This window comes from Williamsia sp. z71, assembly GCF_059553375.1.
Window position 1 is genome coordinate 113,316 of record NZ_JCANWX010000010.1, and the last position, 56,474, is coordinate 169,789.

General features: G+C 65.0%; 54 protein-coding genes and 2 riboswitches (2 of these 56 cut by a window edge). Of the genes, 28 read left to right on the forward strand and 26 right to left on the reverse strand.

Features of this window, described 5'->3' with window-relative positions:
- Positions 1-358: the 3' portion of a TetR/AcrR family transcriptional regulator gene (locus tag AC51GR_RS22445; RefSeq protein WP_496326870.1), read on the forward strand. The gene continues 248 nt to the left of window position 1, outside the view; only the last 358 of its 606 coding nucleotides appear in the window; its start codon lies off the left edge, out of view; the stop codon is at positions 356-358.
- 46 nt (positions 359-404) lie between these two features.
- Here AC51GR_RS22445 and AC51GR_RS22450 read toward each other — a convergent pair whose 3' ends face one another.
- Complete coding sequence (locus tag AC51GR_RS22450; protein WP_496326871.1) at positions 405-1,250, reverse strand: mycofactocin-coupled SDR family oxidoreductase; 846 nt, start codon at positions 1,248-1,250, stop codon at positions 405-407.
- 463 nt (positions 1,251-1,713) lie between these two features.
- Here AC51GR_RS22450 and AC51GR_RS22455 point away from each other — a divergent pair, with 463 nt between their 5' ends.
- Positions 1,714-2,475, forward strand: coding sequence for an FAD binding domain-containing protein (locus AC51GR_RS22455; RefSeq protein WP_496326872.1), 762 nt, complete (start codon positions 1,714-1,716; stop codon positions 2,473-2,475).
- On the opposite strand, the gene AC51GR_RS22460 is transcribed toward AC51GR_RS22455, so the two are convergent.
- The 6 genes from AC51GR_RS22460 to AC51GR_RS22485 all read right to left on the reverse strand — a co-directional run bounded on the left by AC51GR_RS22460 (position 2,468) and on the right by AC51GR_RS22485 (position 10,085).
- The gene (locus tag AC51GR_RS22460; RefSeq protein ID WP_496326873.1) at positions 2,468-3,310 is read right to left on the reverse strand and encodes a mycofactocin-coupled SDR family oxidoreductase; all 843 of its coding nucleotides are present in this window, start codon (positions 3,308-3,310) and stop codon (positions 2,468-2,470) included. The two genes, AC51GR_RS22455 and AC51GR_RS22460, sit on opposite strands and share 8 nt — an antisense overlap.
- Before the next feature lie 175 nt (positions 3,311-3,485).
- Entirely contained in the window at positions 3,486-5,735 is a 2,250-nt protein-coding gene (locus AC51GR_RS22465) for an AAA family ATPase (RefSeq protein WP_496326874.1), read from the reverse strand.
- 19 nt (positions 5,736-5,754) lie between these two features.
- Positions 5,755-6,684 carry a CDP-alcohol phosphatidyltransferase family protein gene (locus AC51GR_RS22470; protein ID WP_496326875.1) on the reverse strand — a complete coding sequence of 310 codons (930 nt, stop codon included), beginning with the start codon at positions 6,682-6,684 and terminating at the stop codon, positions 5,755-5,757.
- Positions 6,681-7,394, reverse strand: a complete 714-nt coding sequence (locus AC51GR_RS22475; RefSeq protein ID WP_496326876.1) for a phosphatidylserine decarboxylase — start codon at positions 7,392-7,394, stop codon at positions 6,681-6,683. Before AC51GR_RS22475 ends, AC51GR_RS22470 begins: the two co-directional genes overlap by 4 nt.
- Positions 7,395-7,488: 94 nt before the next feature.
- A complete protein-coding gene (moeA, locus tag AC51GR_RS22480; protein ID WP_496326877.1) occupies positions 7,489-8,724 on the reverse strand; it encodes a molybdopterin molybdotransferase MoeA in 1,236 nt (411 codons plus the stop codon).
- Positions 8,724-10,085: a dipeptidase gene (locus AC51GR_RS22485; RefSeq protein ID WP_496326878.1), complete on the reverse strand. Its 1,362-nt coding sequence runs from the start codon at positions 10,083-10,085 to the stop codon at positions 8,724-8,726. Before AC51GR_RS22485 ends, moeA begins: the two co-directional genes overlap by 1 nt.
- A gap of 90 nt (positions 10,086-10,175) precedes the next feature.
- Here AC51GR_RS22485 and AC51GR_RS22490 point away from each other — a divergent pair, with 90 nt between their 5' ends.
- Positions 10,176-10,964 (forward strand): HAD-IIA family hydrolase, encoded by a 789-nt coding sequence (locus AC51GR_RS22490; RefSeq protein WP_496326879.1) that lies wholly within the window; start codon positions 10,176-10,178, stop codon positions 10,962-10,964.
- Positions 10,965-10,976: 12 nt separating this feature from the next.
- On the opposite strand, the gene AC51GR_RS22495 is transcribed toward AC51GR_RS22490, so the two are convergent.
- The 3 genes from AC51GR_RS22495 to AC51GR_RS22505 all read right to left on the reverse strand — a co-directional run bounded on the left by AC51GR_RS22495 (position 10,977) and on the right by AC51GR_RS22505 (position 13,879).
- Positions 10,977-11,432, reverse strand: a complete 456-nt coding sequence (locus AC51GR_RS22495; RefSeq protein WP_496326880.1) for an SRPBCC family protein — start codon at positions 11,430-11,432, stop codon at positions 10,977-10,979.
- Between the two features lie 98 nt (positions 11,433-11,530).
- On the reverse strand, positions 11,531-12,670 hold the full coding sequence (locus AC51GR_RS22500; protein ID WP_496326881.1) for an acyl-CoA dehydrogenase family protein: 1,140 nt from the start codon (positions 12,668-12,670) through the stop codon (positions 11,531-11,533).
- Between the two features lie 36 nt (positions 12,671-12,706).
- Complete coding sequence (locus tag AC51GR_RS22505; protein WP_496326882.1) at positions 12,707-13,879, reverse strand: acyl-CoA dehydrogenase family protein; 1,173 nt, start codon at positions 13,877-13,879, stop codon at positions 12,707-12,709.
- A 422-nt stretch (positions 13,880-14,301) separates the two neighbouring features.
- Here AC51GR_RS22505 and AC51GR_RS22510 point away from each other — a divergent pair, with 422 nt between their 5' ends.
- From AC51GR_RS22510 to AC51GR_RS22540, 7 genes are all read left to right on the forward strand, one after another.
- Positions 14,302-15,108 carry a class I SAM-dependent methyltransferase gene (locus AC51GR_RS22510; RefSeq protein ID WP_496326883.1) on the forward strand — a complete coding sequence of 269 codons (807 nt, stop codon included), beginning with the start codon at positions 14,302-14,304 and terminating at the stop codon, positions 15,106-15,108.
- Positions 15,109-15,122: 14 nt separating this feature from the next.
- Entirely contained in the window at positions 15,123-15,905 is a 783-nt protein-coding gene (locus AC51GR_RS22515) for an AraC family transcriptional regulator (protein WP_496326884.1), read from the forward strand.
- Positions 15,906-16,086: 181 nt separating this feature from the next.
- Positions 16,087-17,103, forward strand: a complete 1,017-nt coding sequence (locus AC51GR_RS22520; protein ID WP_496326885.1) for an iron-siderophore ABC transporter substrate-binding protein — start codon at positions 16,087-16,089, stop codon at positions 17,101-17,103.
- A 38-nt stretch (positions 17,104-17,141) separates the two neighbouring features.
- The gene (locus AC51GR_RS22525) at positions 17,142-18,143 is read left to right on the forward strand and encodes a FecCD family ABC transporter permease (protein WP_496326954.1); all 1,002 of its coding nucleotides are present in this window, start codon (positions 17,142-17,144) and stop codon (positions 18,141-18,143) included.
- Between the two features lie 11 nt (positions 18,144-18,154).
- Positions 18,155-19,183, forward strand: coding sequence for a FecCD family ABC transporter permease (locus tag AC51GR_RS22530; protein WP_496326955.1), 1,029 nt, complete (start codon positions 18,155-18,157; stop codon positions 19,181-19,183).
- Positions 19,180-19,983, forward strand: coding sequence for an ABC transporter ATP-binding protein (locus AC51GR_RS22535; RefSeq protein ID WP_496326886.1), 804 nt, complete (start codon positions 19,180-19,182; stop codon positions 19,981-19,983). The genes AC51GR_RS22530 and AC51GR_RS22535 overlap by 4 nt, the downstream gene beginning before the upstream one ends.
- 441 nt (positions 19,984-20,424) lie before the next feature.
- Positions 20,425-21,636, forward strand: coding sequence for an HNH endonuclease (locus AC51GR_RS22540; RefSeq protein ID WP_496326887.1), 1,212 nt, complete (start codon positions 20,425-20,427; stop codon positions 21,634-21,636).
- A 168-nt stretch (positions 21,637-21,804) separates the two neighbouring features.
- Here the strand turns inward: AC51GR_RS22540 and AC51GR_RS22545 are convergent, their stop codons facing one another.
- From AC51GR_RS22545 to AC51GR_RS22555, 3 genes are read right to left on the reverse strand one after another with little or no spacing between them, the layout of a single operon-like run.
- Positions 21,805-22,818, reverse strand: coding sequence for an ABC transporter substrate-binding protein (locus AC51GR_RS22545; protein WP_496326888.1), 1,014 nt, complete (start codon positions 22,816-22,818; stop codon positions 21,805-21,807).
- On the reverse strand, positions 22,815-23,573 hold the full coding sequence (locus AC51GR_RS22550) for an ABC transporter ATP-binding protein (protein WP_496326889.1): 759 nt from the start codon (positions 23,571-23,573) through the stop codon (positions 22,815-22,817). Before AC51GR_RS22550 ends, AC51GR_RS22545 begins: the two co-directional genes overlap by 4 nt.
- Positions 23,573-24,385 (reverse strand): ABC transporter permease, encoded by an 813-nt coding sequence (locus AC51GR_RS22555; protein ID WP_496326956.1) that lies wholly within the window; start codon positions 24,383-24,385, stop codon positions 23,573-23,575. Before AC51GR_RS22555 ends, AC51GR_RS22550 begins: the two co-directional genes overlap by 1 nt.
- A gap of 255 nt (positions 24,386-24,640) precedes the next feature.
- On the opposite strand from AC51GR_RS22555, the gene AC51GR_RS22560 reads away from it, so the two are divergent.
- Genes AC51GR_RS22560 through AC51GR_RS22595 form a run of 8 tightly spaced genes read left to right on the forward strand, consistent with a single transcriptional unit; the run spans position 24,641 to position 32,124 of the window.
- Entirely contained in the window at positions 24,641-25,165 is a 525-nt protein-coding gene (locus AC51GR_RS22560; protein WP_496326890.1) for an MSMEG_0572/Sll0783 family nitrogen starvation response protein, read from the forward strand.
- 9 nt (positions 25,166-25,174) lie between these two features.
- Entirely contained in the window at positions 25,175-26,302 is a 1,128-nt protein-coding gene (locus AC51GR_RS22565) for an MSMEG_0568 family radical SAM protein (protein ID WP_496326891.1), read from the forward strand.
- A 2-nt stretch (positions 26,303-26,304) separates the two neighbouring features.
- Positions 26,305-27,714, forward strand: coding sequence for an MSMEG_0567/sll0787 family protein (locus AC51GR_RS22570; protein WP_496326892.1), 1,410 nt, complete (start codon positions 26,305-26,307; stop codon positions 27,712-27,714).
- Positions 27,711-28,604, forward strand: coding sequence for a carbon-nitrogen hydrolase family protein (locus AC51GR_RS22575; RefSeq protein ID WP_496326893.1), 894 nt, complete (start codon positions 27,711-27,713; stop codon positions 28,602-28,604). Before AC51GR_RS22570 ends, AC51GR_RS22575 begins: the two co-directional genes overlap by 4 nt.
- Positions 28,597-28,914, forward strand: coding sequence for an MSMEG_0570 family nitrogen starvation response protein (locus AC51GR_RS22580; protein WP_496326894.1), 318 nt, complete (start codon positions 28,597-28,599; stop codon positions 28,912-28,914). Before AC51GR_RS22575 ends, AC51GR_RS22580 begins: the two co-directional genes overlap by 8 nt.
- The gene (locus tag AC51GR_RS22585) at positions 28,911-30,191 is read left to right on the forward strand and encodes an MSMEG_0569 family flavin-dependent oxidoreductase (protein WP_496326895.1); all 1,281 of its coding nucleotides are present in this window, start codon (positions 28,911-28,913) and stop codon (positions 30,189-30,191) included. The genes AC51GR_RS22580 and AC51GR_RS22585 overlap by 4 nt, the downstream gene beginning before the upstream one ends.
- Before the next feature lie 11 nt (positions 30,192-30,202).
- The gene (locus AC51GR_RS22590; RefSeq protein ID WP_496326896.1) at positions 30,203-31,039 is read left to right on the forward strand and encodes a carbon-nitrogen hydrolase family protein; all 837 of its coding nucleotides are present in this window, start codon (positions 30,203-30,205) and stop codon (positions 31,037-31,039) included.
- Entirely contained in the window at positions 31,036-32,124 is a 1,089-nt protein-coding gene (locus AC51GR_RS22595) for an MSMEG_0565 family glycosyltransferase (RefSeq protein WP_496326897.1), read from the forward strand. Before AC51GR_RS22590 ends, AC51GR_RS22595 begins: the two co-directional genes overlap by 4 nt.
- A gap of 24 nt (positions 32,125-32,148) precedes the next feature.
- Here the strand turns inward: AC51GR_RS22595 and AC51GR_RS22600 are convergent, their stop codons facing one another.
- Together AC51GR_RS22600 and AC51GR_RS22605 are read right to left on the reverse strand one after the other, a co-directional pair.
- Positions 32,149-32,487 (reverse strand): hypothetical protein, encoded by a 339-nt coding sequence (locus AC51GR_RS22600; RefSeq protein ID WP_496326898.1) that lies wholly within the window; start codon positions 32,485-32,487, stop codon positions 32,149-32,151.
- Positions 32,488-32,542: 55 nt separating this feature from the next.
- On the reverse strand, positions 32,543-32,989 hold the full coding sequence (locus tag AC51GR_RS22605) for a GNAT family N-acetyltransferase (protein WP_496326899.1): 447 nt from the start codon (positions 32,987-32,989) through the stop codon (positions 32,543-32,545).
- A gap of 207 nt (positions 32,990-33,196) precedes the next feature.
- Between AC51GR_RS22605 and AC51GR_RS22610 the strand changes: the two genes are divergently transcribed.
- Positions 33,197-34,798 carry an ABC-F family ATP-binding cassette domain-containing protein gene (locus AC51GR_RS22610; protein WP_496326900.1) on the forward strand — a complete coding sequence of 534 codons (1,602 nt, stop codon included), beginning with the start codon at positions 33,197-33,199 and terminating at the stop codon, positions 34,796-34,798.
- Here the strand turns inward: AC51GR_RS22610 and AC51GR_RS22615 are convergent.
- Positions 34,702-35,928: a benzoate/H(+) symporter BenE family transporter gene (locus AC51GR_RS22615; protein ID WP_496326901.1), complete on the reverse strand. Its 1,227-nt coding sequence runs from the start codon at positions 35,926-35,928 to the stop codon at positions 34,702-34,704. The two genes, AC51GR_RS22610 and AC51GR_RS22615, sit on opposite strands and share 97 nt — an antisense overlap.
- Before the next feature lie 77 nt (positions 35,929-36,005).
- Between AC51GR_RS22615 and AC51GR_RS22620 the strand changes: the two genes are divergently transcribed.
- A complete protein-coding gene (locus tag AC51GR_RS22620) occupies positions 36,006-36,725 on the forward strand; it encodes a GntR family transcriptional regulator (protein ID WP_496326902.1) in 720 nt (239 codons plus the stop codon).
- Between the two features lie 2 nt (positions 36,726-36,727).
- Positions 36,728-37,510, forward strand: a complete 783-nt coding sequence (locus tag AC51GR_RS22625) for a DNA-formamidopyrimidine glycosylase family protein (RefSeq protein WP_496326903.1) — start codon at positions 36,728-36,730, stop codon at positions 37,508-37,510.
- Here AC51GR_RS22625 and AC51GR_RS22630 read toward each other — a convergent pair.
- The gene (locus tag AC51GR_RS22630; RefSeq protein ID WP_496326904.1) at positions 37,473-38,753 is read right to left on the reverse strand and encodes an MFS transporter; all 1,281 of its coding nucleotides are present in this window, start codon (positions 38,751-38,753) and stop codon (positions 37,473-37,475) included. The genes AC51GR_RS22625 and AC51GR_RS22630 overlap by 38 nt on opposite strands.
- Positions 38,754-39,078: 325 nt before the next feature.
- On the opposite strand from AC51GR_RS22630, the gene groL (AC51GR_RS22635) reads away from it, so the two are divergent.
- From groL (AC51GR_RS22635) to AC51GR_RS22660, 6 genes are all read left to right on the forward strand, one after another.
- Positions 39,079-40,704 carry a chaperonin GroEL gene (groL, locus tag AC51GR_RS22635; protein ID WP_496326905.1) on the forward strand — a complete coding sequence of 542 codons (1,626 nt, stop codon included), beginning with the start codon at positions 39,079-39,081 and terminating at the stop codon, positions 40,702-40,704.
- 174 nt (positions 40,705-40,878) lie between these two features.
- Positions 40,879-42,306, forward strand: coding sequence for a wax ester/triacylglycerol synthase domain-containing protein (locus AC51GR_RS22640; protein ID WP_496326906.1), 1,428 nt, complete (start codon positions 40,879-40,881; stop codon positions 42,304-42,306).
- A 514-nt stretch (positions 42,307-42,820) separates the two neighbouring features.
- Complete coding sequence (locus tag AC51GR_RS22645) at positions 42,821-42,949, forward strand: hypothetical protein (protein WP_496326907.1); 129 nt, start codon at positions 42,821-42,823, stop codon at positions 42,947-42,949.
- Positions 42,950-43,066: 117 nt separating this feature from the next.
- On the forward strand, positions 43,067-44,062 hold the full coding sequence (locus AC51GR_RS22650) for an alpha/beta hydrolase (protein ID WP_496326908.1): 996 nt from the start codon (positions 43,067-43,069) through the stop codon (positions 44,060-44,062).
- Between the two features lie 38 nt (positions 44,063-44,100).
- Positions 44,101-44,760 carry a DsbA family oxidoreductase gene (locus tag AC51GR_RS22655; protein ID WP_496326909.1) on the forward strand — a complete coding sequence of 220 codons (660 nt, stop codon included), beginning with the start codon at positions 44,101-44,103 and terminating at the stop codon, positions 44,758-44,760.
- Complete coding sequence (locus AC51GR_RS22660; RefSeq protein WP_496326910.1) at positions 44,753-44,905, forward strand: hypothetical protein; 153 nt, start codon at positions 44,753-44,755, stop codon at positions 44,903-44,905. Before AC51GR_RS22655 ends, AC51GR_RS22660 begins: the two co-directional genes overlap by 8 nt.
- Positions 44,906-45,046: 141 nt before the next feature.
- Here AC51GR_RS22660 and AC51GR_RS22665 read toward each other — a convergent pair whose 3' ends face one another.
- From AC51GR_RS22665 to solA, 5 genes are all read right to left on the reverse strand, one after another.
- Positions 45,047-45,793, reverse strand: coding sequence for a GAF and ANTAR domain-containing protein (locus tag AC51GR_RS22665; protein WP_496326911.1), 747 nt, complete (start codon positions 45,791-45,793; stop codon positions 45,047-45,049).
- 268 nt (positions 45,794-46,061) lie between these two features.
- Entirely contained in the window at positions 46,062-46,778 is a 717-nt protein-coding gene (locus tag AC51GR_RS22670; protein ID WP_496326912.1) for a GNAT family N-acetyltransferase, read from the reverse strand.
- A complete protein-coding gene (locus tag AC51GR_RS22675; RefSeq protein WP_496326913.1) occupies positions 46,763-47,938 on the reverse strand; it encodes an LLM class flavin-dependent oxidoreductase in 1,176 nt (391 codons plus the stop codon). Before AC51GR_RS22675 ends, AC51GR_RS22670 begins: the two co-directional genes overlap by 16 nt.
- 9 nt (positions 47,939-47,947) lie before the next feature.
- Positions 47,948-48,850 (reverse strand): glutathione S-transferase C-terminal domain-containing protein, encoded by a 903-nt coding sequence (locus tag AC51GR_RS22680; protein WP_496326914.1) that lies wholly within the window; start codon positions 48,848-48,850, stop codon positions 47,948-47,950.
- Positions 48,851-48,852: 2 nt separating this feature from the next.
- Positions 48,853-49,983, reverse strand: coding sequence for an N-methyl-L-tryptophan oxidase (gene solA, locus AC51GR_RS22685; RefSeq protein ID WP_496326915.1), 1,131 nt, complete (start codon positions 49,981-49,983; stop codon positions 48,853-48,855).
- Positions 49,984-50,225: 242 nt separating this feature from the next.
- A riboswitch (SAM riboswitch) is annotated at positions 50,226-50,343 on the reverse strand.
- A gap of 192 nt (positions 50,344-50,535) precedes the next feature.
- Positions 50,536-50,648, forward strand: a riboswitch (SAM riboswitch).
- 85 nt (positions 50,649-50,733) lie between these two features.
- Here solA and AC51GR_RS22690 point away from each other — a divergent pair.
- Complete coding sequence (locus tag AC51GR_RS22690) at positions 50,734-51,933, forward strand: aminotransferase class V-fold PLP-dependent enzyme (protein ID WP_496326916.1); 1,200 nt, start codon at positions 50,734-50,736, stop codon at positions 51,931-51,933.
- Here the strand turns inward: AC51GR_RS22690 and AC51GR_RS22695 are convergent.
- The 4 genes from AC51GR_RS22695 to AC51GR_RS22710 all read right to left on the reverse strand — a co-directional run.
- Positions 51,930-53,129, reverse strand: a complete 1,200-nt coding sequence (locus AC51GR_RS22695) for a PP2C family protein-serine/threonine phosphatase (protein WP_496326917.1) — start codon at positions 53,127-53,129, stop codon at positions 51,930-51,932. The genes AC51GR_RS22690 and AC51GR_RS22695 overlap by 4 nt on opposite strands.
- Positions 53,126-53,935: an alpha/beta fold hydrolase gene (locus tag AC51GR_RS22700; protein ID WP_496326918.1), complete on the reverse strand. Its 810-nt coding sequence runs from the start codon at positions 53,933-53,935 to the stop codon at positions 53,126-53,128. Before AC51GR_RS22700 ends, AC51GR_RS22695 begins: the two co-directional genes overlap by 4 nt.
- Positions 53,936-54,103: 168 nt before the next feature.
- Positions 54,104-55,753 carry a chaperonin GroEL gene (gene groL, locus AC51GR_RS22705; RefSeq protein ID WP_496326919.1) on the reverse strand — a complete coding sequence of 550 codons (1,650 nt, stop codon included), beginning with the start codon at positions 55,751-55,753 and terminating at the stop codon, positions 54,104-54,106.
- Positions 55,754-55,807: 54 nt separating this feature from the next.
- Positions 55,808-56,474: the 3' portion of an NAD(P)-dependent alcohol dehydrogenase gene (locus AC51GR_RS22710; RefSeq protein WP_496326920.1), read on the reverse strand. It continues 359 nt past the right edge of the window; the window shows 667 of its 1,026 coding nt (coding positions 360-1,026); its start codon lies off the right edge, out of view; the stop codon is at positions 55,808-55,810.

Sequence of the window (56,474 nt, forward strand, 5' to 3'; positions counted from 1 at the left end):
GAACGATCCGCTCAGGGCCTTGTGGCTGATCAGTGGTGATGCGCGGGCCACCAAGCTGAACACCGAGTTCATGGCGTTGGCCAATCACCGGAAGGTGGTCAGCGCCGAATTGAAGAGGTCGTCCGAGCGCATTCGCGACATCGAGACCGCGGCGGTGACCATGGTTCTGCGCGCTCATGGTGTCGACCTGGAGAAGTATCCGCCGGTGGTGATGTCCATGATCCTGACCGGTATGGCTCGCAACCTCCGCAATGAGGAAGCGGTCGGCGTGACCGCCGGCCATGCCGAACTCTCGGCGTTCATCGAGCGGTTCATCGACGAGTACTCCTCCGTACCGTCGTCGAAGCGCGACGCGTGAGCCGCCAGAGCTGTCCTGGATTAGTCCCTGAGAAGCCGTCGAGTTGCTACTTCAGCAGGCTTCCGCCGTCGACGGCAAGTGAGGTGCCGGTGACGTAGCGGGATTCGTCGGAGGCCAGGAACAACACCGCGTTGCTGATGTCCTCGGGTTCGACCCAGCCGATCGGCAGGACGTGCATCATCTTTGCGACCACCTCGAGGTCGTCGGGGCCCGGGTTCTCCAGGTCGGGCCGGAACATCTTCATCGTGCCCTCATTCATGAACATCGGGGAGTTCACATTGGTCGGCAGGACCGAGTTGACGCGGATCGAGTGCGCTCCGAGTTCGACGGCGAAGCTTCGCATGAGCCCGATGACGCCGTGTTTGGCAGCGATGTAGTGCCCGGTGTTCGGGTAGGCCTTCATGCCGCCGACCGAACTGGTCAACACGATGGATCCGCCGTTTCCGGCTGACAGCAGATGTGGCACAGCGGCTTTGACCGTCTTCCAGACACCCGACAAGTTGACGTCGATCATCTCCTGCCAGTCCCGCTCGCTGGTCTTGTCGAGGGTCTCGCCGCCGTTGCCGATGCCCGCGTTGGCAACGATGACATCGAGGCGCCCCAGTTCTTCGACCCCTTTGTCGACCGCCGAGACGAGCGCGTCGAAATCGCGCACATCGACGTGGGAGGCAATGATCCGGCGGTCCAGATCCTCGACCAGCTTGACGGTCTCGGCGAGGTCTTCCGGCGTAGACGCCGCGATGAGTGGCTCGACCTCGTTGGAGATCGGCCCGCAGATGTCGACCGCGATGATGTCGGCACCTTCTTGTGCCAGGCGCACCGCGTGGCTTCGTCCCTGCCCCCGCGCTGCTCCGGTGACGAAGGCGACTTTGCCCTCCATACGTCCCGCCATTGTCCCACCGATCCTTTCGAAATTGATTGCGTGTCGGCTCGCTTGGCCGCCGGTACAAAACTGATCACTCGATCAGGACTCTCCCACTGCGGCGATGTTCTGTCAACGGCGACAACGGAACCGCTGTGAAGACAAAGGGCCAGGGTAATTGTTGCAGCAGTGCGTAATCGAGTCTCCGCGGAATCAATCTCCAGGTCTGCATGATCCTGCCGGTCGACGAAATATGATCGGTCGATCAGGATGGATTCGGCGAAATGCTTGAAACTCTGAGGGGGAAGGAGTTAGCTTTGCCGGGTAGTCGACGGAACCCCTCGCGCCGGTGTTTTCGGCAGCCGCGTGCAGCTGGCGGGTCGTCGCTGCTGCCTCCCAAGCCTGACGACCCCGGATGTTCTCCGAGAGGAAAGACCATGACTGCACGTCGCATGTTTGTCGTCGTGGCTGGGAGCGACGTCAAATGAGCGTGGTGCCGATTAACGTGCCGGGGGTCGAATTGCAGGGCGTTGAACTCGGTCCGGATTCGGTCTGGATCGGTGCGGGTACAACGCATGCCGCCATCAGACACTCGCGGCTGATTCGAGAACATGTCCCTTTGCTCTGGCCGGCGACTCCGGTGATCGGGCCTCCCGGCGCCCGCGACGACGAGACAATCGGCGGATCGATCGCTCACGCCGATGCCGCGGACGGGTACGCCGCGGTGGCATTGGCGCTGGACGCCGAGTTCGAGACGATCTCACCGCGTGGCAGCCGGACCGTCGAGGCGACGGACTTCTTCACCGGGCCGTGGGAAACGGTGTTGGCCGACGGCGAGGTCCTGACCGGGATCGTGGTTCCCCGCCGCTACGACCGGGGTGGGTACGCCATCGAAGAGCTCGGGCGGTGCGGTGGTGACTCCGCGGCGGTGGGTGCGGCCGTGGTCGTCTGGCTCGATGCCTACGGCCGCGTCGATCACTGCGCGATCGCGCTGGTCGGCCTGGCCCCGTCGGTGGTGCGGGCTCTTGCCGCCGAGCTGGCGGTGGTGGGTCGACACGTGGGGGACATCTGTCCCGAAGACGTTGCTGCTGAATCGATCTGGGGGGCTTGCGGTTTCGGTGACCACCGTGGCCGGGCAGGTGCTGTGGTGGTGGCACGCGGGTGGCGTCGGGCCGTTCGGGACGCGCTGTATCCACGAGAGGCGCGTTGCCTGCCCCTCGTGGATACCGACGATCAGCGGTGCGGGCCTACTTGAGGCAGCTGCCGGCGTCGACGGACAGCGTCACACCGGTGACGTAGCGGGATTCGTCGGAGGCGAGGAAGAGAACCGCGTTGCTGATGTCCTCGGGCTCGACCCAGCCGATCGGTAGTACGTGCATGAACTTCGCGACGAGTTCCAAGTCGTCGGGCCCGGGATTCTCCAGATCGGGTCGGAACAGCTTCATCGTGCCCTCGTTCATGAACATCGGCGTGTTCACATTGGTCGGGTGCACAGAGTTGACGCGAATCGAGTGCTCGCCGAGCTCGACGGCGAAGCTGCGCATCAGCCCGACAACGCCGTGCTTGGCGGCGATGTAGTGGCCGGTGTTCGGATAGGCCTTGAGTCCACCGACCGAGCTGGTCAGGATGATCGAACCGCCGTTGCCGCCTGAGATCAGGTGTGGGACACCGGCCTTCACCGACTTCCAGACGCCGGAGAGGTTGACGTCGATCATCTCCTGCCAGTCCCGTTCGCTGGTCTTGTCCAGGGTGTCACCGCCGTTACCGATGCCGGCATTGGCAACGATGACGTCGAGTCTTCCGAGTTGCTCGACGCCGCTGTCGACGGCAGCCTTGAGTGCGTCGTAGTCACGGACATCAGCCTGTACCGCAACGATCCGGCGGTCGAGGTCCTCGACCAGCTTGACGGTTTCGGCGAGGTCTTCCGGCGTGGACACCGCGATCACGGCCTCCTCGTCGGAGATCGGGCCGCAGATGTCGACCGCGATGATGTCGGCACCTTCCTGCGCCAAACGTACTGCGTGACTTCGTCCTTGCCCGCGCGCTGCCCCCGTGATGAAGGCGACCTTGCCCTCCATGCGTCCCGCCATCGTGCACCAACCCTTTCGAGATCGACTCAACGTCGGTTCTCGCTCGGAGCCGACGATTGCGTAAATGCTGAACACTCGCTCAGCACACTTTCACCAAACGGGTCAGCGTGTCAACGTTTTGACTGAACAGGCGAATTCGGACCTTGACGAGGGGAGTTGCCGTATTCTGCGGCCCTCAGGAGCCGCGTTTGTCGGCGTATTGCCGAAGGTTCTCCACCTGGTCGGGGTCGAGAGAGGGTCGAACCTTGGCCCGGGCCGCGGCCACATCCTCGGCTGTCACGGTCGCGGCGTCGATGTTGCGGCGCATGGCGGCCAGGGCTGCCTCACGCAGGAGCGCCGAACAATCTGCCGCGGAATAACCGTCCAGGTCGGCGGCGAGTTCGTCGAGGTCGATGCCTTCGGCGAGCGGTACCGACCGGCTCGAGGTCCGCAGGATGTCGCCGCGGGCCTCGGCGTCGGGCGGTGGGACGAACACCAGGCGTTCGAGCCGCCCGGGCCGCAACAGCGCCGGGTCGATCAGGTCGGGCCGGTTGGTCGCGCCCAGGACGACCACATCGCGCAACGGTTCGACGCCGTCGAGTTCGGTGAGCAGCGCTGCGACCACGCGATCGCCGACCCCGGAATCGGAGGACTGTCCTCGTCGCGGTGCGAGGGCGTCGATCTCGTCGAGGAAGATGAGCGAGGGTGCGGATTCGCGGGCCCGGTCGAACAGGTCGCGGACCGCCTTCTCTGAACTGCCGACCCACTTGTCCATGAGCTCGGCACCTTTGACGCTGTGGACACTGAGTTGCCCGGATGCGGCCAGTGCGCGGACCACAAACGTCTTGCCGCACCCGGGCGGACCGTAGAGCAGTACGCCGCGTGGTGGGTCGACACCGAGCCGGGTGAAGGTGTCGGGATGCCGGAGCGGCCACAGGACGGCCTCCGTCAGGGCCGCCTTGGTCTCGACCATGTCGCCGACGTCGTCGAGGGTGATACCGCCGACGGCAACCTCCGGTGAGGCCGACCGCGACACCGGCCGGATCACCTCGAGAGCGCCGCTGAGGTCGGCCTCGGTCAGTTTGGGGGGCTTGCCATCTCGTGCGCTCCGGGCGGCGGCGCGCAGCGCGCCTTCGCGGGTCAGGGCAGCCAGGTCGGCGGCGACGAAGCCGGGGGTGCGGGAGGCGATGTCGCCGAGGTCGATGGTCTCGGTGGGGACGTCGGTCAGCAGTGCGGTGAGTAGTCCTCGCCGGATTTTGCTGTCCGGCAGCCCGATCGACAGTTCCCGGTCGCAGAGGTCGGGATCGCGCAGTCGGGTGTCGAGGTTCTCCGGCCGGGAACTGGTGCAGATCAGCGCGACCCGCGGAGCGGTGATGGCGGTCCGCAGGGCGTCGAGGATCAGGGCGGAGACCGGATCGGACTCGGCGGGCAGCAGTGCTTCGACATCGCTGATCAGCAGGACCGACCCTCGGTCGTCGGTCGAGGAGACCAATTGGGTCACAGCGTCTCTGACCGCACCGAGCCGGGCCGATGATTCCAGGGCGCCGGTCACCGGACCGTCGAGGTAGATCAGGTTGCGGTCGGCGCAGACGGCCCGGACCACCGTGGCCTTGCCCGCGCCGGGCGGGCCGGAGACGATCGCGCCGAGCCGGGCCTGGGCGCCGAGCGCGGTGAGCAATTCGGGGTTGTCGAGCGCCAGTCCGATCCACTCGGTGAGCTTGTCGACCTGGGCGTGAACCCCGACGAGTTCATCGACCCGGCGCACCGGCGGCGCCGGTGTACTCGGAGTCTGTACCTGCAGCGGTGTGCTCGGGGCGCGCGCGGGTGTCGTCGATGCGGCCGTCGGGGCGCTTCGGTCGGCCCACAGCACTGCGGTGTCGGGCTGCACACTGACCGGACCGGCCGGTTCGGCGGCGACGACGGTCAGCAGTTCATTGGTCCAGGTGATGCCGACCGAACGTGCCAGGGTTCGCGTCGCCTCGGAGGTGGCGAAGTCGGGGCCGAGGTCGCGGGGGAGCAGCGAGACCACGTCGCCCACCGTCACCACCTTGCCGAGCAGGGCCCGGCGCAGCGTTCGTTCGTCGACCGATTCCGAGGTCAGGGACGAACCCCGGACCACGATGCGGGTGGCACCGTGGACGACGGCCGCAGTGAGTACGACCGGTGCATCGGCTTTGATCCCGGCGTTCGACAGCGTCAGTTCGTCGAGCAGTGCGATGCCGGTCGGTTCGGCCGCCGAGGTCGCGGCGATGACCGCGGTGGTGGTCCGGGATCCGATGACCGCGACGCCATCCCATTCGCGCAACCCCAGACCGGTGAGCACCTCGGGGTGCACCCGGACGATGCCGCGGCGGGCCTCGGCGGCCGACAGGTTGAGTCGTGCGGTCAGTGTCAGCTGCGGTGATCCGGAGTGGGCGGGATCAGCGGCAGCGGATTCGGATGTCACAGCAGCAAAACTACCGGTATCAGGACCCGGGACGCCGTAATCCGAGGCGGGCCGCGGATTGGGTCGGACGTCCGCGACGCACTTGACGGATCGCTCGGCGCTCGGCACGCCGTTCCCGCGGATGGAAATCCCAGGTCTCCGGCCGGCTGGCGACCCAGCGCTTGGTGCGCCAGGCGAAGGGGACGTGGACCAGATAGAGGCCGATGGCGGCGAACATCAGGGCATACGGGTAGGTCAGCAGTGCGGCGGCGACCAAGGCCACCCCGATGAGTACCAGCACCATTGCATTGGGCGGTACCGCAATCGATTTGAGTGACGCCGTGGGTAGCCGGCTCACCGCCAGCAGCGCGGTGAAGGTCATCCAGCCGCCGACAAACGCGTCCGAGGTCCACCAGCCCGAGCCGAACTGCTGGTCGAGTGCAATCGGCAGGATCGCGATCAGGGCGGCGGCCGGTGCGGGCACCCCGACGAAGTAGTCCTTGGTGTACTGCGGCCGGTCGTCGTCGTCGATCAGGGTGTTGAAGCGGGCCAACCGCAAAACGATTGCGCAGCAGTAGATCAGCGACAACAACCAGCCGACGTCATTGCCCTGCAGCATGAGGACGTACAGGGTCAGTGCCGGTGCGACACCGAAGTTGATGGCATCGGCCAGCGAATCGAGTTCGGCGCCGATCTTGGTTGTCGCGCCGAGCAGTCGCGCGATCCGTCCGTCGATGCCGTCGAGCAGAGCCGCCGCGGCGATCATCGCCACACACAGGTCGACCCGGCCGTCGAGTGCGAACTTGGTCGCCGACAAGCCGGCGCAGATCGCGAGCACCGTGAACGCCGACGGCACCAGCAACTTGCCGGTGTTCAGGGTCCCGGCGCGACTCGGCCGTCGGCGGCCGTTTGTCTGGGTTACGTGGCGGGAGGCTGTGCGCTGGGTTTCGCCCCGTCCGTAGGCAATCATTTCAATTGCGCCAAAACGGTTTCCGCACCCACCGCGCGCTGGCCGACAGCAACCAGCGGGCGAGTGCCCTCGGGGAGATAGAGGTCGACCCGGGAGCCGAACCTGATCAGGCCGTAGGTGTCCCCGAGTGTGACCTGATCACCGGGTACGGCGTCGCAGACGATGCGACGGGCCAGCAGGCCGGCGATCTGGACCACCGCCAGTTCGGCGCCGTCGTCGGTACGGATCAGCATCGAGTTGCGTTCGTTGGCCTCGCTGGCCGCCGGGAGATCGGCGCTCAGGAATGAACCGGACCGGTATTCGATCGCCTCGACCTTGCCGGCGGCGGGAATGCGCTGCACGTGCACGTCGAAGACCGACAGGAAGATCGAGATCCGGGGCCGCGGGGTGTCGCCGAGTCCGAGTTCGACCGGTGGCGCCGCGTGGTCGACGAGGGCGACCTGCCCGTCGGCGGGCGCGACGACAACACCGGGCGCGTTGGGCGGTACCCGGGACGGATGGCGGAAGAACGCGGCGGTGGCGAGCGCGGCAATGGTGGCCGGAGTGCGAATCCAGCCATGGCGGCGTCCGGCAACGGCAACGGCCGCGGGAACCGCGACAAACGGGATACCGGCCCGATGTAGCGGTGGCACGGTCTCGCGGATGAGGTCGGCGATGTGAGCCAGACCGGTGGTCGGCTCGGCGTCTGTCGGAGTGGGGCGTCTGGCCATGTCGGTCATTGTTCCAGGCGAATGTCCGGCGCCGCGTCCGGTGCCGATGAGGCGGCTGTTGCTGCAGGTCCGCAGCGAGGTCGGCGATCGCTGGTCATAGTTCTTCCAGAACCAGGACGTCGACCGTACTGCCGGCGTCGACCTTGTCGGTGTCGGCGGCGATGTCCAACAGGACGTTGGCCGACGCCATGAACGCGAGGTGATGTGACGCCGGCGGTCCGATGGTCCGGACCCCGACGACGCCGTCGGCCGTCGTCAGTTCTCCGCGGCGGAATTGCCGTTTTCCCTTGGGCGAGGTGAAGGCCTCGGTGACCGACGCCGCGACCGTCCGGCGCTGCGGCGGCAGTCCCATCGCGGACCGGAGCGGCGGGCGGACGAACACCTCGAAGGACACCTGGGCGCTGACCGGGTTGCCCGGCAGCGTGATGATCGGGACCGCATTGCCCGCCGCGCTCGTGTAGGAGCCGCAGCCCTGCGGCATCCCGGGCTGCATCGCCACCTTCACGAACTCGACGCCCTGGCCGGTGAGGGCGTCCTTGACCACCTCGTAGGCGCCCGCACTGACTCCACCCGAGGTGATGATCAGATCGACGCCCGAGCCCTCTTCGCCGTCGATGTAGCTGTCCAGGCGGGCCCGGAACTCGTCGACGTCGTCGGGCACGAAATGAACCTGCTCGGCCTGCGCGCCGGCCTCGATGGCCGCGGCGGTCAACATCGCACTGTTCGACTCATAGATCTGGCCGAACTCCAATGGGGTGCCCGCCGGGACCAATTCGGTGCCGGTAGAGAGGATCAGCACGCGCAGTGGGGCGTAGACCGGTAGTTCGGCCAGGCCCAGTGCAGCGGCCAGACCGAGCTGCGGGGCTCGCAGGACTCGCCCGGCCGGTAGCGCGCGGGCTCCGGCAGCGATGTCGGAGCCGGCCCGGCGGATTGCCGTACCCGCTGCGGCGGCGGCGAAGATCTGCACGTTGTCGGTGCCGCCGTCGGTCCGTTCGACCTGGATGACCGCATCGGCGCCGGCCGGCATCGGCGCCCCGGTCATGATCCGGTGCGCGGTACCGGGTGCCAGCGTCAGCTCGTCGGTGCGTCCGGCGGGGATGTCGGCGGCGACCGGGAGCGTTACCGGGGTGTCCTCGGTGGCGGTGGCGATGTCTGCTGCGCGGACGGCGTAGCCGTCCATGGCCGAGTTGTCGAAGCCGGGCAACGTGATCGGGGCGTCGATGTCATCGGCCAGTGCCCGGCCCAGCGCGGCCGCGGCGGGCACGGTGACCACACGTGGCGCCGGGAAGAGTGCGGCCACCACTCCCTGGTGTTCCGAAACGCTGCGCATCAGTTCTGGGCTCCGTACTTCGAGAGGAAAAGGGCAAGGGAGAGGGCTGTTTTGGAGATCTCGTCGGGATCGACGCTCTCATTCGGTGCGTGGATCCGGCAGGCCGGCTCCTCGACGCCGAGCAGTGCGATCTCGGCACTGGGGCAGATTTCTGCCAGCACCGTGCACAGGGGGATCGATCCTCCCTGTCCGGAGTGGACGACAGGTCTGCCGTAGGCCTTGGCCATCGCCGCGGTCAGAGCGGTGTACCCGGGGCCGGTGGTGACGGCCGAGAACGGGGCCCCGGTCGCCTGGATCTCGACATCGACCCTCGCATGCCACGGAATGTGCTGGCGTAGATGATTTTCCAGGGCGATCGCCGCCTCATTGGGATCCATGCCGGGCGGTACCCGCAGGTTCAGCTGTGCGGCCGCCCGCGGGTTGATCGCGGCCGGGGCGCCTGCCGTCGGCGGTGCGTCGATGCCGATCACCGTCACCGCGGGGCGGGCCCACACCATTTCGGCGGCCGAACCCGAACCGATCAGGTCGACACCGTCGAGGGTGGTCGAGTCGGAACGGAACTGCGATGGGTCGTATGGGGCACCGGACCAGGCCTGATCGTTGGGAAGTCCGTCGATGGTGGTGTTTCCGTCGGCGTCGCGCAGCGTTGCCAGGCCGGCGATCAGGGCCGCGAGTGCGTCCGGTGCGCCGCCACCGAACTGCCCGGAATGAACCTCGGAGGCAAGGGTTTCGGTGGACACCTTCACCGCGGCCATCCCGCGCAGGCTGGTGGTGAGGGTCGGGATCCCGGGCGCGACATTGCCGGTGTCGCAGATGAGGATCATGTCGGCCTGGAAGAGCTCGGGCCGGGTGCGGGCCAGGTGGTCGAGTCCTTCGCCGCCGGCTTCCTCGGATCCTTCGATGACGATGCGGATCCCGACCGGGGGGAGCGGATCGAGTGCGCGCAATGCGGTGAGGATAGCGACCAGGTTGCCTTTGCAGTCGGATGATCCACGGCCGAACCAGCGGCCGTCGCGCTCGGTCAGCGAGAACGGGGCGCTGTCCCACAATTCCTCGGGGCCCGACGGTTGCACATCGTGATGCGAGTAGAGCAGGACCGTCGGCGCACCGGCGGGGCCGGGCACGAACCCCAGGATCGTCTGGCTCCCGTCGACGGTGTCCATCACCAGGGAGTCGACACCGGCATCGGAGAATGCTCCCCGGACCCAGGCCGCGCTGGCCCGGCAGTCGTCGCGCTTGGCCGGATCGAGATGCACCGAGGGCAGTGCGACGACGTCGGCGAGGTCGGAATACGCGCGTGTCATGAGGCCGGTGACTCGTTTGGACAATGCGGAGAACTGGGGTGCACGTTGGTCGGCCATGCCGCCAAGCATGCCGGAACGGAAGGGTGCCTGTCAGCAACCGGCCATCCCACCGTGCGGCCGCGCAAGGGCAGGACTAGTTTTTTAGGCATGGCTGAAGGGTTGTTACTCGACATCGACGGGGTGATCGTCACGTCGTGGGAGCCTTTGCCCGGTGCCGTCGAAGCGCTCGAGACGATTGCCGAGTCGGGGATGCCCCGGATGTTCTTGACCAACACCACATCCAAGTCGCGCAGTCAGATCGCGCAGACGCTGACCCGGGTCGGTTTCGCGGTCGACGACAGCGAGGTGCTCACTGCCGCCGTGCTCACCGCCGAATACCTGCGTACCAAACACCCGGGCAAGCGGGTGGCGGTCCTCAACGAAGGGGACGTCAGCGACGACATGGAGGGGATCGACCTCGTCTCCGACGACCCCGACGTGGTCGTGTTCGGCGGTGCCGGCCCCTCGTTCACCCACGAGCTCCTGTCGAAGGCGCTGGGCTGGATGATCGATGGCGTTCCGGCCGTCTCGATGCACCGGTCGCTGTCCTGGTCGACCGCGACGGGGCCGAAGATCGACACGGGTATCTATCTCGAAGGCCTACAAAAGGCGACCGGCAAGAAGATCCCCGCGATCGGGAAGCCGTCTCCACTGGGGTTCCGGTCCGCGATCGAGATGCTCGGGGTCACCGACCCGGGCGAGGTGGTCATGGTCGGTGATGACATCTACAGCGATGTCCTGGGTGCGCAGAAGGCCGCCATGGTCGGGGTGCTGGTCCGCACCGGAAAGTTCCGGCCCGAACAGCTCGCGGTACTGGAGGCAGACGAGTTCGGGCAGGTCCCCGACCATGTCATCGACTCGATCGCAGACCTGCCCACACTGCTCGAAAAGCTCTGATCAGCCCCCCGGTCAGGAAACGGCGAGCTTGATCTTCGTCAGCGTCTGATTCATCCCGTCGACCAATTCGGCATCAAAGGGCTCCTCGCCGCCCATCGCGGCATTGATGAGGACCTGGGAGACCTTGCTGGTGCCGTTGGGTGCCTCTCGGCGTTCGGTGAGCGTCACGCCGTCGACCGAGGGAGTGATGGTGAAACTCCACACGCTGTTGTTCTCGGCGATCTTGTAGGCGATCTCTTTGTTCGGCTCGAACCGCACCACCTTCGACCTGGTCGGCCACACCAGCAGTCCGCGCTTGTTGATGTTGATGGTCTTGGTCCCGAGGGTGACCGGTCCGCCGCCGCGCACGATGGTCTTGCGGCACTGCGGGCTCCATTCACCCATCCGCTGCAGGTCGGACACCACCTTCCAGACCTGCTCCGGGGTGGCTTTGATCTCGGTGGACGCTTCAAGCAATGGGGCAGCCATGGGAGTTCTCCTGTCGAGGTTCTTACGTCACCGACGAACTCGCCCGGTACGGCGTCGTCGATGAACCGCCCGGCCGACTTCGTCAATGGACGTTGTCACTATCCGATCAGGATCTTGTCATAGTCTGCGATGCGATCGGAGAGGGTCCGCAGATGTTCCGCGCTGCCGCCGAGAGTGTGTTCGATGGCCAGCAGCCGGCTGGCGTAATGGCCCACCGGATATTCCGCGGTGATCCCGATGCCACCGTGCATCTGGATCGCTTCCTGTGCGACCTTGCGGGCCGACCGGCAGATCTGCAGTTTGGCCCGGGAAGCGATGACCGGGTCGATGTCGCCGTCGGCCAATGAGACCGTCGCGTAGAGGCTCATGCTGCGGGCGAGCTCGACGAGGACGTACATGTCCGCGGCCCGCTGCGTCAGTGTCTGGAACTTGGCCAGCGGCACTCCGAACTGCTTGCGCTGCTTGAGGTACTCGGCCGTCAGGCGCAGGGTTTCGTCCATGGCCCCCACGGCTTCGGCGCACAATCCGACCTGGGCGAGTACCTCGCTGCGAATCAACGCGGCCGACGTGTCGCCGGCACCGAGCAGCGTCGCCGGAGCGTCCTGCAGCTCGATCTGGGCACCGCGCCGCGAGTCATGGGTACGGAACGGCGTGCGGGTGATGGCGGTGCTCGATGGTTGAGCTCCGCCGGTATCGACGAGGAACAGCGCCACGGCATTGTCGAGGCGAGCGGTGACGACGAGGAGGTCGGCGCAGTCGCCGTGCAGCACAGGGTTCTTGGTGCCGGTCAGGGTGTAGCCGTCACCGGAGGGGCTCGCGGTTGTCGCGACCGCTGCGTTCGGCCAGCGGTCACCGGGTTCCTGATGGGCAAAGGCGGCCAGCAGTTCACCGGAGGCCAGCGCGGGCAGGTACTTCGACTTCTGCTCGGCGTCACCGGTGTCGGCGATGATCGCACCGGGGATGATCACCGCGTCGAGAAGCGGTTCGGGTGCCAGTGCGCGTCCGAACTCGCCGAGGACGGCGCTGATCTCCTCGGGGCCTGCGCCCATGCCGCCGTCCTCCTCGCTGAACTGCAGACCGAGAATCCCGATCTCGGCCAATGACTTCCAGAGGTCGCGACTCCAGCCGAGGTCGGTATCGGTAACTGCGCGGAGCTTTTCGAGATCGTAGAACTTGGACAGCACGTCGCGTGTGGTGTCACGCAGCATCGTCTGTTCTTCGCTGTATTCGAAATCCATGGTGTTCGGTGGTCCTTTACAGGTGTGCGGGCGAGTTCACAGCCCGAGGATGGAGGACGCGATGATGGTGCGCTGAACCTCTGAGGAGCCGCTGTAGATCGACACCTTGCGGTAGTTGAGATACGTCGGGACGGTCTCCTGGGCCCACTGGGGGGAGCCGATGTCGGCGGCATCGACGGCCAGCGAGTCGACACCGGCGATGTCGGCAAGGATTTCGGTCGAGGCCTGCTGCAACTCACTGCCGCGCAGTTTGAGGACGGATGAGACCGGATCGGGTTTGCCGTTTGCCGATGCCGCGACAACCCGCATCTGCGTCAGTTCCAGTGCCAGGAGTTCGTTCTCGAGTTCGGCGAGGCGGGCGGCGAACAGTGGGTCCTGCAAAAGGGTTCCGTCACCGGAGGGGATCGTCGAGGCGAGCTCTTTGGCGCGGGCCAGCCGGTTCTTGGTGATTCCGACCCGGGTGACCCCGGCGCGTTCGTTGCCCAGCAGGAACTTCGCGTAGCTCCACCCGGCATTCTCTTCCCCGACGAGATTCTCGACCGGTACCCTCACGTCCTCGAAGAAGACCTCGTTGACCTCGTAACTGCCGTCGATCAGCTGGATCGGTCGGACGGTGATTCCCGGGGTCTTCATGTCGATGAGCAGAAAGCTGATGCCTGCCTGACGTTTCGGGGCATCGGGATCGGTCCGCACGAGTGCGAAGATCCAGTCGGCGAACTGCGCCATCGTGGTCCAGGTCTTCTGGCCGTTGACCACGTAGTGGTCGCCGTCGCGTACCGCCCTGGTCTTGAGGGAGGCCAGATCGGATCCGGCCTCGGGCTCGGAGAAGCCCTGGCACCACCAGATGTCGAGGTTGGCCGTCGGCGGCAGGAACCGTTCCTTGAGTTCCTGCGATCCGAAGTTGGCGATCACCGGCCCGACCATGTCGGCGTTGAAAGCCAGCGGTTCCAGGACGGAGGCGAGGTTCATCTCGTTCTGCCAGATGTGCTTTTGCACCGGCGTCCAGTCCTTGCCGCCCCACTCGACGGGCCACTTCGGCACTGCCAGCCCGTGTTCATTGAGTTTGCGCTGCACGGCGATCATGTCGTCGGGAAAAATCGAGGTGCCGGCCGCGGCGCGCTCTCGGAGTTCCTTGGGAATTTCCGTGGTGAAGAAGGTGCGCAGTTCCTCGCGGAAGGCAACGTCTTCGTCGCTGAGTTTGAGGTGCATGGTTCCTTGATACTCCCGTTCCGATGGATTGCGCCGAGATCTGCCACATCGTCCGGTTGTGGAGTTCGGTGACCACCCGAAGCCGCCGATCCCGGTTCCGAGGGCCGACCAAAGCTTTGGTGGCTGGAAGGCCTTCCTGTGACCAGCCGGCGCAGGCAGGGGGTGAGGACTGAAAAGTCATCACCTGCTTCTGCCTGCCCGCTATACTCAGATGCTGACTCTGGACCTCATTTGGGTCGGCTGGAACAGGTTGCCGAGCCCCCGCGGGTAGCGCCGACGACGCTCAATTGAGAGCAGGTGGCACAGATGGCGGCGAATATGAACAGCACAGCATCACCATGGCGGGTCGGTCCATCAAAGGATCTGCCGGCCGAACACAGCCGGGACACCGCTGATGGATTGGTGATCGTCGAGTATCCGGTATGAGCCCGGCAGAGATGGCCCGGCGGGACAGCCCGGAATCTGATCCCATCGCCGATCGGCTGCGACGGGCCGGCTGTGTATTCGCCGGAGAAGAAGCGGCGATATTGCGCGAATATGCGAGCAATGCAACCGAACTCAACCACTGGTGCGGTCGGCGCGAGGCCGGTGAACCGCTGGAGCACATCGTCGGCCGGGTCGGGTTCGGGGGTCTGCGTCTGTCCGTGGGTCCGGGGGTTTTCGTGCCACGACAACGGTCCTGGCTTCTGGCGCGGACGACGATCGCCGCCGTGTTGCGGCGCCGGGATCAGGTTGTGTTGGAGGCATTCTGCGGCGTCGCCCCGATTGCGTCGGCGGTCGGACACGCCGCGCCCTGGGTCGACATCCATGTCGCCGATATCGACGACAGGGCTCTGGCACATGCCGAGGCCAATCTGCGCGGTAGGGCGGCACTACATCACGGTTCCGGCTTTGAGTGTCTGCCGGAGGCGTTGCGGGGCCGGATCGACGTGATCGCGGCGGTGGCGCCGTACGTTCCTGCCGCCGCCTGCGGATTCCTTCCCCGGGAGGCACTCGACCATGAACCTCACCGCGCACTCTTTGGTGGGGTGGACGGTCTGGACCACATCAACGGCGTGATCGACGGGGCGCCGGAGTGGTTGTCCGCCAACGGTCTGGTCTTTCTGGAGATGCACCGGGACCAGGTGCCGGCGGTCGCCCGTTGCGCTGGTCGAAGCGGTTTCACCGTCGAGACGTTCGTCGGTGACGATCGGCAGACCGCAGTGGTGGGCATGCACCGCGTTCGCTGACCTATGGTGATCGGGTGAGTATCGAGGTGGCAGACACGCGGAGCCTGCCCGTCTACGAGGCGGGCGCCATCGAGGTTCCGTTCGTCATCGCGGGGATGTACGAGATCATCTCTCGAGACACCCAGTGGGAGGAGCATTCCCACCCGACCCATGAGCTGCTGTGGAGTGCCAAGGGTTCGTCGTCGGCCACCGTCGGTTCCCGGGTTTGGACGATCACGCCGACCCTTGGCCTGTGGATACCTGCCGGGGTCCTGCACTCCGGCTGGACTCCGGCCGGGACCGCCCTCAGCTCAGCGCATTTCAGCATTCGTGCGGTCCCATCCATCTCGGCTGAGCCGGTGGCGGTCGAGGTCTCCCCGCTGTTGCGGTTGCTGCTCGACCGGCTCAACACCGAAGACCTCGACGAGGTATCGCGATCAACCACCGAGACAATGGTTCTCGATGTGTTGACCCCGGCGTCGCATCAGTTGTTGCTGCGGGTTCCGGAGTCGGCGCTGCTGGCGCCGATCGTTGCCACGGTGCGGGCCGACCCCGCCGACGAAACGCAGTTGGGGGAGTGGGCGCAGCGCCTCGGTGTCAGCGCGCGCACCATCACGCGGGCATTCGATTCGGAGACCGGTGTGGGTTTCACGCGCTGGGTGGTCACCGCCCGCGTTCAGCATGCGATCACCCTGTTGGCGCAGGGCCGTCCGATCGACGATGTCGCCGGACGGGTCGGTTACCGCTCGGTGAGCGCCTTCGGTACGGCCTTCCGCCGGACCACCGGGATGAGTCCGGGGCGGTTCCGCGAGCTGTGACCGGTGGGCGGCCGGTGGCCCCAGGGGTGTCCGTTTTGCGACAAACCGTGTCGCTTTTGCTTGATTGCAATCGGGAGCATCCCGATCTAGCCTCTGTTAGGTAATCCTTACCGACATTGCTCGGTTGCCGGTGACTCCGCCGGTGAATGCGTCTTTGTGCTTCACGAATCGAAAGGTAACAATGTCTCGCGCACCCAAGCTGGTGGCATTCGCGGCGGCAGCGCTGCTCACGGTCGGGCTCGCGGCCTGTTCGTCGTCCTCGGACGACAACGGCGGCGACGGCGACTTCAGCCCGATCACCATCGAGCACGCCCTCGGAACCACGACCATCACCGAGAAGCCAGAGCGCGTGGCCACCGTGAACTGGGCAAACCATGAGGTGCCGTTGGCGCTCGGTATTGTTCCCGTGGGCATGGCGGCCGCGAACTTCGGTGACGACGACGGCGACGGTCTGCTGCCGTGGGTCAGCGAGCGGCTCGACGAGCTCGGCGGCGAGGCCCCGGTGCTGTTCGACGAGACCGACGGTGTCGACTTCGAGAGCGTCGCCAACACCAATCCCGACGTGATCCTGGCTTCCTACTCGGGTCTGACCCAAGAGGACTACGACACCCTCAGTGAAATCGCGCCGGTGGTGGCGTACCCCGAGACCGCGTGGGGTACCCCCTGGCAGCAGATGATCGAGCTGAACAGCAAGGGTATGGGCATGGAGGCCGAGGGGCAGGAGCTCATCGCCGACCTCGAGGCGGAAGTTGCCGCTGCCGGGGAGAAATACCCACAGCTGCAGGACAAATCCATCATGTTCCTGACCCACGTGGACACTGCTGATCTCAGTGAGGTCAGCTTCTATACGACCCACGACACCCGCGCCCTGTTCTTCGAGGACCTCGGCTTGCAGACCCCCGGCAGCATCGCTGCGGCCTCAGCCGAGACGGAAAAGTTCTCGGCTACACGCAGTGCCGAGCAGATCGACGGACTCAGCGACGTCGACATCATCGTGACCTACGGTGACGAAGCGCTGGTCGCGACCCTCAAGGCCGACCCGTTGCTGTCGCAGATGCCGGCAGTGGCGAACGGCGCCATCGTGGCCCTGCCCAGCACTCCGCTGGGAACCGCTGCGAACCCGACGCCGTTGTCGATTTCCTGGGTGCTCGACGATTATGTCGCGCTGCTCGCGGAAGCAGCAGACAAGTCCAAGTGACACAAAGTACTTCGCAGTCCGTCTCGGGCGTCGCCATCGTGCGGCGCCCGAGACGGGTGCGGGCACTTGGTTTCTTGATCGTCGTCGTGGTCCTCGTGGTGGTCGCGATCGTGTCGGTCAAGGTCGGCTCTCGCGGTGTCGAGTGGTCGGACGTATTTGCCGTTCTCGGTGGCGACTCCGAGGGGATGAACCAGGCCGCAGTCGAAAAACGGATCCCCCGAACGATCCTGGCGATCATCGTCGGAGCCGCACTCGGAGTGTCCGGTGCGGTCATGCAGGGCGTGACCAGAAACCCACTCGCCGACCCGGGCATCCTCGGTGTGAACATGGGTGCGTCGCTCGCGGTGGTCATCGGTATCAGCTACTTCGGTCTGTCCACGGCGTCCAACTACATCTGGGTGGCCATCATCGGTGCCGCGGCCGCCGCTGTCTTCGTCTATTTCGTGGGCTCACTCGGACGTGGCGGTGCCACGCCGCTCAAACTCGCGCTTGCCGGCGCTGCGACCTCGGCGGCGTTGATATCTTTTGTCACCGCAATCATCCTGGGCCGCAACGATGTCGCCGATACCGTCCAATCGTGGCGGGTGGGCGGTGTGGGTGGGGCCACCTATGCCGGAATCGAACAGGTTCTGCCCTTTCTGATCGTCGGATTCATCATCTCGATGTTGTCGGCGCGCGGCCTCAACTCGCTCGCGCTGGGCGACGACCTCGCCGCCGGGCTCGGTGAGCGAGTGGCCCTCGTCCGCGGCGGTGGCGCCCTCGGGGCGATCATCCTGTGTGGCGCGGCTACGGCCGTCGCAGGCCCCATTGCCTTTGTCGGACTGGTCGTCCCGCATGCCTGCCGACTGATCGTCGGCGTGGACTATCGCTGGTTGCTGCCCTACTCGGCGGTCACCGGCGCGGTGCTTCTCACCGTGGCCGACGTGATCGGGCGGATCGTCGCGCGTCCTGCCGAAATCGATGTGGGCATCTTGACCGCGCTGATCGGCGCACCATTCTTCATCTACATCGTCCGTCGGCAGAAGGTCGGTGCACTGTGAGTTCGGAAACCATGGTGACGGCGCAGACGATTGCCCGGAACCGCAAGATCCGAGGTGGCCGCCGTCGCTGGGTGATCGCAATCCTGGTGGTACTCATCGTCATCGCCTTCTCGATCACCTTGATGTTCGGCAAGACGTTCTATCCTCCCGGCGACATTCTGAAAGTGATCCTGGGGGAGCAGGTCCAGGGCGCGACCTTCACCGTCGGACGCCTGCGGATCCCGCGGGCAGTGCTTGCCGTTGCCGCAGGTCTGTGTTTCGGACTCGCCGGCATCACCTTCCAGACCATGCTGCGCAACCCGTTGGCCAGCCCCGACATCATCGGGATCAGCGCCGGTGCCAGTGCGGCCGCGACCTTTGCGATTGTCACGCTGTCACTCGGTGCCACCCAGGTGTCGATCTTCGCGATTGTTTCCGCACTGGCCGTTTCGGTGCTGATCTATGTGCTGTCGTTCCGTGGCGGCGTTGTCGGAACCCGCCTGATCCTCATCGGTATCGGAATCGCGGCGATGCTCCACAGCGTCACGGACTATCTCCTGGACCAGGCCGCCGAATGGGACCAGCAGGAGGCGATGCGGTGGTTGACCGGAAGCCTCAACGGTGCCTCGTGGACCCAGACGATCCCGGTGCTGGTCGCACTCGTCGTACTGGCGCCGGTGTTGCTCGGGCAGTCGCGCAATCTCGAGATGTCCGAGCTCGGTGATGATGCCGCATCGGCACTCGGGGTGCGGGTCAACCGAACTCGGCTGATCGTGATCGTCGCTGCCGTCGGACTTCTCGCGTTCGCCACCGCGGCCTCGGGCCCGATCGCATTTGTGGCGTTCTTGTCCGGCCCCATCGCCGCCCGGCTGGTCGGACCGAATGGATCCCTGCTTGTCCCGGCCGCTCTGGTCGGAGCTCTGCTGGTGCTGGTCGCAGATTTCGTCGGACAGTTCGCTTTCGGCACCCGTTATCCGGTGGGTGTTGTCACCGGAGTTCTCGGCGCCCCGTACCTCATCTACCTGATCGTCCGTACCAACCGCGCCGGAGGCTCGCTGTGACAACCAAGCATCAACTCCTTGTCGAGAACCTGACGCTCGGTTATGGCGACCACACCGTCATCGACAATCTCGACCTGTTGGTGCCCCCGGGCAAGGTGACCGCGATCGTCGGTGCGAACGCCTGCGGCAAATCAACTCTGCTGCGGTCGATGTCACGGCTGCTGACCCCGCGCTCGGGCCGGGTTCTGCTCGACGGCACCGAGGTCCACAAGACTCCCGCCAAGGCGTTGGCCCGCACACTCGGCTTGCTGCCGCAGTCGCCGATCACACCGGAGGGGATCACGGTCGCCGACCTCGTCGGCCGTGGACGGCACCCACACCAGGGCCTGTTCTCTCGCTGGACCCGCGAAGACGACGAAGCCGTCGCCGCCGCACTCGAGACCACCGAGACCTCCGCCCTGGCCGACCGGCCGGTGGATGAACTCTCCGGTGGACAACGCCAACGGGTGTGGATCGCAATGGCTCTGGCCCAGCAGACCGACGTGCTGCTGCTCGATGAACCGACCACATTTCTCGATGTCAGTCACCAGATCGAGGTTCTCGATCTGTTGACCGATCTCAATCGTGACCGTGGCACCACCATCGTGATGGTGTTGCACGACCTCAATCTCGCCGCCCGATACTCCGATCACCTCATCGCCCTTGCCGGTGGAAACGTCCATGCCGCAGGCGAACCCGCCGAGGTCTTGACCGAGGACAACGTCCGGGCAGTGTTCGGCCTCGACAGTCAGGTCATCATCGACCCGACATCGGGCAAGCCGCTGATGCTGCCACTCGGACGTCATCACGTAGTGGTCTGAACCGACCGTCGAGCGTGCCGAACCGACCGTCGAGCGTGCCGAACCGACCGTCGAGCGGGCCGAAATCACCGTCGAGCGTGCCGAAACCTTCGCAGCGTGAACAGTATTGGCACGGTCGGCGGTGATTAAGGCACGGTCGGCGGCGCGGGTTATGGGGACGGGGCTTGTTCCACTTCTGATTGGCCAGGGCTGTTGGTGAGCAGTGGGTTCCCTCTGCGCTCCTGAGCACTTGAACCGGCGTGCGTGAGCCACGTTTCTTCGCAACGCTATCTAAATCTGTTGTACAACAATAGGTTCGGTTGGGAAATGGCTTGCGAACATACGTTCTAATGGGTATGGTGGGAATCAATCGGCCACTCGTATCACGTATCTGACGCCTTCCTCGCAGAGACGCTCCGGTCGACGTTCCCGGTTCGTGTTCCCGTTGGAAGGTGCTGTGCCATGCGAGTTCTCGAGATGGTCGATGATCTGGTTGACCTGCCGATACCTGATGCCGCCAACGCCGTGTTGGGGGTGGTGAAGGATCTGATCACCCTACGTAACACCGCTGAGCATCAGTTGGCGGTGTGTGCGGCGGTGATTGATGAGTCGGGTATCGCCCGTAAGTCCGGTTCGACGACATCAAAGTTGTTGCAGGCCAACGGAGCGGCACCAGCATCTGCATATCGGTGGCTGCGGATCGGACCAGGCCTGGCCGGCCTGGATCGCACGGCCGGGTATTCGAGGGACGGGTTCCTGTCGTCCGAGCACGTCGATGCGGTGGTCAAAGGGGTGGAGCATGTCGCCGGACGGTATGAGGGTGCGATCACCGCCGAGGAGCGGATCGGGTTCGAGCGGAAGCTGTTGAGTCACGCCATCTCCGGAGCACCGCCCGCGGAGATCAGCGCCGCAGCCCGAGCATTGGGCAACGAGGTCGCCAAAGACACCGGTGGTCCGCCGCCGGCGGAAGATCGGTCGCTGAACAGCCTCGACTACAAAGTCCGTGAAGGTCGTTGTGTCGGCACGTTCGATCTTGATGCGGTGATCGGGGAAAAGTTGCACTCGGCGTTGGACCTCTGGTCCAGGGCGCGTCCTGAACCCGACGGCTCCGATGATCCGCGTTCTCCGACCCAGCGTCGCGCTGATGCTCTGCATCGGTTGTTGGATTGCGGTGGTAGCGGGCAAAGTCTGGTGTCGGCGCCGCGGACGGAGGTGAACGTGACCGTGCCTGCTGATCACCCCGAGGCTGCCACGTTGGCGTGGATGGGCCCGGTCACCGAAGCAACTGCCGCGATGTTGGCGTGTGATTCGTCGATTACCTCGATCACCTTCGACGGAGAGGAAGTCCCAGTCGATCTGAGTCCACCGAAGCGGCTGTTCACCGGGTTGGTGCGCAAAGCAATCATCATCCGCGACACCTGCTGCGTGAAATGCGGCGGCCATGCCAGCTGGTCGGACTGCCACCACATCGTGCACTTCGTGGACGGCGGCGCGACCACACTCGAGAACGGATGCCTGTTGTGCCGCACCTGCCATATGGCCGTCCACAACACCGGCTGGGACGTGATCATGGGCTCCGACGGACATCCTTGGCTGATCCCGCCCGCCGACATCGACCCCCAACGAAGACCCCTACCGGCCTACAACCGGCGCACCCTGACCCTGGCGGCCTGACCCGCCGCCTGACCTGAACTACTGACTTCCCTTGGCGCACCCGAGCTTCTCGCCGGGACCGCGCACGTATCTTTGACAACTCCACAGTGTGAAGAACGCATTGTGCTGCCGTCCAGACAAGCTGGGCGGCAGCACAATGGACCTTGGTCACGCTTCGGGTTCGGCCGTTCAGGTTCCGAAGTACGGCTCCAGCACGGTGTTGTAGCGGCGGTCGACGAAGGAATCGAAGTCCGGGCTCGCCGGGATCTGGCCGGAATCGTAGAACAGGTCGGCCAGGAGCTGCTCAGATGCGACGACCTCATCGGTCAGGGGGACTGCCGGTTTGATGCTGCGCGCTTGGGCAACCTGCGCCACCTCCGGAGCGACACCGACGGACTGTGCGTAGTGGTTGGCCCATTCCTGCTCATTTGCCTGCGCCCACTTGGTGGCCCGAGCGATCCGCTGGACGAGATCGGAAAGTGCGGTGTTGCGCTTGGGATCTGCGAGTGCCTTCGCAGAGGCGATCCCGAAGGCGTAGCTCTGTTCGGCATCGACCAGGGTCTTGGCACCGGTCTGGGCCTCGGCGATGGCGGTGAACGGATCCCAGATCGCCCACGCGTCGACCGAACCCTGCTGGAAGGCCGCGAGTCCATCGGCCGGCTGCAAGAAGACCAATTCCACGTCGTCAACGCTCACGTCGACCGCGTCGAGCTGTTCCAGGACGTTGGCGTGTGCAGAACTTCCCTTGGCCACAGCGATCTTCTTGCCCTTTAGTTCGGGCACCGAGGCCAGCGTCGAGTCCTTGGGGATCAGGATCTTGTCGCCATCCCCGGAGGCCTGGTAGGCCGCGACAACCTTGATGTTGGCATTGTTGGCCGCCCCGAAGATGGGCGGTGTGTTGCCGGTGACGGCGAAGTCGATCTTGTCCCCGGTGGCCGCTTCCACCTGAGGCGGCCCGGAGGTGAACATCGAGAACTCGATCTTGTACGGCAGGCCGTCCAACTCGCCGGCCGCGGCGAGGAGCGGTTCCGTGATGCCCTTCTGGTCACCGACTTTCAGGGTCACCCCGCTGAGCTCGGCGACTGACACCGTTGTGTTGGCGACGTCCTCGCTGCCCTTGTCATCCTGCGACACACATCCCGACGCAACCAATGCGAAGGACAGAGCCAAGGCCGCAGACCCGACGGCACGGAACAGCTTCATTCAATAACTCCCAAACTCTTCAGCAGATGCTGGGCCGCCTCGGCCAGCTCCGGTTGTCCTGCCTCGCGCGGGCGGGGCAGGTCGATCACAACTTCATCTCGGATGCGGCCCTCATCGAGGACCACGACGCGGTCGGCGATCGAGACCGCCTCGTGCACATCATGTGTCACCAGCAGGACGCCGAACTTGTGGCGCTTCCACACGGTCAGGAGCAGGTCGTGCATCGTCCGCCGGGTCAGCGCGTCGAGCGCGCCGAATGGTTCGTCGAGCAGCAACAGCTCCGGCTCGCCGACGAGTGCGCGGGCCAGCGAAACACGTTGTGCCTGTCCACCGGACAGCGTCAGCGGCCAGGCGTCGGCCTTGTCGTCCAGACCGACCTGGGTCAGCGCGTCGACGACGCGGGCCTGGGTCTCCGACTTGGCGACCTTCACCCGGTTGAGTCCGTAGCCGACGTTCTGGGCAACGGATCGCCAGGGAAACAGCCGTGGTTCCTGAAAAGCGACGGCGGGGGCGCCGGCAACCGAGGTGTTGCCGGTGTAGTTGTCGGTGAGGCCCGCGAGCACGCGAAGGGTTGTGGACTTGCCGCAGCCGCTGCGACCGATCAGCGCCACGATCTCGCCGTGACGCACCGTCAAGCTCAGATTGTCCAGAACCTGGTAGTCGCCGTAATGCAGTGACACCGACTTCAACTCGGCGGCCACATCAGCCTTGCCGGTGGGCTTGGCCGTCGCCCGAGGGTCAGAGATAAGGGTCATCACACGTCCTCATTGTTGGGTCGATAGCGCAAGGCGTACTGCTCCAGCCGGCGGACGGCGGCGTCGGTGGCGAATCCGAGCAACGCGTAGATCACCAGGCCGAAGAAGATGATGTCCATCCGGAGGAAGTCGCGCGCGTTGTTGATCATGAAGCCGATACCCTCGCCGCCGGCGATCTGCTCGGCCACGATCAGTGTCAGCCAGGCGATGGCCAGCGATTGGCGCAGACCGACGAGGACCTGCGGCGCGGCGCTGGGCAGAATGATGATCCGAAACCGTTGCCAGGCACCGAAACCCAGTACACGGCCGGTTTCGAGGAGTTTCGGCTCGATCTGGCGGATCGCCGAGATGGTGTTGAGGTAGAGCGGGAACATCACGCCGAGCGCGATCATCAGGATCTTCGGGGTCTCACCGATCCCGAACCAGAGGATGAAGGGTGCGATCAGCGCGAGGTGCGGTAGTGCGCGCACCATCTGCAGCGACGGGTCGAGCAGGGAGTCTGCGATCCGCGACAAGCCGACGAGAACGCCCAGTGCGACACCGATCAGGCCGCCGAGAAGCAGTCCCTGGACCACACGCCATCCCGACGCGCTCAGGGCGTCGCCGAGTTCACCCGATTCGATGGTCTCGAGGCCGGCCTCGAAGACGAGGGAAGGTGCCGGGGCCACGTCCTGGGGGATCAATCCGATGGCGCTGCCCAGCTGCCAGAGCAGCAGGACGAACAGGGGCGAGAGCCACCGAACGATAGTCCAGACGCGGTGTGAGCCGCGGTTGGATACGCGAGGCGGTTTCGCGATGGAGGCAGGAGCGATCTGGGTCACCTGAGAGACGGTATGGCGTGTGCGGTGCCCCGAGAACCATTTGAATCGCAGCGAGCGAAAGTCTCCGGCGGTGCTCTATGTCGGCTGTGTTACCGCTGTGAGCACTTGGCACTCCACTGTTAGTCCCGCGATAACCAGCCTGAAACCGGGAACTTTTGTACTGGTACTCGCAGCCGGTTCCGGCTCTTGGTCAGGCGGCAAAGCAGCCGCAGTGGCCTCAACATCCCGTCGTATCAGGAGGACTCCATGTCCGAGCTCGACCAGTCCATCGCCGAGAATATCAAGAAGTCTATCGCCGAGATCCCGCATCCCTCGTTGCCGAAGGGCACCAACATCTACGGCGGCACCAAGATCTTCCCCGACTACAAGGCGCAGGACGGCGAGTCGTACTTCACCTTGGTCCACGGCATCGCCCACGAGTCGTCGGTGAGTTTTGTGGCGGTCCTGCAGGCCACGCGCGCACTGCGCAAGGGATTCGAGTCGGCGATGTACTTCTACGGACCCGGAGCCATCAACTGCCTGGCCACCCGCGGATTCCCGACCACCGGCGATTCGGGCTTCCCGGGCGAACAGAACATCAACGATTCACTCGCCACGTTCATCTCCGAAGGTGGCACGGTGTTCTGTTGCCGTTTCGGTCTGGCATTGCACGGCGGACGAGAAGAGGACTTGATCGAAGGTGTGATCCCGGCGCATCCGCTCGACGTGCAGGACGCGCTGATCCACTACGCGCGCAAGGGCGCGATCATCAATTCCACTTACATGGTCTGAGGCGGCGGGATGCTGGAGACGGAGCGCAGCGGAGCTCGACCGGAGCCGCTGGAGACGGAGAGTGGCGGAGTTCGACCGGGGTCGGCAGTATCGGCACGTGTAGATCTGGCGCTGCTGGGTGTTCGCGGCTCACCCCCGCTGCGCCGTTCCGCAGGCGCCGGCCCCAGCGACGACGGCCACCTGGTCATCGACGGCCTCAGCGCCGCGATCCCGCGCAATCCGTTGAGTCCTTATGTTCTCGACGGCGGTCAGGTGTTGCTCGACGGAGCCGAGACCGGGCTGGAGGTGACGGCCATCGAACGGCCGGCCTTCTATGACCTGCGCACCGGTACCGGCATCGAATACGAGAAGATCGCCAAGCTCCACGGCCGGGATGTGTTGGCCACCACGGTGATGCAGACCTGCATCCGCTACGACGAGTCGCAGCGCTGCAGGTTCTGCACCATCGAGGAGTCACTACGATCCGGTGCGACCGTGGCAGTGAAGAAACCGGCCGAGTTGGCCGAGGTCGCCGAGGCCGCCGTCCGCCTCGACGGTGTGAAACAGATGGTGATGACCACCGGTACTTCCGCGGCGAAGGACCGGGGTGCAAAGCATCTGGCGCGCTGCGTCCGTGCGGTCAAGGCGGTGGTGCCCGATCTGCCCATCCAGGTGCAGTGCGAACCACCCGGTGATCTGGCCACGCTCACCGAGTTGAAGGAAGCCGGCGCCGAGTCGATCGGCATCCACATCGAATCGCTCGACGACTCCGTCCGCAGGCGCTGGATGCCTGGCAAGGCGACGGTGTCCACCGACGACTACCGGGCGGCGTGGGCCGAGGCGGTGCGGGTGTTCGGGCGCAATCAGGTGTCGACGTACCTGCTGGTCGGGTTGGGTGAAGACCCCGACGAATTGGTCGACGGCGCACGCGAACTCATCGAGATGGGCGTGTATCCCTTCGTGGTGCCGTTCCGTCCGCACGAGGGATCGCTCGCCGTCGACGTCGACGGTGCCGTCGGCCCACGGGGTGACATCGTCGAGGACGTCACCCGTCGGATCGCCAAAGAGCTGACCGCCGCGGGCATGCTCGGCGCCGACCAGAAAGCCGGCTGCGCCGCCTGTGGTGCATGCAGTGTCTTGCAGAACGTCGGAGGTTGATCATGCACACCGGTATCCCTGATCTGGCCATCCTCACCGGGCCACGCCGCGCAGCGCCACCGGCCGCGTTCATCGTCCAACCAGTTCGGGACACAGCAGAACTCGACGAGTATCGGTCCCTTCGCCACGAAGCGTTTGTGGTGCGGCAAGAGCTGTTCAGCGGATCCGATCATGATGATCTCGACGATGACCCGCGCACCGTGGTTCTCTGCGCGACGGCGCCCGACGGCACAGTTCTCGGCGGGGTGCGCCTGGCGCCGGCCACCGCCGACGACATCGGTTGGTGGACCGGCAGCCGGTTGGTGGTGGCACCCACCGAACAGGCGCGAGGAGTCGGTCCGGCGCTGGTCCGGGCAGCTGGTGCCCATGCCGAGAGTTCCGGGGTCCTGCGGTTCGACGCCGCGGTGCAGCAGCGATACCAGCCGATGTTCACGTCGTTGGGCTGGCAGTACACCGGCGACGTCGAGGTGGCCGGTGTCACGCACGCGGCGATGCGCTGGCCGATCAACAAAATCGAGCGACTCGTCACGGCCACCAAAGCGATGCTCGCCGATGTACTGGCACCGTTGGCGGCGCAGTCGATGGGGTTGGGGCCGAGCGGTTTCCGGGGCGACGACGGTACGCCGGTTCCGGGTGGCGACCTGATCGCGGCCTGCGACGCGATCATTCCGTCGATGGTCGAACGTGACCCGGAATGGGCCGGGTGGTGCGGCGTGTTGGTGAACCTCAACGACCTGTCCGCGATGGGCGCCACCCCGGTCGGACTGCTCGACGCGGTGGCCGCACCCACCCGATCCCAACTGACCCGGATCGTTCGCGGGATGGCCAGAGCCGCTGCCGCATGGGGCGTACCGGTCCTCGGCGGTCACACACAAGCCGGTGTTCCGTCGTCATTGTCGGTGACCGCGCTGGGACGTACCGCAACGCCGATCCCGGCCGGGGGCGGACGGGTGGGTCATGAACTGCGGCTCACCGCCGACCTGGGTGGCCACTGGCGTCCGGGATATGCAGGCCAACAGTGGGATTCGACATCCACGCGCAGTTCTGAAGAACTGGTGCGGATGGGAACATTCGTGCAGCGGGCGGCGCCGGCCGCCGCAAAAGATGTCAGCATGGCCGGACTGGTCGGGACCACCGGCATGCTGGCCGAGGCCAGTGGGACCGGTGCGCTGCTCGACATGGCCGCGATCCCACGACCTTCCGGCGTGACGGTGGGCGAGTGGGTCACCGCCTTCCCCGGCTTCGCCATGATCAGCGCAGACGCGCCGGGCCGCGCGGTTCCCGACGCGGGACCGGCGACCAGCGCAGTTTGTGGGCAACTCATCGAAGGCCGCGGTGTCAGCCTGCGCTGGCCCGACGGCACGATCACACAAGCGGTGCACGGCACCGTCACCGGATTGGGGAAAGCATGAGCACCACAATTTCTGTCGCGTCGGCACAGTTCGGCCGCGACATGGAACAGGCGTACCGGACCATCGGCACGCTCATCGACCTGGCGCGGCAACGGGGCAGCGACCTGCTGGTACTCCCGGAGGCTGCACTGGGAGGCTATCTGCCCAGCCTGGGCGGGGGAGACGAGAGTCCGGAGGCAAGGCAGCGACGACTCGAGAGTCTCCCTCCTGCTCTCGAACTCGGCGGCCCGGAACTGGAACGGGTGATCAATATGGCCGGAGATATGACCGTCACTCTGGGATTCTGCGAGGCAGACGGCGACACCCGCTACAACGCGGCCGTCACCCTCAGTGGAGACGGGATTCTCGGTTCGTACCGGAAGGTTCATCAGCCGCTCGGTGAAAACCTCTGCTATTCAGCGGGTTCGGCGTACCCGACCTTCGATACACCGGTGGGCCGGATGGGGATGCAGATCTGTTACGACAAGGCATTCCCGGAAGCTGCCCGGGCGCTGTCGCTCGGTGGTGCCGAGATCGTCGCGTCTCTGTCGGCGTGGCCGACGTCCCGGACCAACACCACACCCAACATGGACGACGACCGCTGGAAGCAGCGGTTCGACATCTACGACCGAGCCCGGGCGTTGGAGAACCAGTTGATCTGGGTGGCTTCGAATCAGGCCGGAACCTTTGGCTCACTGCGATTTGTCTGCAGCGCAAAGGTGGTGGGACCGGGCGGGGAGATCCTCGCCGGCACCGGCACCGAGGAGGGTCTGGCCACCGCCACCGTCGACGTCAAGGCCGCGATGGCAGCGGCCCGTGGCGGCGGCATGTACAACCTGCGTGATCGCCGTCCCGAGATCTACGGCAGTGTCACCGAGCCCAATCGAGTCGAGGAGCTGACCTATGCCTGAGATGACGTTCACCGTGCGCTGGCCGGACGGCTCAGAGCAGCAATGCTATTCGCCGTCACTGGTCATGCACGACTTCCTGGAACCGGGTGCGCAGTACTCGGTCGGTGAGTTCGTGTCGCGCAGCACCGAGGCGCTGACCATCGCCAGTGATCGCGTCCGGGCGAAGTTCGGGTTCGCGTGCACGTCGGCGGCCGCGCAGCTCGAGAGCATCGAGACGGCGGCACGCCAGATGCCCGATGGGCGAGTTCAGATTTTGACGATGAGCGGTGCCGAACTGATCGCGCCGACACAGGCAGGACACACACCATGAACGATTCCCCCGTGAGTACCCCGATCGAGGAGGTGCCGGTGGTCGTCATCGGTGCCGGTCAGGCCGGGTTGTCCATCAGTTGGCATCTGACCCGGCGCGGTGTGGCGCACGTGGTGCTCGAACGCGACACCATCGCCCACGAATGGCGGGATGGGCGCTGGGACAACTTCACCCTGGTCACGCCCAACTGGCAATGCAATCTGCCGGGTTACGAATACTCCGGCGACGATCCGGACGGCTTCATGGGTCGTGACGAGGTGTATGCCTGGGTTCGTGACTACGCGAAAACCTTCGATGCCCCGGTCCGCGAACATGTTTCGGTGACATCGGTCAGCCGCCGCGCCGGCGGCGGGTTCGACATCGCCACCACCGCCGGACCGCTGCAGGCCCAACAGGTGGTGGTCGCGGTCGGTGGCTATCACACCCCGGTGATCCCGCGCTTCGCGGAGAAGCTGCCGGACCGGATCGCGCAGGTACATTCGTCGCAGTACCGCGGCGCCGATCAACTCCCTGACGGCGCGGTGCTGGTGGTCGGTTCCGGGCAGTCCGGCGCGCAGATCGCCGAAGACCTGCACCTGGCCGGCCGAAAAGTGCACCTGGCCACGGGAAGCGCTCCCCGGGTGTCCCGGTTCTACCGGGGCCGCGACTGCGTGGCCTGGTTGCACGACATGGGCGTCTACGACGTCTCGATCGACGAGCACCCCGGTGGTCTGTCGAAGCGCGAGAAGACGAATCACTATGTGACCGGCCGCGATGGCGGCCGTGATATCGACCTGCGCGCCTTCGCCCGCGACGGAATGCAGCTGCACGGCCGGTCCACCGGACTGGTGGGGACGACGATGACGTTCGCACCGAACCTGGCAAAGAATCTCGCCGCCGCCGACGCTGTCAGCGACGCGATCAAAGACGACATCGACGCCTACATCGAGCGGACCGGTATCGACGCGCCGACGGAACCACGGTATGTGCCGGTGTGGACGCCGGAAACCGAAGTGACCGAACTGGATCTGGCCACCTCGGACGTGTCCGCCATCGTCTGGTCGATCGGCTTTCGCACCGACTATCGGTTCCTCAAGGTGGGCGTGTTCGACGGAGAAGGAATGCCGACCCATCACCGCGGTGTCACCTCGACGCCCGGCGTCTATTTCCTTGGTCTACCGTGGCAGCACACGTGGGGTTCCGGGCGATTCGCGGCCATCGCGCGTGACGCCGAGTACCTGGCCGATCAATTGACCGTAGGGTGTGTTCCGACCGCGCAGGCCACATCGAGTCACTAGGCTCACCGGCTATGGCACCCATTCGCGTTGCCGCACTCGCAGGCCATTTCGGTCGGGATGTCGAGCGCGCGGTGAGCAAGATCGTCGGGATCATCGAGGCGGCCTCACGAGACGGCATCGACCTGCTGGTGCTTCCCGATGCGTCACTCGGCGGATACATCGGTGACCTGAGGTCCCCCGACATCGACCAGCTGCCACCGACCATCGACACCGACGGTCCGGAACTGTCGGCGATCGCCGAGGCGGCGGGGCCGATGACGGTGTGTGTGGGATTCACCGAGGCGGCACAGGGCAAGCGGTACAACACCGCCGTCTGTCTGTCCGGCGACGGGATCCTGGGTCTGCACCGCAAGGTTCATCAACCGGCCGGTGAATCACTGGCCTATGCGGCCGGGAACGACTTCTCGGCGTTCGACACCCCGGTCGGCCGGATCGGCATGCTCATCGATTACGACAAGACGTTTCCGGAATCGGCTCGCACCCTGGCGCTCGACGGGGCCAGGATCATCGCCGCCCTTTCGGCGTGGCCGGCCAGCGTCACCGACCGTGCCTCGCGGCTGCCCAACGACCGGCAGTCCAGGCTGTTCGACCTCTACGACGCGGCCCGCGCCGCGGAGAACCAGGTGGTTTTGGTGTCGTCGAATCAGACCGGCGTGATGGGCAAGCTGCGTTTCCTGGGGCAGGCAAAGGTGGTCGGTCCCGGCGGTGAAGTGCTTGCCAAGACCTGGGCGAAAGGCGGAATGGCAGTGTGCGACATCGATATCGACGCGGAGATCAACCGGGCCCGCACGGTGCTGCACCACCTCGCCGAGCGGCGCACGGACACATACTGGCAGGACGATCTGTGAGAGTTTCACTGCTGACCTACTCCACCAAACCGCGCGGCGGCGTCGTTCATACGCTCAATCTCGCCGAGGCGCTGGCGAAGGCCGGTGCCGAGGTGACCGTCTGGTCCCTGGCGCGTGGCGGCGACCCCGGGTTCTTTCGGCCGGTGGATCCAGCCGTGTCGGTCCGTCTGGCCCGGTTCGACGACCGCGAAGGCGATACGGTCACCGACCGGATCGTCCGGTCGATCGAGGTCATGCGGGCCGAGTTCGATTCGGCTGCAGCAGATATCGTGCATGCCCAGGACTGCATCAGTGCCAATGCGGTGGGCCGGTGCATCCGGACCATCCACCACCTCGACCAGTTCACGACGCCGGTACTGGCCGCCTGTCACGAGAAGGCCATCGTGGAACCGTACGCGCGGATCTGCGTGTCATCGGCGGTGGCACAGGAGGTTCGAGGGGGGTGGGGTTTCGAGCCGGTGGTGATACCCAACGGTGTCCAGTCGGAGCGGTTTGCCGCTGCCGCCGCGGCAGACCCGGAAGCTGTTGCTGCGCGCCAACGGTGGCGTGACCAGCTCGGACGGTACGTGCTGGCGGTGGGTGGGATCGAACCACGGAAGGGGAGTATCGACCTGCTGGAGGCCTACGCTCTCCTGCGCCACAGTGACCCGGAGCTCGGACTCGTCTTCGCCGGCGGCGAAACACTGTTCGACTATCGCGACTATCGTGCCGAATTCGACAGTTTGGCAACCAGACTCGGCGTCACGCCGATCATTCTGGGCGCGGTCCCCGACCCCATCTTGCCGGCGCTGGTGGCGCAAGCCGCGGTCCTGGCGTTCCCGTCGACCAAAGAGGGCTTCGGTCTGGCGGCGATGGAGGCCTTGGCGGCCGGCACCCCGGTGGTGGCCCGTGACCTACCGGTTCTGCGGGAGGTATTCGGCGACACCGTGGGCTACGCCCGCACGCCCGAGGACCTGGCCGCAGAACTGACCGCCGCAATGACCATCGATACGGCGAGGCAATCCCGCGGCCGGGATCTGGCAACCAGCCTGACCTGGGACCTCGCTGCGAAGCGGCATCTCGAGTTCTATCGTTCCCTCCTCTGACCCCCACCGTCGAGCGTGCCGATATCACCGCCGAGCGTGCCAAAATCGCCGTCGAGTGTGCCCAAATTTGCGGTCCGCAGGACCGGGCGCCGTGATGCGCTGGATGTAGTCGACGATTTCGACCAGCGCACGCCGCTCGTCGGCGTCGTCGGCCCCGCCGATGCCACCGTCGACGGTGATCGATATGGGTGTTCCGGCGCGGATGTCCAATTCATCCCAACAGAGCGGCAGGCAGTGCGCGTACAGTCGGCGCCCGTTGACAACCAGGTGGATGCGCGGTGCGTAGTCGGCGGACTTCCACGATATCTGCTCTGCGGCATCGTGATCCAGTGAACCGTTGGCAGTGAACTCTTGCAGGTACATCGGCCTTCTCCGGGGTGGTGTCAGCGCAGTTCGATTGTAGTCGTGGGGCAGATACTCACAAGACTTTCGTGTAGTACACCCGGCGATAACCGTCTTCGACTGCGCGGTGTGTCTCGGTGAAACCCTGGCGCGGGTAGTAGCGGATGTTCTCGGTCATGTGCTCGTTGGTGTGCAATTGCAGACGCCGCAGCCCCAGGTCCCGGGCGTGCGACGCGGCGAAGCCCAACAGTTCCGTCCCGATACCCGACCCTTGTGCGTCGGGTGAGACCGCAAGGACTTCGATCTCCAGGTGATCGGGTTCGGGTATGAGCACGATGGTGCCGACGATCAGGCCTTCGACCTCGGCGACCCACGCCTGTCCGATGCTGATGAGGTGGTGGTAGTCGAAATGCATCGGGCCGGGTTCGGTGCCGATGCGTTCGGTGTAGTGGGTGAATGCCCGCGACACCAGGTCGGTCACCGCGGCGACATCGGCGGGCAGTGCAGGTCGGATGGGCACCATCGCACCATTCTGCTCGCAGAACAAAGTACTTGCGAGGCCCGGAATTGTTCTGCACACTGGGCGACGTCCTGTTCCCGACAGTCAGGCTCCCCGGTGAAGATCATCGACGGCTCCGCGTCCTAGCGCGCTGACACCGTTCGATTGCCGCATGCCACGGCGGGATGAGTTGTCGGCGCACTTACGTCTTCATCCTTTCTGGGAGTCCGCGTGTCCGCGCAATCTGAATCTGCAATTTCTCTCCGGGACGTAAGCCTCGAGTGGCCGGACGGTTCCTCGGCTCTCTCGCACCTGACGGTGTCCTTCGGCGCCGACCACATCGGCGTTGTCGGCGCCAACGGATCAGGTAAATCAACACTACTCAAAGTCATCGCCGGGGAGCTTGTCCCCACCTCGGGATCGGTCAGGGTCACCGGGGAAACCGCCTACCTGCCACAGGATCTCATCCTTCATGGTGATGCCACGGTGGCAGACCTGCTCGGTATCCGCGCCCGGCTCGATGCGCTGGCGGCGATCGAGGGCGGGTCGACGGATCCCGGCGTCTACGACACCCTGGGCGACGACTGGGATGTCGAGGCCCGCGCGCGGCAAGTCCTGGCCGAGGCGGGTATCGCGGATCTGGTTCTGGACCGCAATGTCGACACCCTCTCGGGTGGTGAGGTGATCCTGACCGCGATTGCGGGTCTGCGGTTACGCGGAGCACCGATCACGCTGCTGGACGAACCGACCAACAATCTGGACCGGGAGGCCCGGTCGCGCCTGTATGGGCTGGTGCGCAACTGGCCGGGCACTCTGCTGATCGTGTCCCATGACACCGCGCTGCTCGAATTGATGGACACCACAGCGGAATTGCACGATCACACCGTTACGGTGTTCGGCGGACCGCTCAGTGAGTACCGCGAATACTTACGGTCCCAACAGTATTCCGCGCAACAGGATCTTCGGACCGCGCAACAAGATCTGAAAGTCCAACAGCGGCAACGTCTCGACACCGAGACGAAAGTTGCCCGACGCAGTCGATATGGGAAGGCGAACACCAATTTGCCCAAGATCCTGTTGGGTGCGCGCAAGCGCCGTGCCCAGGAGACAACGGGCCGGTTACGAACCGAAGGCGACAACAAGATCGACGAGGCCCGCAGGGCCGTCGAGAGTGCAGCCGAGCTGGTCCGCGACGACAACCACATTCGGATCGAGTTGCCCGACCCGGATGTCCCGGCTGGTCGACGTCTGGCCGAAATACGCAGTGGCGATACGACGATCGTGATCGCCGGCCCGGAACGTGTTGCGCTGACCGGGGTCAACGGCGCCGGCAAGACAGCTCTGCTGCGCACCCTGTGGAACCCGGGACCTGCGGGGGAGGGGCCGTACGCCGTCGCGCACACCGACCACATCGGTTACCTGGCACAACGTCTCGACGATCTCGACGGCACCGCGAGCGTTCTCGACAATGTGCGGTCCGCGGTTCCCGATGTGGAGCCGAACCTGGTGCGGGCCAGGCTGGCCCAGTTCCTGCTACGCGGCGACGCGGTGGACCGGCCGGTCGGTGGACTGTCCGGTGGTGAACGGTTCCGGGTGGCTCTTGCCCGATTGCTGCTGGCGACTCCACCGGTGCAATTGCTGGTCCTCGACGAGCCGACCAACAACCTCGACCTCGACAGCGTCGACCAGCTGGTGGAGGCGCTGTCGGCCTATCGGGGCGGGATGCTGGTGGTCAGTCACGACGACGAGTTCTTGGCCCGTCTCGGAATCTCACGGTCGTTGGTACTCGTCGACGGAGTGGTGGAATCGGGTGACCTCTTCAGCACCGCGTAGACCACCAGTCCGGCGACCAATGCCCAGAATGCCGATCCGATCCCTGCGACGGTGATCCCGGCTGCGGCGACGACAAAGGTCAGAACGGCTGCAGTCCTGGTCTTTTCATCACGCAATCCGGCCGCGAGAGCTCCGGCCAGGGTGTCGAGCAAGGCCAGGCCGGCGACCGTCTCCACCAGGCCGGCCGGCGCGATGGTCACCAGCGCGGCGGCGGCCGCCGAACTGATGCCGATGACCAGATAGACCGGGCTCACGGTGGCCGCGGCGATCCAGCGTCGGCGCGGATCGGGTTCTGCGGCGGGGGCCGCGGTGAGTGCGGCACTGATCGCGGCCAGGTTCACCGCGTGCCCGCCGGCCGGGGCCGCCAGCGAGGTCAGGGCGCCGGTCACCAACATCGAGGGGCGCCAAGGGATCCGATAACCGAAGCCGGCCATGACAGCTGTGCCCGGCAGATTCTGTGACGCCATGGTGACGATGTAGAGCGGCAGCGCGATACCGATGCAGGCCTGCAACGACCATTGCGGGACAACCACGTCCATCCGGGGTATCAGCAACTCCGCGGCCACACCCTTGTCCGACGTCAACAGGACCACCGCGATGACGAGGGCCGCGGTACCGAACGCGGCGGGTACTGCCCATCGCTTGGCAAACCGGAGCAGGATCAGCCACACGACGATGACCGGAGCGATCGAGAGAGGCTCGGCGGCGACCGCTCGGACCGGTTCCAGACACAGGGGCAGGACGATGCCGGCCAACATCGCCTGCGCGATCGGCGTCGGTATGGCCTGCACCAGCGAGCCCAGACGTGGCCACAGCCCGGTCGCCAGGATCATCACGCCGACGATCACGAACGCTCCGACAGCGACCGGGAAACCGCCGTCCGGGGCGGCCGTACCGGCGAGCAGGGCCGCGCCCGGCGTCGACCAGGCCAGCGTGATCGGCATGCGGTACCGGGTCGCCAGGAATCCGACACCGATGGCAATGGCTAGACACAGGGCAAAGAGCCCGGAGGCGGCTTCTCCGGGCGACGCACCGACGGCTCTCAGACCGGTCAGGACCACGGCGAAGGAGCTGGTGAATCCCACCAGTGAGGCGACGACACCGGCGGTGATCGGCTGGATGAGCGACACGCGAACCTCCGCAGGCCTCGGGGCAGTACGGTCATCGTAAAGTAGATTGGATCTTGGATCCAATAATGGGAAGTGGTATGCCGCCGACACGTTCTACGCAGGTTCTCGACACTCTCGGACACCGTCCGACCGCGGTGCATCACGCTCGGACGGTCATCGAATCGACGCTCGCCGAGGCGATTCTCGACGGCTCGCTGGCCAGCGGCATCCCACTGCGGCAGGCGGAGCTCGCGGAGGTGTTCGGGGTCAGCCGGATGCCGGTTCGCGAAGCGCTCCTGTCACTGCAGGCCCGCGGTCTGGTCGATCACGTGCCACACCGGGGTGCGGTGGTGGTCGGAGTCGACCCGGACGACGTGATCAACACCTACCGGATCAGGCTGCTGCTGGAACCGGAAGCGCTGGCCGGCTCGATTCCGCGGCTGGAGGCGGCAGACATCGACGACGCGCGCCGCGTTCTGGAGGCCATGGAGAACGACCCCGACCTGGTCGACCTCGGTCGGCTGAACTCGGACTTCCATCTGGCTCTCTACCGGCGGCATCCAAACGCCAAGCTGTTGAAGCTGATTGCCGCCGAGCTCGACGACGAGGACCGCTACCTGCGTTTCCATCTGGCCGAGTTGGGGTCGGAGCAATTGGCACAGGACGAACATCGGCAACTGTTCGAGCTGGCTTCCCGTGGCGCGACGGACGACGCGGTAGCGGTGCTGCGGCAGCACATCGGCTCCGCAGCCCAGACCATCGAGGCGTATTTTCGGGATCGTTCACCATCGCCGGGACCGGACGCGGGTATCAAGTAGATATGCCCGAAGGTGACACCGTGTTCCAGGCCGCCACACGTCTGCATCGTGCGTTGGCCGGAAAGACTCTGACCCGATGCGATGTTCGGGTTCCGAAGTACGCAACGGTGGACCTGTCCGGCGGGCGGGTCGAGGAGGTCGTCGCCCGGGGGAAGCATCTCCTGATCCGCGTAGGTGAGCACACCGTGCACTCCCACCTGAAGATGGAGGGCCGCTGGGACATCTACACAAAGGGGGCCCGGTGGAAGCGCCCGGCGTTCAAGGCCCGGATGATCCTGGAGGCCGGGCAGGTGCAGGCGGTGGGGTTCGAACTCGGAAAGCTCGAGATCCTCCGGCGCGCAGACGAGGACACCGCTGTCGGCCACCTCGGTCCCGATCTGCTCGGAACCGACTGGGACGCTGATGTCGCGATCGCAAATCTGGCCTCGGACCCCGCCCGGCCGATAGGTCTGGCGCTGCTCGATCAGCGGGTGCTGGCCGGCATCGGCAACGTATTCCGTTGTGAGATGTGCTTTCTGCGGCGCACCCATCCACTGGTACCGGTCGCCGAATCAGGTGATCTGCGCGAATGGGTCGACCTGGCGAAAAAGGTGTTGGAGTTCAACCGCAATCGTTCGATCCGGGTCACCAACGTCGACCGTCCCGGCGAACGGACCTGGGTCTACGGCCGGGCGAAGCGTCCCTGTCGGCGATGTGGGACCACCATCAGATCAGGGGAACTCGGCGGGGGCCCGGACCTCGAGAGGGTCATCTACTGGTGTCCGTCGTGTCAGCCGTCGCCGTGACCAGATTCTCCGCGATGGACGTGACGATCGGATCCGGCTCGGCCCGCCGCGCCGCGCGAGCGCGCCCGATGGCCACGGCTCCCGCGATGGCCACCAGGCACAGGACATACAGGCTGTAGCCGATGGCGGTCGGCCGCAATCCGAAGTGTCCGACCGCGATTCCGCCTGCCACTGCAGGCAGACTGAATCCGATGTAGCTGACCACGAACAGGGTGGAGAAGACCTGGCCGCGTTGCGCGGGATCGGTGGCGGCGATCAGCGCCGCCATGACGCCGGCAAAGGTCGCTCCGAACCCGAAGCCGGCAGTCGCCGAACCGACCAGGTAGATCGGCAAGGTCGCCGACATCGTTCCGGCCAAATTGATGATCAGTCCGGCGCCGAGTGAACTCAGCCCGACCCCGAGCTTGAGGTTTGCCGACCAGGTCGATGTCACCGCGGACGCGATGGCACCCGAGGTGAAGAACGTTCCGAGGATCAGTCCGGTGATCATGTGGTTGTCGACCCCGAAGATGCGCAGCACGATCGACGATCCCAGCGAGAGCGTCAATCCGCCCAGCGACCAGGTGGCCAGACAACCGAAGGCGGCCATCGCGAAGACACCGCGGACCGACCGTGGCAGGCCGGCGCTCGGACGCAGGACCCGCCATAGATGCCGGCGGGAAGTGAACCCGGTGCGGGTGGAGGTCTCGGGGATGAACATGATGCACCCGGCCGCCAGGACGAACGCGGCGATCAAGATCAGGAACACCAGTTCGCGCGGCATCGGGGCATATTCGATGAGGCCACCCGCCGCGATCGCGCCGGAGGCCAACCCGCCCAGCATCGCGGCCGAGTTGGTCAGGGAGCCGACGCGCGCGCTCGGTTGCTGATCGACCAGCGCGGCACTGAGCGTTCCGGTCAGGGCGCCGGCGGCCAGGCCTTGCAGCACGCGGGCACCGAGCAGGATCGGGACGCCGTCGGCCACGACGAACATCACCATGGAGGCAACGATCAGGGCCAGTCCGCCGAACAGCACCGGGCGCCGCCCGACGTGGTCGGACAGCGATCCCACGGTGAGGAGGCCGACCAGCAGAGCGATCACGTACGCCGCGAAGATGACGGTCAGGGTGAACGAGGAGAACCCCCAGAGATCCTGATAGATCGGGTACAGGGGAGACGGCGCCGACGACGAGAACATCATCGCGGCAGTGGTCGCTGCGATCACCGTGAACGCCGAGACCTGACCGAACTGTCGGGGTGCCATTCCAGTACTCAATCATCTCGACGCCGGAGTCATTCCTGAGCTCTGCGAATAAAACAGACTGTTCATTTTTGTGGGCAATTCGGCGCGCAACCGCTTGATGTGGGTCACACAACGGGCGGTTGGACGCCGAAGGACACAGGGCACGAGCTGCAGACCTTGCACTCGCATCCCTAGAGTGCTAAAACGAAACCTGGCACTCACCAACCGTGAGTGCTAGGTCGGAACGGTGAGACCGGTCCCAATGACACGACCGGTCGTCCGTCGCGGGCACCGAACCCGACTAAAGAACTTCCAGTGTCACCCCCTATCGGAGGATCACTTCGTAATGGCCAAGATCATCGCGTTTGACGAAGAGGCCCGCCGCGGCCTCGAGCGGGGCCTGAATGCCCTCGCTGACACCGTAAAGGTGACGTTGGGACCCAAGGGTCGCAACGTCGTGCTCGAAAAGAAGTGGGGCGCCCCCACGATCACCAACGATGGTGTTTCCATCGCCAAGGAGATCGAGCTCGAGGATCCCTACGAGAAGATCGGCGCCGAGCTGGTCAAAGAGGTTGCCAAGAAGACCGACGACGTCGCTGGCGACGGCACCACCACCGCCACCGTCCTGGCTCAGGCACTCGTCCGCGAAGGTCTGCGCAACGTCGCTGCCGGCGCGAACCCGCTCGGCCTCAAGCGCGGCATCGAGAAGGCTGTCGAAGCCGTCACCGAGTCGCTGCTGAAGTCCGCCAAGGAGATCGATACCAAGGAGCAGATCGCTGCCACCGCCGGTATCTCCGCAGGCGACCCGGCCATCGGTGACCTCATTGCCGAGGCCATGGACAAGGTCGGCAAAGAAGGCGTCATCACCGTCGAGGAGTCGAACACCTTCGGCCTGCAGCTCGAACTGACCGAGGGCATGCGCTTCGACAAGGGCTACATCTCGGGCTACTTCGTCACCGACGCAGACCGTCAGGAAGCCGTCCTCGAAGATCCGTACATCCTGCTGGTCTCCGGCAAGGTTGCGACCGTCAAGGACCTGCTGCCGCTGCTGGAGAAGGTCATCCAGGCCGGCAAGCCGCTGCTGATCATCGCCGAGGACGTCGAAGGCGAAGCCCTCTCGACCCTGGTCGTCAACAAGATCCGTGGCACCTTCAAGTCCGTCGCCGTCAAGGCTCCGGGCTTCGGTGACCGTCGCAAGGCCATGCTGGCCGACATCGCCATCCTCACCGGTGGCGAGGTCATCAGCGAAGAGGTCGGACTGTCCCTCGAGGGCGCCGGCGTCGAGCTGCTGGGCACCGCACGCAAGGTTGTCGTCACCAAGGACGAGACCACCATCGTCGAAGGCGCGGGAGACCCCGAGGCCATCGCCGGTCGCGTGTCGCAGATCCGTGCCGAGATCGAGAACAGTGACTCCGATTACGACCGTGAGAAGCTGCAGGAACGTCTGGCCAAGCTGGCCGGTGGCGTTGCTGTCATCAAGGCCGGCGCTGCCACCGAGGTCGAGCTCAAGGAGCGCAAGCACCGCATCGAAGATGCCGTGCGTAACGCCAAGGCTGCTGTCGAAGAGGGCATCGTCGCCGGCGGCGGCGTGGCCCTGCTGCAGTCCGAGTCGGCCATCGACTCGCTGAGCCTGGAAGGCGATGAGGCCACTGGCGCCAACATCGTCCGCGTCGCTCTGGAGGCTCCGGCCAAGCAGATCGCCATCAACGCCGGCCTCGAGCCCGGTGTTGTCGCCGACAAGATCCGTCACAGCCCGCTGGGAACCGGCCTCAACGCCGCCACCGGCGTGTACGAGGATCTGCTGGCCCGTGGCATCAACGACCCGGTGAAGGTCACCCGCTCGGCGCTGCAGAACGCAGCATCGATCGCGGCTCTGTTCCTCACCACCGAGGCCGTCGTTGCCGACAAGCCCGAGAAGAACAACGCACCGGCCATGCCGGGCGGCGACGAGATGGGTGGCATGGGCTTCTAGTCCACGCTTCCTGGCTCTACCGTTCTCCACTGAACCCGGTCACCATCTGGTGGCCGGGTTCAGTGCTGTCGTGGCACAGGTGCCGAATCGTGAGTTGAGTGAAAACGGTAACGAGCTTCCTCGGCGAGAGATATGGTGCCGAGCACCAGTAATGGATTTCCTTGAGGGAGTGTGATGTTGAGCAAGGTGCCGCCGGCGAGCCCGCAGCTGGCACCGCGCGATGCCGAGTTCGTCTACAACGAGAGTGATACGCACGCAGGGCATCTCATGGTCAGCTATTTCTTCGACGCCGATCAAGGATCCTGCGCGGAGGTCACCGAAGAGCAGGCCGTCGCCTGGATCACCGCTCGGCTCGGATATGCCGGCCTGTTCACCACGCGATTACAGCGGACTCCCTATGATCTCGACTATCCCCGGTGGGTACCGGCCGGCCGGCCCGACATGGGCCATCACGTGACCGTGCAGCACGTCAGCGCCGGGGGTTGGGAGCCGGTCCGTTCCTATCTGGGGCAGCTGCTCGCGCGGAAACTCGATATGACCAGGCCGCCGTGGGAAATGCATGTGTTGTGCGGCGTACACGGCCTCGATGATCTGCCCGGCCGGTACACCGTGGTCACGCTCAAGATCCATCACAGTGCGGCGGACGGACTCGCCACCAGGGAGCTGACCCAGGCGTTGTTCTCGACGTCCCTCGCGCCTGCTGGGCGGGCGGATACGCCACCGATGACCCGGACGGCGCAGCTGTCCCGAGGCCTGGTCTCGTTCCCCGGTAAGTCATTTCGGTTCCTGCAGGGGCTCTCGACGACCCGCCGCGCGGGAGTGGAGGTCGCGGAAGCCGAGCAGTCCGGCGAGATCGTTTCAATTCGAGACGATTTGGCGGCGACCAGGTTCAATCGCTCTCTGCAGGGCGAGGTTTCCGTCGATTTCATGACGCTGAAGATGGACGAGGCAAAGGCGATACAGGCCGCGGTACCGGGCGCAAGTTTGAACGATGTCTACCTCACCATCGTGGCTGGTGCATTGGTCGCGTACCTCGACAGCTGCGGAGAAGAACCCAGGGATCCGCTGTGCGCCATGGTTCCCCGGTCGATGCGTCGTATCGAGCACTGGGAGTCGGCAAACCAGCTGGCGATCCTGACGGTCGACCTCAACGTCGATGAGCCGGATCCATTGGTCCGGCTGCGCAAGATCGCCTCTGCTGCATCGGCAGCGAAGACGCGCAGTGAGCATCCCGCTGTGCGGGCCAAGAGCAAGCGGGTGGAGACAGCACCGGCATGGCTGCTGCGACTCACCGGTTTTGCGGTTCGGCACTATCCGCATGATTCTGATCGCGGCCGTCAGTCGCACACGACGGTCAGTAATATCCCGGTGACGGTAGATGGTTGTACATTCGCCGGATCCCCGGCCGTGGCGATTCTCGGTGGGCAACCACCGGTTGATGGCGACGCGCTTCGCCACTATCTCCTCGCCGCCGGCGATGGGAAGTTGATCATCAACTTCTTCAGCTCGTCTGCGGCCATGCCGGATCCGGATACCTATGTGCGCCTTCTTCGAACAAGTCTTGCAGACCTTTCGGACGCGGCGGCGGTCAGCGTGAATTGAGCGCGTATTCATCGAAGTTGACTCCCGATGTCTGCCGACGATTCTGGCGGTCTGTATTGGTTGGGAAGGCTCCCATGTTTTCGTCCCCGTATTGCGTTCGAACCCAGAATTTGATGGTGACCTTCAAGCTCAAAAATACTGTGCCGCAGGGGATGCGAAAAATTCGAGGAGAGAATTCCGCATTTCGGTCCAATTTCGGGAACGTGACGATAATGTGTCCTACACATCACAGGGAAGCCCGAATGTGATGTACCTCCCCATTCGAGTGGTCGTTGGCCTCTTGTGTAGAGCCCTGCCGACTTCTCGGTTACCAGCAAGAAAGTAGGCGCAACACATGGGATCTATCGAAGCATTCTTCCTGGCCGGCGGCGAAACCCTTCTGCCGAACATCATCACCATCATGTTGGGGTTGGACAACCTGCTCGGTAACTTCGTCGGATCGGTTGCCGGCTGACGGTGACCGCCGGTTGAACATCCTCTCTATGGCAACAGAAACTAGAAAAAGGAGATTGAAATGGGCAGTGTTGGTGACGTCGTCGGAACAATTGCTGGAACGATCCTTGTGCCGGTAACCGATTTGGCGGTTCGCGGACTCGAGGCTCTCGCTGCGCTGAGCGGCGGAACAGTCAAGGTTCCCAAGTAGATTGACGCCTGCCGTGGCCCGCACCGACTGGTGTGGGCCATGGCTGCGTGTTTGCGGTTCTCCAAGTGTTCAACCGACAGGCCGTGTCGGGCGTTGAAAAGTGGGTGGGTGGTGGCGGTGAGTCGGTTGTTGCTTCGTCGTGGTGTGATGACGCTGTTGATGGCCGTTGCAACGGTTTTGATGACCATGCCGGTGCAGGCCGCCGCTGATCCGGCTCGCGGCGGAGGGCTTGACGTGGCCGAAGCTGTTGTGGTGCAGCGGGACGTACCAAACGAGCGCACACTCCAACTTGCTGTGTTCAGCCCGGCGATGGGCCGCGATATTCCGGTGACTGTTTTGTTGCCGGCAGATCGCAGCCGCCCACGCGGGACCCTGTACCTCCTCGATGGCAACTCCGGCCAGGTGGAATCGAACAGTTGGTCGGCCGCCGACAAGGGGAACGCCGCGGCACTGTTCGCCGATGAGAACATCAATGTGGTTCTGCCGGTGGGGGGTACCGGAACTCTCTACACCGACTGGATCGACGAACATCCCGAATTCGGTGTCGTCAAATGGGAAACGTTCCTGACCAAGGAGCTGCCGCAGGCGTTGGAGCCGTACCTCGGTGCGAATGGGGACCGGGCGATCGGCGGGATATCCAGCGGCGCACAGGGTGCGGTGATGCTCGCGCAGCGGAACCCCGGTTTTTATAGAGCGGTGGCGGCCTACAGCGGGTGCTACTTCACCGAAGGGGTTGTGGGTACGACCCTCACCGACCTCACGGTGATCGGTTCGGGTGGGTCATCGCAGCTGATGTGGGGACCGCAGGGCAGCCCACAGTGGAAGGCTCATGACATTTTCGCCAATGCGGCTCGACTGCAAGGCACGTCGGTCTATTTGTCGTCGGGCAGCGGTCTCCCCGGTCCGGGTGAAGGTATTCCGATGCCACCGACCGCGATGGCCCTCGAGTTCGGCTCGAATCTGTGCACCGACCAGCTCACTGATGCGCTGCGCGCCAAGGGGGTGCCGGTGTCCCGCAATGCGCAACCGGTCGGCATGCACCTGTGGCCGTTCTGGCGGAGCGAATTGATCCACTCGATGCCGACACTGCGAGCTGCGCTCGGCGGCTCGTGAGGGGGAATGGCTTGCACGCAGAGGTTGTTGAACGTTGAATGTCCAACCCCATCACTGTCGACATCTGGTCCGACATCGCCTGCCCCTGGTGCTACATCGGTAAACGAAAGTTCGAGGCCGGACTGGCGGAGTTCGCTGGTCGCGATGACGTCGAAGTTACCTACCGCAGCTACGAGTTGTCCCCGGATACCCCGGAAGATTTTTCCGGGTCCTCTGTCGACTACCTGGTCCAGAAAAAGGGGATGCCAGCTGATCAGGTGGAGCAGATGCTCGACAACGTCAGCGGGATCGCCGCCGAGGTGGGCCTCCACGTCGACTTCGATACGGTGCTGCAGACCAAAACCCTCAAAGCCCATCAGGTGCTGCACCACGCCAGAGCACAGGGCAAGCAACTCGAATACGCCGAGCGGCTGTTCAAGGCGTACTTCGAGGAGGGCCGTCACGTGGGCCGTAGCGAGGAACTTGCCGACCTCGCCGCCGATGTGGGACTCGACCGGGAAGCGGTGATGGCGGTCCTGGAATCAGGTGAATACGCCACCGCGGTGGACGCCGACATCAATCAGGCTCGCGCTTACGGCATCACGGGCGTGCCGTTCTTTGTGATCAACGGGAAGTACGGCATTTCGGGAGCGCAATCGTCCGAGACGTTCACCGGTGTGCTCGACAAAGTCCGGGCCGAGGAGTCCAGCAATGTCTGATCCGTCGCTCAGCCCGTTCGACCTCATCGGTGACCCCGAGGCCGGCACGTGTGTCGACGGCACGTGTGTCGTACCCACGGCTACGTCGGCAGGGGACAGAAATCGGCTGAACGGTCCCCCGGGCGATACCCCGGCTCCTGCTTGACCCGGGTATCTAAATCGAAGCCTGCGGGCTGAAACCCCGACCTGCCGATTGACTACCCGGCTTACGGAGCCGCAAACCTTTAGCCGCGATCACTAAACTCGACCGGGGCGCTCGGGCCTTCGAACGCTGCACGTGAGGCCCCTACTCAGTGACACCAAATGGCAATGGATGGTCTTGCTCCACCAGTCGGGCCGCTACGTCTGCGACTCGGATGTTCGCGTCCTGCGAGAGCTTGCGTAGGAGCGCGAAGGCCTCCACCGCATGGAGGTTATAGCGTTCCATGATGATGCCCTTGGCCTGGCCGATGATGTCTCGGGAAGCCAGTGCGCTGCGGAACTGATTGCCCTTGCGGGCGGCGCCCAACGCGATGGCAGCGTGGGTGGCGAGGTCGACTGCGAGGTCTTCGGTGTCGGTGTCGAATGCATCGGCAACCTCGGCGTAGAGAGTGAGGGCCCCGAGTTCGTGCCCCTTGGTGTAAAGCTGAAGCGACAGGACCGATCGAATCGGCGTCTGTTCGTACAGCGCCGGCATCAGTTTCGGCCATCGCTGTTCCGTCTCGACGTTGTTGATCCGAACTGTGTACTGGTCCCAGATCGTATCGAGCCCGGGGCCTTCACCGTGCTCGTGCTGCAAGGCGTCGGCCTGCGCGGGAACCGGACCACTGGTCAAAACTGTTTCGAGAATTCCCTCGCGTCCGGGGCCGGGCTTTTTGATCAAGGTGATCCCGGCGTGGGCAACAGTCGGTAGCAGCGCCACGGAGGCCTCGGTAACATCCTTGAGTACCTGTTCAGCGGTCAACTGTTGATCGCGTGACCCATGCAACTCGCGGGCCATTTGCGCGATCTGGTCGTGTATGCCGGACTCGAGATCATTTTGTGGACTGTCCATCTGCTCGCTCCATTGCGCATCTCGCCGGGGTGGTCAAAATCAGTCGGCAGGCCCTGATCCAAACGTATCCGTCGCCGCACGGCGCCGGATACTGTGAAGCTGAGGACGTGGGTGCCCCCTCGGTCTGGAGGACCTCCACGTCACCATTTGTCAGCGATCACAGGGTGAACGCTTGGAGCTGGGCGATACTCCGAAGAGAATCCTACAGCCAGCCCGCCGTCGACAGCCCACGCGCCATTGTCGGCGACGTGTGCGCAATGCCCCTTGATCAGTGATCGGGGGACCGGACCACGGTGAAGGTGATGCGGGTCCGCAACCGAAAGCCCAGGTGTTTGTACAACTCGATGGCGTTGGTGTTCTCGGCCGCCGCGTGTAGGAACGGTGTCTCACCCCGCGCGTAGATTCCGTCGGCGACAGCGAGGACCAGCCGGGTGGCCAGGCCTTCGCCACGGAAGTCGGCGTCGGTACACACCGCGCTGATTTCGGTCCATCCGGGTGGATGGAGGCGCTCGCCGGCCATGGCGATGAGCCGGCCTTCGCGACGGATCCCGAGATATGTTCCGAGTCGGTATGTTTCGGGACTGAAAGGCCCGGGCTTGGTGCGGTCGATCAACGCGAGCATGTCAGGAACGTCGTCCGCGCCGAGTCGTACGGCGCCGGGTTCGGGCCGTGGCTTCAGCGTCTCTGTGGCAACCATCTGGACGCCCGGGCCGCTCATGACGATCTCCCAGCCGTCGGGCAGATCGGCCACGTCGACAGGCAGTGCAACTTCTTGTCCGGGGCCGATCAGATCGGCGAGATCGCTCCACGTCTGCGCATCGCCCAGATCACCGACCCCGACGAACGGCGAGATCGTCGGGAGGTATCGCCGCGCGCGGGTGGTGCCCTCGCTCAGATGCAGATGGGCTCCTATCAGGCTCTCCCACATGGCATTATCGAGTACAGCGGTGTCCGGTGTGGTCCGAGCTGTCACCGGCTGAGCCATTCTTTCGCTATGAGTTCGTACGAGCGCACCCGCGCCGCGTGGTCGTGCGTGATGGTCGTGATCGAGAGCTCGGCGGCTCCGGTGGCGTCCCGCAAGACCTCGAGTTTGTCGGCAACGGTGGACGGCGATCCGACGAATTGCGTCAGCACCCGGTCGCGGACCAGTTCGCGGTCGTCGTCGGTCCATTCCAGCGCAGCTGCCTGCGCCGGACTCGGGTACGGGATCGCGCCTTCGCCGCGCCGGATGCTGCGGACCCAAGGTGCATATCCGCTCGCCAATTCGGCTGCTTCGTCATCGGTTTCGGCGATGACCGCATCCACCGATACCGCCACATACGGTTCCGGGACGTCCGCGGACGGTTGGAATGCTGCCCGGTAGGCGTCGACCGCGTCGATGACCGTGCTCGGGCTGTGGTGATAACTGGCAACAAAGCGCAGACCCTTCGTCCCTGCGACGGCAGCGCTGGATCCACCGGAGGCGCCGAGGATCCAGACCTGCACGTCGGCACCAGCTCCCGGGGTGGCGTGAGCGGGAAGCCCTTGTGGACTGACATATGTGTCGTCGAGGAGGGCAAGAACGGTGGAGATCTGCTCGTCATAGCTCGGGGCGTACGCGCCGGGTTGCTGGAGCAGGTCGAGTAGGTGAGTGATGGACTTACTCGCAAACGCGCCGGCGATGTTGTAGATCTTGGGCAGGAGCAGACCATTGGGGGTGTATGTGTCCTCGGTGTGGGCCGCTCCGCCGCGGGCGGACAAATAGTTTTTTGCTGCGACTTCGGTCACCGATTCCGATCCCGTGGTCGTCTCCGGGGCGGGGCGAGAAATGGATCGTCCGATACCGAGGTCGAGGCGACCCGGGTACAGCGTGTTGATCAGGCCGAACTCCTCAACCGTCGCGAGCGGCGTCCGATGACCGAATTGCACTCCGGCCGAACCCAACCGGATGGTCGAGGTGGAACCTGCGATCAGTGCGATCTCGACGGCGGGTGATGAACCGAGGACCCCCGGATTCGTATGGTGTTCGGCGAACCAATAGCGGGTATATCCGAACTGTTCGGCGCGCTGGACCAGGTCGATGGTGTTGCGCATTGCGGTGGTGGTGTCCGACCCGCTGGGACGGGGCAGAAGGTCGAGTACCGACAGGGGGATGGGCGGTGCCATTTCGAACTCCTAGTGAGCTGCTGCGGACGACGTGATCGGCGACTGCCATTCATCGGCTACGGCGTCCGATGCGCCGAAGGATGCGAAATCGGTGGTGGCGCGAAATGCATCCAATGAGTACAGATCTCGGGCATAGCGCCACAGATTCGGGAAGTCGATGAGACGCCTGGTACCGGTCCTGGCCACCGCAGCATCGTGCCGAACCAGCGTCACCCAGAGCCGGACGTCGGCCAGGGTGACGTTGTCGCCGAGGAGGTATCGATCTTCGGCGAGACGGCTGTCGAGTTCTGAATATGCCTGATACACCGTGGCCGCGGCTTCCTCGGCAACCGAACCGGTTCCGGTGGCCACGTGTGCGGCGCTGTTGACCGTGGCTCGCAACCAGACTTCCAACTCGTCGATCTGCGGGCGCAGATCCTCTGGGTAGAGGTCGAACTCACTGGTGATCTGACGGCGATACTGCGACGCGAGATCGGCGTCGAGTGTGTCGAACGTGTTGCTCACCACCTGCTTCGTCTCGCGGTCCCACAGGGTGGGGACCGACACGTGGCCGTCGAAGCCGGGTTCGGTGGCCTCATAGGCATCGCGCAACAGGGTGAAGCCGTTCACCGGGTCGGGGCCGTGGGTCTCGCGGAATGCCCACCCGCGGGCATCGCGCGCACCGTCGACGTAGCTGACACTGATCACATCGGTGAGGCCGGCCAGCTCGATGACCAGCGTGACCCGCTGAGCCCACGGGCAGAACCAACCGGAATAGACGTGATAGCGATCAGCGACGGCCGGGTAGGGCGTGGATCCGTCGCCGCTGATACGTCCGGCGAATCGATACACCGGTCGGGTGTCGTCCGGTTCGCGAGTGATCGTGTACTCACCGTAGGTCTCGGTATCGGCTGGACTGGCGAATCTCGACATGGCTAGACAACCTTTTCTGCGGAGTGGGAGCGGAAGGAGAACAGCTCGGGGGCATCTTTGTCGGCGGTGAGGTCGGCGAGGAGGCGGCCGATGGCGGGCACGAACTTGAAGCCGTGTCCGGAGAATCCGGCGGCGACCGCAACCGGACCGCGGCGGTCGATGACGAAGTCGGAGTCGGGTGTGGTGGCGTACGTGCAGCTGATCGGGGTCAGTGCGTCGGCATCGACGCCGGGCACCCAATGGCGGACGTATTCCTGCAAGGCCTTGAGTTGCCGTGGTTCCGCCGTGAAATCGCGGTGGTCGGGGTCAACGACCGGTCCGGTTCCATGGAACCCGACCTTGACGCCTTCGGCACCCGAGGACAGGCCGTACACACCACCGAATTCGGGTGCGTTCGGTCCGTCCGGGTCGTGCAGGATCCCGAAGCTGGGCCACTCGGCGTCCTGGTCACGCGGTACAAAGTGTGCAGGTTGCTCTTGGGTGACGGTGATCTGTGGCAGCGGCACGATGCCCGACAACAGCTTCGTCGCCCAGGCGCCGGCCGCCACCACCACACGTCGGGCCACGTACTCCTGGTCATCGGTGCGTACGGTGACCGAGTTGTCGTCTGTGACGTCGATCGAGATCACCTGCGATTCGTGTCGAACCTCTGCGCCGAGGGCTGCTGCGCTGCGTTGTAGCGCGCTGACAGCGTTGTCCGCATGTAGTCGGCCGCTGTTGGGGTAATACAACGCGCGGCCGTCGAATCTGATTCCGGGCCAGCGCTGCGAGGCCTCGTCGGGCTCGAGCCACTGATGGACGAGTCCGAGGTGGGCGAGGGTATCGGAGATGGCGGTCAGACGGTGCGTCCATCCTTGGTCGACGCCACCGGTGATGGTGAGCAGCTCTGACCCGGACTCCTGTTCGAGTTCCGCCCACAGCGTTTCGGCCTCGCGGGCCAGCTCTACGTAGGGGCGCTCGGCGTAGGAGGTGCGAAAGATCCGTGACGCTCCGTGGGACGCGCCGTTGCGGTGTCCGGGTGAAAAGCGTTCCAGCAAAACGGTCTCGGTGCCTCGCCGGGCGAGTTGCCAGGCGGCGGCCGAACCCATCGCCCCGCCACCGACGACGACGGTGTCGACCCTTGTCACGCTCATGTGGATCGACCTGCTCCCTCGTGTTCGTGTCGCTGTTCGAGAGCAGGTACCGCGATGAGCCGGGTGTGGTGGTCAGGGGGACTGTCGACGATCTGCTCCTTGTTGGATCGAAGCCTGTCGGACCACACGGACATCAGGTGCTCTCCTGGTAAGTGGGTGCGGTGCTGACCACGCAGCGAGCAGCACGGCGGATGTGAATGATCATCGAACTCCTGGAGATATCCTCGGGCTCAGATGCCTGAACCCCGCGCTTGCCCCATGCCGGTGAAGGCTGGGACCGTGTCTTTGATCCAGGGCACCCCGCCGCGGTGGAGGGTTGCCGACCAGCAAGCTGGAACTTGGCGCTGATACTCGTTGACACAGGGCAGCTGTTGTCCACCAAGTGAATCCGGGCATCGTGGGGGCATGCCCGGGTCGGAGGATTTCAACTGTTGGACAGAACCATACGCACGCTCCTGCCCAAATCCGAAGGATGCGCGGAGTTCCGATCGCCGAGAAGTTAAAGCAAAATGGGTATGGACGACGCCGAAGAAGTCTGTTAGCGTCGTCGTCGGTCACGAGTACCAGCGCACAGCCCCGGCTTGCTGGTCAGCAACCCTCCATCGCGGCGGGGTGCTCCGGGTGAAGACCTGGCCTGTTCGAACCCGAACAGGCAAGCGCGGAACTCCCACGTCCGAGTTCGAACTGCCGCATCGGCAGGGTTCGAACTGGCGGCGCGTGTGGAATCCCTGACACCGGAGGGTGTGAGCAATGAGCACTGCAACACTGGGACGATCCTTGGAAGCCCTTGCAGCGATTGAGGGTTCGGATACCCGAGCGCCACTGAGTGATGGCTCGACCACGCGATACGTCAACTTCGACTACGCGGCGAGTGCGCCGGCTCTGTGCAGCGTCGTCGAGCGGATCACGCAACTCCTGCCGACGTATTCGAGCGTCCACCGCGGGGCCGGTTACGCGTCGCAGGTCACCACCCAGGCATACGAGAGCGCCCGCGCGCAGGTCGCGGAGTTCGTCGGCGCCGGGCAGCAGCACAGCCTGATCTTCACCCGGAACACCACCGATTCCCTGAACCTCCTGGCCGGCTGCGTGCCGGGTAAGGTCGTCGTCCTCGACCTGGAACATCATTCAAATCTGTTGCCGTGGAGGGATGTTCACGTGGTGCGGACCGCGAATACGCTCACTGCGACGATCAGCCGGGTGGAGACCGCCCTCAAGGACACCGGCGCGGTGCTGCTGGCGGTCACCGGCGCGTCCAACGTCACCGGTGAGATCCTGCCGATCGATGAATTGGCTGATCTCGCGCACCGCAATGGTGCCCGAATTGCCGTCGACGGAGCGCAGCTGGTTCCGCATCGCAGGATCGACATCACCGCCGCCGGCATCGACTACCTGGCGTTCTCCGGTCACAAGACCTATGCACCATTCGGCTCGGGAGTGCTTGTCGGACTCCGGGATTGGCTTGACGTCGCCGAACCATACCTGGCCGGTGGTGGTGCCGTTCTGAACGTCACCGAGCAGGACGTGACGTGGGCGCGGTCGCCCGCCCGTCATGAGGGCGGCTCACCCAACGTCCTGGGTGCGGCCGCGCTCGCGGCGGCCTGCGTAGAGATCGCGTCCCTCGGTGATGCCGTGGTTTCCCATGAAACCGCGCTCACGGAACAGTTGCGCAACGGCCTGGCAGAGATCCCGGGCGTGCACCCCCTGAAGATCTTCACCGACAGCACCGACGCCGTTGGCGTTGTCAGCTTTGTCGTCGACGGGCATCGGGCCGCTGAGGTGGCAGCCCATCTGTCGGCAGAACACGGCGTCGGTGTGCGCGATGGACGATTCTGCGCCCACCCGCTCTTCGATCGCCTGGGCCACGGTTCGGGGGCGGTGCGCGCCAGCCTCGGCCTCGGTTCGACCTCCGAGGACGTCGACCTACTGCTCACCGCCCTCCGAACCCTCTAGACCCCGGGGTCGGGGACACTGAGCGCCAAGAGCGCGGTGTCGTCTTCGAGGCCGGCACCGAAAGTGTCGAGCAATGCCCCCAAGTCCTCGATGATCTGGCCTGCCGACGTCGGTGTGTGTGCCGACGCGAACTCGAGCAGCGCACCGTCGTCGTCATACCGCTCGGGACCCGGTCCGGTCCGCGCCTCGGTGAGCCCGTCGGTGTAGAGGACGAGGGTGTCGCCGGCATCGAGATGGATCCGTGTCGAGACGAACCGGGGATCGCGCAGGATGCCGACCAATTGCCCGCCCTCGGTGCTCACGTACTGCGCCTGACCGGCGGCGCTGAGCAGCAGTGCGGGTGGGTGCCCACCACTGGCGAGGTGGACGTCGAAACCGTTGTCGTGGCGGGTGAGCACCCCGAAGATCACTGTGCAGAACCGTGGTTCGTCACCATGGTGATTGGCATGCAACACCGTGTGGAGGTTGTGTAACACCGCAATCGGGTCGTCGTCGTACACCGCCGCGGCGCGCAGCGTGTAGCGGGTCAGCGAGGTCACCGCCGCCGCGGTGGCCCCTTTGCCACACACGTCGCCGAGGAAGAACCCCCACTTGTGCGCCGACAGGGCGAACAGGTCGTAGAAGTCGCCGCCGACATCGTCGATCGACGCAGCGTGGTAGTGGGCCGCGGCCTCCATGCCATCGGGAGGTCGCAACGACGGTGGAAGCAGCGAGCGCTGAAGTGTCGAGGCGAGCAGCTGTATGCGCGCATGTTCTTCTTCGGCATGGCGCCGCGCCTCGAGCAACTGCTTCTCGTATGCGCGGCGGTCACGTGCGTCCTGTGCGGTGATGCGGATGAGCACGGCGGTTCCATCGGCGCCGATCTTCACGTTCGCGGTGACGAATACGGGCAGTCGTCGGCCGTCGGCCGCGACGAGGTCGACGGTGATTCCGTTCAGTACCCCTTCGAGCTGCAGCAGCGGTGCGAAGTGGGTTTCGTAGTGGATCCTCCCGCCTGCGGTGAGCAGATCGCTGAAGGGTTTGCCCAACAATGACGCTCGGTCCTGCCCGAGCCACACCGTCAGAGTGGTGTTGACCTTTGCGATGCACCCGTCCGGCCACGTCGACAGATACCCGCACGGCGCATTCTCGTACAGGTCTTCCAGACTCTCTTGGAGTACGTCCGGTGACCTGATATCACTGTGGTCCGTGTTCATCGACGGCCATCGACGAAGGCCGCGATGGCCTCGGCGGTGGGCACGGGGTTGCTGAGCTGGGGGCAGTGGCCGCTGGCGTCGAGCGTGACGAGTTCGCTGCCCTCGATCTGATCATGCACGTACGCGCCGACGTGCCGGGGCGCCAGAGAATCGCGCTCACACTCGATCACGAGGGTGGGCACGGTGACGCGTGCGAGATCGGTCCGGTTGTCGGACAGGAAGGTGGCGCGGGCGAACACCAGCGCCTTCTCCGGGTCGGTTCGACAGAACGATTCGGTCAACTCGCCGCCGAGCGCGGGTCGATCCGGGTTACCGACGATGTTCGGCGCCATCGACGCCGACCAGCCGAGATAATTGCTCTCGAGAGACTCGAGAAGTTCGTCGATGTCCCCACGCGTAAAACCACCCCGATATCCATCGGATTCGTCGTCGACATAGCGCGGTGAGGGGGTCAGCAACACCAGCTTGGCGAACCGGTCGGGTTCTTTGGCCACAGCGAGGACACCGATCATCGACGCGACCGAGTGACCGACGAACACCACGTCGCGTAGATCCAGTTCGACGACGATGTCGAGCACATCCTGCGCATAGGTCTCGAGGTTCGAATACCCTTCAGCGTCCCACGCGGCCGGATCGGAGGCGCCGGCGCCGACGTGGTCGAACAGCACCACCCGATGGTCCGGAACCAATCGCTCGGTCACCCGAAACCATAGGTTCTGGTCGCATCCGAATCCGTGGGCCAACATGATCGTCGGCCCGTCTTCGCGCCCGACGATATTGACGTTGTTCTTCGCGCGCACATTCACGTGCTCATCCTCGCACCTGATGTGAAATCCCGTGGGCGGGCCGTGCCCGAACATGATCGGCGCGCAGCCACCCCCGTCCGCCGCGGTCAGTGTCGCGCGGCCGAGGCGGTGAATGCGCAAGGCCTCGTGCAGCTGAGTTGGTCCGGCGAGATGGTCATCACGGTGCCGTCAGTAGATGTTCGAAGGACGGACCATGCCCTCGGCGAGGTCGCCGAATCCGGGAGCGACGATGGCACCGGGATTCTGGATGACCTCTTCGACGACCAGGGTCTCGGTGGTCAGGAGCAGCGCCGCGATCGACGCGGCGCTCTGCAGTGCCGAGCGGGTCACCTTGAGCGGGTCGATGATCCCGGCGGTGAACATGTCGCCATAGGTGTCGGTCACCGCGTTGAAGCCGTGCCCTTCCGGAAGGTCGGCGACCCGCTGCACCGCCTCGTCACCGTCGTAGCCGGCGTTGATCGAGATCCAGCGAAGTGGTTCTTCCACTGCGCGCCGGACGATTTCGCGGCCCTCGGCGGCGTCGCCGGTGAGCTCGAGGAGATCGAGTGTGGCCTGCGCCTGGATCAGGGCGGTGCCACCACCGGCGACGATCCCTTCCTCCATCGCGGCCCGGGTTGCCGACAGCGAATCCTCGACGCGATGCTGCTTCTCTTTGAGTTCGACGCCGGTGGCCGCGCCGACATGGATCATCGCGACCCGGCCGGACAACCTGGCGATCCGCAACTGCAGGTTGTCCTGGTCGTGTTCGTTCTCGGTTCGGTCCAGCTCTTGTTCGAGTTGATGGATGCGGGCCCGGACCTCGGCCATGTCACCGCCTCCGTCGACCATCGTTGTCGACAGTTCGGTCACGGTGATCTTCTTCGCCCGGCCGAGGTGTTCGAGACGGACGTCGGCCAGGGACAGGCCCGAGTCGGCACTGACCACCCGGCCACCCAAAATGGCTGCGAAGTCCTCCAACTCGGCAACCCGTCGATGGCCGAAGCCGGGAGCCCGCACGACCACCGAGCGGAACGTGTCGTGCATGTTGTTGGTGATCAGCATCGACAGCGCCGGACCATCCATGTTCTCGCACAGGATCAACAGCGGCCGCTTGCTGCGCTGCACCTGCTCGAGCACCGGCATCAGGGTCTGCACCGTGGTGATCTTCTGATTGGTGAGCAACACGTAGGCGTCGTCGAGCTGTGACTCCATCCGGTCCTTGTCGGTGACGAAGTAGGGGGAGATGTAGCCGTGGTCGAACTCCACACCGTCGACGTACGACAGCCCGAGACCGAACTGCGGCCACTCCTCGACGCTGACCACACCACCCACCCCCACGTGGGTCATCGCCGCCGCGATCACATCGCCGATGTCGGGATCGTTGTTGGCCGACAGCATCGCCACGTGCCGGAGTTGTTCCTCACCGGTCACTGCCCGGGAACGTTGTTGCAGCAGAGCAACCACCGCCTCGACCGCCTTCTCGATACCGCGCTTGAGTTGCATCGGATTTGCGCCGTTGTCGACCGCGCGGAGGCCCTCACGCACCATTGCCTGGGCGAGAACCGTTGCAGTGGTGGTACCGTCGCCGGCCACGCCGTTGGTCTTGGTGGCGACCTCTTTCACCAGTTGCGCTCCCATGTTGGCGTAGGGGTCGCGGAGCTGGATCTCCTTGGCGATGGTGACACCGTCATTGGTGATGGTCGGGGGCCCGGTGAGCTTTTCGAGTACCGCGTTGCGGCCCTTGGGCCCGAGGGTCACCTTGACCGCATCGGCAAGGGCATTGACCCCCATCTCCAAGCGGCCCCGAGCGTCCGAACCGAAGCGCAGATCTTTTGCCATTGTGCACGCACCTTCATGTGTAGACGAATTGAAAAGCGATGTGGGGTAGGTGATCTACGGGATGAGAATGGCCCGCCCCCGCACGTTCCCGGCGTCGAGGTCGGAGAGCGCGGTCGCGAAATCGGCCAGCGGATAGGTGCTGGTGTGCAACGACACCTTGCCCTGCGCCGCGAGAACCATCAGTTCGACGAGGTCGTTGTAGGAGCCCACCAGGTTGCCGATGAAGTTGATCTCGGTGGAGATGATGTCGATCGTCGGAATCGACAGCGTGCCACCGTATCCGATCACGTAGTAGTTGCCCGCCCGACGCAACATCGCAACACCGTCCTCGATGGCGCCGCCCTCACCGACGAAGTCGATGACGGCCTCGGCGCCGTTGCCGTCGGTGAGGTCGAGAACCTGCTGCACCTGGGTCCCGTCCGCGACAACGGTGTGGTGGGCGCCCAATTCGGCGGCCAGCGCGAGCGCCGGCTCGGACCGGTCGACGACGATCATCCGGGCCGCCGACAATGCCGCCAACACCTGGACCCCGATATGGCCGAGACCGCCGGCGCCGATCACCACCGCGGTGTCCCCGGGCCGCAGGAACCGGGCTGCCTTCGCAACCGCGTGATAGGCGGTCAGGCCGGCGTCGGCCAGCGCCGCGACATCGGCAGGTTGCAGTGACGAATCGAGTCTGACCACGGCGCGGGCATTGGTCTTGAGGTACTCGGCGTATCCG

What these genes read in the sequence shown, in the direction of transcription:
- AC51GR_RS22450 (WP_496326871.1), bottom strand. Translation starts at nt 1,250, where the DNA reads ATGGCGGGACGTATGGAGGGCAAAGTCGCCTTCGTCACCGGAGCAGCG.
- AC51GR_RS22460 (WP_496326873.1), bottom strand. Translation starts at nt 3,310, where the DNA reads ATGGCGGGACGCATGGAGGGCAAGGTCGCCTTCATCACGGGGGCAGCG.
- AC51GR_RS22470 (WP_496326875.1), bottom strand. Translation starts at nt 6,684, where the DNA reads ATGATTGCCTACGGACGGGGCGAAACCCAGCGCACAGCCTCCCGCCAC.
- AC51GR_RS22475 (WP_496326876.1), bottom strand. Translation starts at nt 7,394, where the DNA reads ATGGCCAGACGCCCCACTCCGACAGACGCCGAGCCGACCACCGGTCTG.
- moeA (WP_496326877.1), bottom strand. Translation starts at nt 8,724, where the DNA reads ATGCGCAGCGTTTCGGAACACCAGGGAGTGGTGGCCGCACTCTTCCCG.
- AC51GR_RS22485 (WP_496326878.1), bottom strand. Translation starts at nt 10,085, where the DNA reads ATGGCCGACCAACGTGCACCCCAGTTCTCCGCATTGTCCAAACGAGTC.
- AC51GR_RS22490 (WP_496326879.1), top strand. Translation starts at nt 10,176, where the DNA reads ATGGCTGAAGGGTTGTTACTCGACATCGACGGGGTGATCGTCACGTCG.
- AC51GR_RS22495 (WP_496326880.1), bottom strand. Translation starts at nt 11,432, where the DNA reads ATGGCTGCCCCATTGCTTGAAGCGTCCACCGAGATCAAAGCCACCCCG.
- AC51GR_RS22500 (WP_496326881.1), bottom strand. Translation starts at nt 12,670, where the DNA reads ATGGATTTCGAATACAGCGAAGAACAGACGATGCTGCGTGACACCACA.
- AC51GR_RS22505 (WP_496326882.1), bottom strand. Translation starts at nt 13,879, where the DNA reads ATGCACCTCAAACTCAGCGACGAAGACGTTGCCTTCCGCGAGGAACTG.
- AC51GR_RS22510 (WP_496326883.1), top strand. Translation starts at nt 14,302, where the DNA reads ATGAGCCCGGCAGAGATGGCCCGGCGGGACAGCCCGGAATCTGATCCC.
- AC51GR_RS22520 (WP_496326885.1), top strand. Translation starts at nt 16,087, where the DNA reads ATGTCTCGCGCACCCAAGCTGGTGGCATTCGCGGCGGCAGCGCTGCTC.
- AC51GR_RS22530 (WP_496326955.1), top strand. Translation starts at nt 18,155, where the DNA reads ATGGTGACGGCGCAGACGATTGCCCGGAACCGCAAGATCCGAGGTGGC.
- AC51GR_RS22540 (WP_496326887.1), top strand. Translation starts at nt 20,425, where the DNA reads ATGCGAGTTCTCGAGATGGTCGATGATCTGGTTGACCTGCCGATACCT.
- AC51GR_RS22545 (WP_496326888.1), bottom strand. Translation starts at nt 22,818, where the DNA reads ATGAAGCTGTTCCGTGCCGTCGGGTCTGCGGCCTTGGCTCTGTCCTTC.
- AC51GR_RS22550 (WP_496326889.1), bottom strand. Translation starts at nt 23,573, where the DNA reads ATGACCCTTATCTCTGACCCTCGGGCGACGGCCAAGCCCACCGGCAAG.
- AC51GR_RS22560 (WP_496326890.1), top strand. Translation starts at nt 24,641, where the DNA reads ATGTCCGAGCTCGACCAGTCCATCGCCGAGAATATCAAGAAGTCTATC.
- AC51GR_RS22565 (WP_496326891.1), top strand. Translation starts at nt 25,175, where the DNA reads ATGCTGGAGACGGAGCGCAGCGGAGCTCGACCGGAGCCGCTGGAGACG.
- AC51GR_RS22570 (WP_496326892.1), top strand. Translation starts at nt 26,305, where the DNA reads ATGCACACCGGTATCCCTGATCTGGCCATCCTCACCGGGCCACGCCGC.
- AC51GR_RS22575 (WP_496326893.1), top strand. Translation starts at nt 27,711, where the DNA reads ATGAGCACCACAATTTCTGTCGCGTCGGCACAGTTCGGCCGCGACATG.
- AC51GR_RS22580 (WP_496326894.1), top strand. Translation starts at nt 28,597, where the DNA reads ATGCCTGAGATGACGTTCACCGTGCGCTGGCCGGACGGCTCAGAGCAG.
- AC51GR_RS22585 (WP_496326895.1), top strand. Translation starts at nt 28,911, where the DNA reads ATGAACGATTCCCCCGTGAGTACCCCGATCGAGGAGGTGCCGGTGGTC.
- AC51GR_RS22590 (WP_496326896.1), top strand. Translation starts at nt 30,203, where the DNA reads ATGGCACCCATTCGCGTTGCCGCACTCGCAGGCCATTTCGGTCGGGAT.
- AC51GR_RS22600 (WP_496326898.1), bottom strand. Translation starts at nt 32,487, where the DNA reads ATGTACCTGCAAGAGTTCACTGCCAACGGTTCACTGGATCACGATGCC.
- AC51GR_RS22605 (WP_496326899.1), bottom strand. Translation starts at nt 32,989, where the DNA reads ATGGTGCCCATCCGACCTGCACTGCCCGCCGATGTCGCCGCGGTGACC.
- AC51GR_RS22620 (WP_496326902.1), top strand. Translation starts at nt 36,006, where the DNA reads ATGCCGCCGACACGTTCTACGCAGGTTCTCGACACTCTCGGACACCGT.
- AC51GR_RS22625 (WP_496326903.1), top strand. Translation starts at nt 36,728, where the DNA reads ATGCCCGAAGGTGACACCGTGTTCCAGGCCGCCACACGTCTGCATCGT.
- AC51GR_RS22630 (WP_496326904.1), bottom strand. Translation starts at nt 38,753, where the DNA reads ATGGCACCCCGACAGTTCGGTCAGGTCTCGGCGTTCACGGTGATCGCA.
- groL (WP_496326905.1), top strand. Translation starts at nt 39,079, where the DNA reads ATGGCCAAGATCATCGCGTTTGACGAAGAGGCCCGCCGCGGCCTCGAG.
- AC51GR_RS22640 (WP_496326906.1), top strand. Translation starts at nt 40,879, where the DNA reads ATGTTGAGCAAGGTGCCGCCGGCGAGCCCGCAGCTGGCACCGCGCGAT.
- AC51GR_RS22645 (WP_496326907.1), top strand. Translation starts at nt 42,821, where the DNA reads ATGGGCAGTGTTGGTGACGTCGTCGGAACAATTGCTGGAACGATCCTT.
- AC51GR_RS22655 (WP_496326909.1), top strand. Translation starts at nt 44,101, where the DNA reads ATGTCCAACCCCATCACTGTCGACATCTGGTCCGACATCGCCTGCCCC.
- AC51GR_RS22660 (WP_496326910.1), top strand. Translation starts at nt 44,753, where the DNA reads ATGTCTGATCCGTCGCTCAGCCCGTTCGACCTCATCGGTGACCCCGAG.
- AC51GR_RS22665 (WP_496326911.1), bottom strand. Translation starts at nt 45,793, where the DNA reads ATGGACAGTCCACAAAATGATCTCGAGTCCGGCATACACGACCAGATC.
- AC51GR_RS22670 (WP_496326912.1), bottom strand. Translation starts at nt 46,778, where the DNA reads ATGGCTCAGCCGGTGACAGCTCGGACCACACCGGACACCGCTGTACTC.
- AC51GR_RS22675 (WP_496326913.1), bottom strand. Translation starts at nt 47,938, where the DNA reads ATGGCACCGCCCATCCCCCTGTCGGTACTCGACCTTCTGCCCCGTCCC.
- AC51GR_RS22680 (WP_496326914.1), bottom strand. Translation starts at nt 48,850, where the DNA reads ATGTCGAGATTCGCCAGTCCAGCCGATACCGAGACCTACGGTGAGTAC.
- solA (WP_496326915.1), bottom strand. Translation starts at nt 49,983, where the DNA reads ATGAGCGTGACAAGGGTCGACACCGTCGTCGTCGGTGGCGGGGCGATG.
- AC51GR_RS22690 (WP_496326916.1), top strand. Translation starts at nt 50,734, where the DNA reads ATGAGCACTGCAACACTGGGACGATCCTTGGAAGCCCTTGCAGCGATT.
- AC51GR_RS22695 (WP_496326917.1), bottom strand. Translation starts at nt 53,129, where the DNA reads ATGAACACGGACCACAGTGATATCAGGTCACCGGACGTACTCCAAGAG.
- groL (WP_496326919.1), bottom strand. Translation starts at nt 55,753, where the DNA reads ATGGCAAAAGATCTGCGCTTCGGTTCGGACGCTCGGGGCCGCTTGGAG.